Annotated in this window: 56 protein-coding genes (1 of these 56 running past the window's edge); 28 read left to right on the top strand and 28 right to left on the bottom strand. The window is 67.8% G+C overall.

Annotated features, from left to right (window positions below):
* The 3 genes from AB4Y94_RS07385 to AB4Y94_RS07375 all read right to left on the bottom strand — a co-directional run.
* Positions 1-290: the 5' portion of an ArsR/SmtB family transcription factor gene (locus tag AB4Y94_RS07385; protein WP_441726856.1), read on the bottom strand. It extends 88 nt beyond the left edge of the window; 290 of the gene's 378 nt are visible here — the first part of the coding sequence; the start codon lies at positions 288-290; its stop codon lies off the left edge, out of view.
* A complete protein-coding gene (locus tag AB4Y94_RS07380; RefSeq protein WP_441726853.1) occupies positions 287-751 on the bottom strand; it encodes an SRPBCC domain-containing protein in 465 nt (154 codons plus the stop codon). The genes AB4Y94_RS07385 and AB4Y94_RS07380 overlap by 4 nt, the downstream gene beginning before the upstream one ends.
* Before the next feature lie 448 nt (positions 752-1,199).
* On the bottom strand, positions 1,200-2,576 hold the full coding sequence (locus tag AB4Y94_RS07375; protein WP_441726850.1) for a cation:dicarboxylate symporter family transporter: 1,377 nt from the start codon (positions 2,574-2,576) through the stop codon (positions 1,200-1,202).
* A 141-nt stretch (positions 2,577-2,717) separates the two neighbouring features.
* On the opposite strand from AB4Y94_RS07375, the gene AB4Y94_RS07370 reads away from it, so the two are divergent.
* Together AB4Y94_RS07370 and AB4Y94_RS07365 are read left to right on the top strand one after the other, a co-directional pair.
* Positions 2,718-4,367, top strand: coding sequence for a sensor histidine kinase (locus AB4Y94_RS07370; RefSeq protein ID WP_441727195.1), 1,650 nt, complete (start codon positions 2,718-2,720; stop codon positions 4,365-4,367).
* Positions 4,360-5,094 carry a response regulator gene (locus tag AB4Y94_RS07365; protein ID WP_441726847.1) on the top strand — a complete coding sequence of 245 codons (735 nt, stop codon included), beginning with the start codon at positions 4,360-4,362 and terminating at the stop codon, positions 5,092-5,094. The genes AB4Y94_RS07370 and AB4Y94_RS07365 overlap by 8 nt, the downstream gene beginning before the upstream one ends.
* An 82-nt stretch (positions 5,095-5,176) precedes the next feature.
* On the opposite strand, the gene AB4Y94_RS07360 is transcribed toward AB4Y94_RS07365, so the two are convergent.
* Genes AB4Y94_RS07360 through AB4Y94_RS07340 form a run of 5 tightly spaced genes read right to left on the bottom strand, consistent with a single transcriptional unit; the run spans position 5,177 to position 10,290 of the window.
* Positions 5,177-6,172, bottom strand: a complete 996-nt coding sequence (locus AB4Y94_RS07360) for a carbohydrate kinase family protein (protein WP_441726845.1) — start codon at positions 6,170-6,172, stop codon at positions 5,177-5,179.
* The gene (locus tag AB4Y94_RS07355) at positions 6,169-7,062 is read right to left on the bottom strand and encodes a carbohydrate ABC transporter permease (RefSeq protein ID WP_441726842.1); all 894 of its coding nucleotides are present in this window, start codon (positions 7,060-7,062) and stop codon (positions 6,169-6,171) included. The genes AB4Y94_RS07360 and AB4Y94_RS07355 overlap by 4 nt, the downstream gene beginning before the upstream one ends.
* Positions 7,062-8,012: a carbohydrate ABC transporter permease gene (locus AB4Y94_RS07350; protein ID WP_441726839.1), complete on the bottom strand. Its 951-nt coding sequence runs from the start codon at positions 8,010-8,012 to the stop codon at positions 7,062-7,064. Before AB4Y94_RS07350 ends, AB4Y94_RS07355 begins: the two co-directional genes overlap by 1 nt.
* Before the next feature lie 21 nt (positions 8,013-8,033).
* Complete coding sequence (locus AB4Y94_RS07345) at positions 8,034-9,350, bottom strand: ABC transporter substrate-binding protein (RefSeq protein ID WP_441726836.1); 1,317 nt, start codon at positions 9,348-9,350, stop codon at positions 8,034-8,036.
* A gap of 58 nt (positions 9,351-9,408) precedes the next feature.
* Positions 9,409-10,290 (bottom strand): SIS domain-containing protein, encoded by an 882-nt coding sequence (locus AB4Y94_RS07340; RefSeq protein WP_441726833.1) that lies wholly within the window; start codon positions 10,288-10,290, stop codon positions 9,409-9,411.
* A gap of 190 nt (positions 10,291-10,480) precedes the next feature.
* Between AB4Y94_RS07340 and AB4Y94_RS07335 the strand changes: the two genes are divergently transcribed.
* Complete coding sequence (locus tag AB4Y94_RS07335; RefSeq protein WP_441726830.1) at positions 10,481-11,551, top strand: amidohydrolase family protein; 1,071 nt, start codon at positions 10,481-10,483, stop codon at positions 11,549-11,551.
* A 38-nt stretch (positions 11,552-11,589) separates the two neighbouring features.
* On the opposite strand, the gene AB4Y94_RS07330 is transcribed toward AB4Y94_RS07335, so the two are convergent.
* Entirely contained in the window at positions 11,590-12,906 is a 1,317-nt protein-coding gene (locus AB4Y94_RS07330; protein WP_441726828.1) for an alpha-glucosidase/alpha-galactosidase, read from the bottom strand.
* A gap of 115 nt (positions 12,907-13,021) precedes the next feature.
* Between AB4Y94_RS07330 and AB4Y94_RS07325 the strand changes: the two genes are divergently transcribed.
* From AB4Y94_RS07325 to AB4Y94_RS07300, 6 genes are all read left to right on the top strand, one after another.
* Complete coding sequence (locus AB4Y94_RS07325) at positions 13,022-13,840, top strand: DeoR/GlpR family DNA-binding transcription regulator (RefSeq protein WP_441726825.1); 819 nt, start codon at positions 13,022-13,024, stop codon at positions 13,838-13,840.
* A gap of 304 nt (positions 13,841-14,144) precedes the next feature.
* On the top strand, positions 14,145-14,402 hold the full coding sequence (locus AB4Y94_RS07320) for a hypothetical protein (RefSeq protein WP_441726823.1): 258 nt from the start codon (positions 14,145-14,147) through the stop codon (positions 14,400-14,402).
* A gap of 375 nt (positions 14,403-14,777) precedes the next feature.
* Positions 14,778-15,029, top strand: coding sequence for a type II toxin-antitoxin system Phd/YefM family antitoxin (locus tag AB4Y94_RS07315; protein WP_441726820.1), 252 nt, complete (start codon positions 14,778-14,780; stop codon positions 15,027-15,029).
* Between the two features lie 3 nt (positions 15,030-15,032).
* The gene (locus AB4Y94_RS07310; protein WP_441726816.1) at positions 15,033-15,428 is read left to right on the top strand and encodes a type II toxin-antitoxin system VapC family toxin; all 396 of its coding nucleotides are present in this window, start codon (positions 15,033-15,035) and stop codon (positions 15,426-15,428) included.
* Between the two features lie 249 nt (positions 15,429-15,677).
* Positions 15,678-16,304: a TetR/AcrR family transcriptional regulator gene (locus tag AB4Y94_RS07305; protein ID WP_441726813.1), complete on the top strand. Its 627-nt coding sequence runs from the start codon at positions 15,678-15,680 to the stop codon at positions 16,302-16,304.
* Complete coding sequence (locus tag AB4Y94_RS07300; protein WP_441726811.1) at positions 16,301-17,437, top strand: glycosyltransferase; 1,137 nt, start codon at positions 16,301-16,303, stop codon at positions 17,435-17,437. The genes AB4Y94_RS07305 and AB4Y94_RS07300 overlap by 4 nt, the downstream gene beginning before the upstream one ends.
* A gap of 25 nt (positions 17,438-17,462) precedes the next feature.
* On the opposite strand, the gene AB4Y94_RS07295 is transcribed toward AB4Y94_RS07300, so the two are convergent.
* Genes AB4Y94_RS07295 through AB4Y94_RS07280 form a run of 4 tightly spaced genes read right to left on the bottom strand, consistent with a single transcriptional unit; the run spans position 17,463 to position 20,781 of the window.
* Positions 17,463-17,906, bottom strand: a complete 444-nt coding sequence (locus AB4Y94_RS07295; RefSeq protein WP_441726808.1) for a type II toxin-antitoxin system VapC family toxin — start codon at positions 17,904-17,906, stop codon at positions 17,463-17,465.
* Positions 17,884-18,117, bottom strand: a complete 234-nt coding sequence (locus AB4Y94_RS07290) for a FitA-like ribbon-helix-helix domain-containing protein (RefSeq protein ID WP_441726805.1) — start codon at positions 18,115-18,117, stop codon at positions 17,884-17,886. The genes AB4Y94_RS07295 and AB4Y94_RS07290 overlap by 23 nt, the downstream gene beginning before the upstream one ends.
* Before the next feature lie 55 nt (positions 18,118-18,172).
* Positions 18,173-18,820 carry a response regulator gene (locus tag AB4Y94_RS07285; protein WP_441726803.1) on the bottom strand — a complete coding sequence of 216 codons (648 nt, stop codon included), beginning with the start codon at positions 18,818-18,820 and terminating at the stop codon, positions 18,173-18,175.
* Positions 18,817-20,781, bottom strand: a complete 1,965-nt coding sequence (locus AB4Y94_RS07280; RefSeq protein WP_441726800.1) for a sensor histidine kinase — start codon at positions 20,779-20,781, stop codon at positions 18,817-18,819. Before AB4Y94_RS07280 ends, AB4Y94_RS07285 begins: the two co-directional genes overlap by 4 nt.
* 259 nt (positions 20,782-21,040) lie before the next feature.
* Between AB4Y94_RS07280 and AB4Y94_RS07275 the strand changes: the two genes are divergently transcribed.
* The 3 genes from AB4Y94_RS07275 to AB4Y94_RS07265 all read left to right on the top strand — a co-directional run bounded on the left by AB4Y94_RS07275 (position 21,041) and on the right by AB4Y94_RS07265 (position 23,030).
* Complete coding sequence (locus AB4Y94_RS07275) at positions 21,041-21,661, top strand: hypothetical protein (RefSeq protein WP_441726798.1); 621 nt, start codon at positions 21,041-21,043, stop codon at positions 21,659-21,661.
* Positions 21,662-21,785: 124 nt separating this feature from the next.
* Positions 21,786-22,496 carry a hemerythrin domain-containing protein gene (locus AB4Y94_RS07270; protein ID WP_441726795.1) on the top strand — a complete coding sequence of 237 codons (711 nt, stop codon included), beginning with the start codon at positions 21,786-21,788 and terminating at the stop codon, positions 22,494-22,496.
* Between the two features lie 153 nt (positions 22,497-22,649).
* Positions 22,650-23,030, top strand: a complete 381-nt coding sequence (locus tag AB4Y94_RS07265) for a DUF7715 family protein (protein WP_441726793.1) — start codon at positions 22,650-22,652, stop codon at positions 23,028-23,030.
* Between the two features lie 22 nt (positions 23,031-23,052).
* On the opposite strand, the gene AB4Y94_RS07260 is transcribed toward AB4Y94_RS07265, so the two are convergent.
* The 3 genes from AB4Y94_RS07260 to AB4Y94_RS07250 all read right to left on the bottom strand — a co-directional run bounded on the left by AB4Y94_RS07260 (position 23,053) and on the right by AB4Y94_RS07250 (position 26,648).
* Positions 23,053-23,700: a DUF1294 domain-containing protein gene (locus AB4Y94_RS07260; protein ID WP_441726790.1), complete on the bottom strand. Its 648-nt coding sequence runs from the start codon at positions 23,698-23,700 to the stop codon at positions 23,053-23,055.
* Positions 23,701-24,033: 333 nt separating this feature from the next.
* The gene (locus tag AB4Y94_RS07255; protein WP_441726788.1) at positions 24,034-25,266 is read right to left on the bottom strand and encodes a M20 metallopeptidase family protein; all 1,233 of its coding nucleotides are present in this window, start codon (positions 25,264-25,266) and stop codon (positions 24,034-24,036) included.
* Positions 25,267-25,292: 26 nt separating this feature from the next.
* Positions 25,293-26,648, bottom strand: a complete 1,356-nt coding sequence (locus AB4Y94_RS07250) for an aminotransferase class I/II-fold pyridoxal phosphate-dependent enzyme (protein ID WP_441726786.1) — start codon at positions 26,646-26,648, stop codon at positions 25,293-25,295.
* 162 nt (positions 26,649-26,810) lie between these two features.
* Between AB4Y94_RS07250 and AB4Y94_RS07245 the strand changes: the two genes are divergently transcribed.
* The 8 genes from AB4Y94_RS07245 (at position 26,811) to AB4Y94_RS07210 (ending at position 36,207) form a co-directional block, all read left to right on the top strand.
* A complete protein-coding gene (locus tag AB4Y94_RS07245) occupies positions 26,811-27,785 on the top strand; it encodes an ABC transporter substrate-binding protein (RefSeq protein ID WP_441726783.1) in 975 nt (324 codons plus the stop codon).
* A complete protein-coding gene (locus AB4Y94_RS07240; protein ID WP_441726780.1) occupies positions 27,782-28,663 on the top strand; it encodes a nitrilase-related carbon-nitrogen hydrolase in 882 nt (293 codons plus the stop codon). Before AB4Y94_RS07245 ends, AB4Y94_RS07240 begins: the two co-directional genes overlap by 4 nt.
* Before the next feature lie 16 nt (positions 28,664-28,679).
* Positions 28,680-29,597, top strand: a complete 918-nt coding sequence (locus tag AB4Y94_RS07235; protein WP_441726777.1) for an ABC transporter substrate-binding protein — start codon at positions 28,680-28,682, stop codon at positions 29,595-29,597.
* A gap of 44 nt (positions 29,598-29,641) precedes the next feature.
* Positions 29,642-30,598 (top strand): amino acid ABC transporter permease, encoded by a 957-nt coding sequence (locus AB4Y94_RS07230; RefSeq protein ID WP_441726774.1) that lies wholly within the window; start codon positions 29,642-29,644, stop codon positions 30,596-30,598.
* A complete protein-coding gene (locus AB4Y94_RS07225; RefSeq protein ID WP_441726771.1) occupies positions 30,598-31,404 on the top strand; it encodes an amino acid ABC transporter ATP-binding protein in 807 nt (268 codons plus the stop codon). The genes AB4Y94_RS07230 and AB4Y94_RS07225 overlap by 1 nt, the downstream gene beginning before the upstream one ends.
* Before the next feature lie 531 nt (positions 31,405-31,935).
* A complete protein-coding gene (locus AB4Y94_RS07220; protein ID WP_441726769.1) occupies positions 31,936-34,116 on the top strand; it encodes an elongation factor G-like protein EF-G2 in 2,181 nt (726 codons plus the stop codon).
* 148 nt (positions 34,117-34,264) lie between these two features.
* On the top strand, positions 34,265-35,137 hold the full coding sequence (locus tag AB4Y94_RS07215; RefSeq protein ID WP_441726766.1) for a siderophore-interacting protein: 873 nt from the start codon (positions 34,265-34,267) through the stop codon (positions 35,135-35,137).
* Positions 35,138-35,580: 443 nt separating this feature from the next.
* Positions 35,581-36,207 (top strand): PadR family transcriptional regulator, encoded by a 627-nt coding sequence (locus AB4Y94_RS07210; RefSeq protein WP_441726763.1) that lies wholly within the window; start codon positions 35,581-35,583, stop codon positions 36,205-36,207.
* A gap of 12 nt (positions 36,208-36,219) precedes the next feature.
* Here the strand turns inward: AB4Y94_RS07210 and AB4Y94_RS07205 are convergent, their stop codons facing one another.
* Both AB4Y94_RS07205 and AB4Y94_RS07200 read right to left on the bottom strand, forming a co-directional pair.
* Positions 36,220-37,584, bottom strand: a complete 1,365-nt coding sequence (locus AB4Y94_RS07205) for a protein kinase domain-containing protein (RefSeq protein WP_441726760.1) — start codon at positions 37,582-37,584, stop codon at positions 36,220-36,222.
* Between the two features lie 177 nt (positions 37,585-37,761).
* Positions 37,762-38,223, bottom strand: coding sequence for a GyrI-like domain-containing protein (locus tag AB4Y94_RS07200; RefSeq protein ID WP_441726757.1), 462 nt, complete (start codon positions 38,221-38,223; stop codon positions 37,762-37,764).
* Positions 38,224-38,401: 178 nt separating this feature from the next.
* Between AB4Y94_RS07200 and AB4Y94_RS07195 the strand changes: the two genes are divergently transcribed.
* The 4 genes from AB4Y94_RS07195 (at position 38,402) to AB4Y94_RS07180 (ending at position 42,129) form a co-directional block, all read left to right on the top strand.
* A complete protein-coding gene (locus AB4Y94_RS07195) occupies positions 38,402-38,782 on the top strand; it encodes a hypothetical protein (protein WP_441726755.1) in 381 nt (126 codons plus the stop codon).
* A 77-nt stretch (positions 38,783-38,859) separates the two neighbouring features.
* Positions 38,860-39,453 carry a dihydrofolate reductase family protein gene (locus AB4Y94_RS07190; RefSeq protein ID WP_441726753.1) on the top strand — a complete coding sequence of 198 codons (594 nt, stop codon included), beginning with the start codon at positions 38,860-38,862 and terminating at the stop codon, positions 39,451-39,453.
* A gap of 451 nt (positions 39,454-39,904) precedes the next feature.
* The gene (locus tag AB4Y94_RS07185; protein WP_441726751.1) at positions 39,905-41,242 is read left to right on the top strand and encodes an alkaline phosphatase; all 1,338 of its coding nucleotides are present in this window, start codon (positions 39,905-39,907) and stop codon (positions 41,240-41,242) included.
* 362 nt (positions 41,243-41,604) lie between these two features.
* Positions 41,605-42,129: a hypothetical protein gene (locus AB4Y94_RS07180; RefSeq protein ID WP_441726748.1), complete on the top strand. Its 525-nt coding sequence runs from the start codon at positions 41,605-41,607 to the stop codon at positions 42,127-42,129.
* Between the two features lie 215 nt (positions 42,130-42,344).
* On the opposite strand, the gene AB4Y94_RS07175 is transcribed toward AB4Y94_RS07180, so the two are convergent.
* From AB4Y94_RS07175 to AB4Y94_RS07165, 3 genes are all read right to left on the bottom strand, one after another.
* Positions 42,345-42,554: a hypothetical protein gene (locus AB4Y94_RS07175; protein ID WP_441726745.1), complete on the bottom strand. Its 210-nt coding sequence runs from the start codon at positions 42,552-42,554 to the stop codon at positions 42,345-42,347.
* Between the two features lie 95 nt (positions 42,555-42,649).
* Complete coding sequence (locus AB4Y94_RS07170) at positions 42,650-42,937, bottom strand: DUF4287 domain-containing protein (protein ID WP_441726743.1); 288 nt, start codon at positions 42,935-42,937, stop codon at positions 42,650-42,652.
* A gap of 78 nt (positions 42,938-43,015) precedes the next feature.
* Positions 43,016-43,849: a M50 family metallopeptidase gene (locus AB4Y94_RS07165; RefSeq protein ID WP_441726740.1), complete on the bottom strand. Its 834-nt coding sequence runs from the start codon at positions 43,847-43,849 to the stop codon at positions 43,016-43,018.
* Between the two features lie 271 nt (positions 43,850-44,120).
* Between AB4Y94_RS07165 and AB4Y94_RS07160 the strand changes: the two genes are divergently transcribed.
* Positions 44,121-45,830, top strand: a complete 1,710-nt coding sequence (locus tag AB4Y94_RS07160) for a CYTH and CHAD domain-containing protein (RefSeq protein ID WP_441726737.1) — start codon at positions 44,121-44,123, stop codon at positions 45,828-45,830.
* 116 nt (positions 45,831-45,946) lie between these two features.
* Here AB4Y94_RS07160 and AB4Y94_RS07155 read toward each other — a convergent pair whose 3' ends face one another.
* The 6 genes from AB4Y94_RS07155 to AB4Y94_RS07130 all read right to left on the bottom strand — a co-directional run bounded on the left by AB4Y94_RS07155 (position 45,947) and on the right by AB4Y94_RS07130 (position 49,649).
* Positions 45,947-46,738 carry an alpha/beta fold hydrolase gene (locus tag AB4Y94_RS07155; RefSeq protein ID WP_441726734.1) on the bottom strand — a complete coding sequence of 264 codons (792 nt, stop codon included), beginning with the start codon at positions 46,736-46,738 and terminating at the stop codon, positions 45,947-45,949.
* 94 nt (positions 46,739-46,832) lie between these two features.
* Positions 46,833-48,020, bottom strand: a complete 1,188-nt coding sequence (locus AB4Y94_RS07150) for a TerC family protein (protein WP_441726732.1) — start codon at positions 48,018-48,020, stop codon at positions 46,833-46,835.
* Between the two features lie 53 nt (positions 48,021-48,073).
* Positions 48,074-48,301, bottom strand: coding sequence for a hypothetical protein (locus AB4Y94_RS07145; protein ID WP_441726729.1), 228 nt, complete (start codon positions 48,299-48,301; stop codon positions 48,074-48,076).
* Positions 48,301-48,600 (bottom strand): hypothetical protein, encoded by a 300-nt coding sequence (locus AB4Y94_RS07140; protein ID WP_441726726.1) that lies wholly within the window; start codon positions 48,598-48,600, stop codon positions 48,301-48,303. Before AB4Y94_RS07140 ends, AB4Y94_RS07145 begins: the two co-directional genes overlap by 1 nt.
* A 52-nt stretch (positions 48,601-48,652) precedes the next feature.
* Complete coding sequence (locus AB4Y94_RS07135; protein ID WP_441726723.1) at positions 48,653-49,228, bottom strand: hypothetical protein; 576 nt, start codon at positions 49,226-49,228, stop codon at positions 48,653-48,655.
* A gap of 40 nt (positions 49,229-49,268) precedes the next feature.
* Positions 49,269-49,649 carry a DUF1304 domain-containing protein gene (locus tag AB4Y94_RS07130; RefSeq protein ID WP_441726720.1) on the bottom strand — a complete coding sequence of 127 codons (381 nt, stop codon included), beginning with the start codon at positions 49,647-49,649 and terminating at the stop codon, positions 49,269-49,271.
* A 115-nt stretch (positions 49,650-49,764) separates the two neighbouring features.
* Here AB4Y94_RS07130 and AB4Y94_RS07125 point away from each other — a divergent pair, with 115 nt between their 5' ends.
* Together AB4Y94_RS07125 and AB4Y94_RS07120 are read left to right on the top strand one after the other, a co-directional pair.
* Complete coding sequence (locus tag AB4Y94_RS07125; RefSeq protein WP_441726718.1) at positions 49,765-50,334, top strand: histidine phosphatase family protein; 570 nt, start codon at positions 49,765-49,767, stop codon at positions 50,332-50,334.
* A gap of 176 nt (positions 50,335-50,510) precedes the next feature.
* Entirely contained in the window at positions 50,511-54,242 is a 3,732-nt protein-coding gene (locus AB4Y94_RS07120) for a TM0106 family RecB-like putative nuclease (protein ID WP_441726716.1), read from the top strand.
* 14 nt (positions 54,243-54,256) lie between these two features.
* Here AB4Y94_RS07120 and AB4Y94_RS07115 read toward each other — a convergent pair whose 3' ends face one another.
* Positions 54,257-54,421: a response regulator transcription factor gene (locus AB4Y94_RS07115; protein WP_441726713.1), complete on the bottom strand. Its 165-nt coding sequence runs from the start codon at positions 54,419-54,421 to the stop codon at positions 54,257-54,259.
* On the opposite strand from AB4Y94_RS07115, the gene AB4Y94_RS07110 reads away from it, so the two are divergent.
* Positions 54,413-54,835, top strand: a complete 423-nt coding sequence (locus AB4Y94_RS07110; RefSeq protein ID WP_441726711.1) for a hypothetical protein — start codon at positions 54,413-54,415, stop codon at positions 54,833-54,835. The two genes, AB4Y94_RS07115 and AB4Y94_RS07110, sit on opposite strands and share 9 nt — an antisense overlap.
* Positions 54,836-54,971 lie beyond the last annotated feature (136 nt).

The following is a 54,971-nucleotide window of genomic DNA, read 5'->3' as shown; positions in this document are numbered from 1 at the left end:
CCCAGCCGTGCGTCCCAGGCCGTCCCAACCGCAGCCAACTGGGCCACGGCCCGGGCGAACTGGGCATCGTCGATGCGGTAGCGCATCTCGCGACCGGCGGGCGTGACATGCACCAGGCCGGCACGGTCGAGAACGCCAAGATGTTTCGCGATCGCTTGACGCGTCACAGGCAGGTGCTCGCTGAGACTCGTTGCTGTTCCCTCACCCTCGGTTAGTAGCAGATCGAGCATGCGACGGCGGGTGGGGTCGCCGATCGCGGACCAGAGGTCATCGTCGACAACGACAGTCATGGCGACGACACCAACACAGCGATGTACTCACCGAGGCGGGGGATGAAGTAGTCCCACCCTGCGCTGTGCTCCCGGTAGGCGTGCTCCAGAACGGCAGCCTCCCAGCCCCGCTCCCGGAACCCGGTCTCGGTCATCCGCACCTGGGTTCCCTCACCCGACGGCTCGAGGTCGAAGGTCACGAACATCGAATTGTTCTGCCCGGGAATTACTCCCGCCTCGTAGTCCCAGCGGAAGGAGAACCGGCGCGGCGGTTGGGCGTCGACGACCGTGAGCGGCACGACTTTCGGCTGCTCGGGTGCAGCGCGATGGAAGACCACGCGACCGGTGGCGCCGGGAACCGGCTCGATCTCGGCTTCGTCCGGCCACCACTGGCTGAGGTGCTCTGGGGTGCTGATCACCTCGAAGACCACGTCGGGAGAGGCGTCGCCGAAGATCTCGCGCTCAATGGTTCCGTACTCCATGGGATTTCCGCTTTCTGCAACGTTTGGTTGCACATCACGGTAGCCCATGAGAAGCAGTCATGCAACCATCGGTTGCACATCAATAAGACGCTACGCGGCGGGGCCTCCACGCAGGGGAAGGCTACCCAGCACCCGCCGCTCATTGTCGCGGAAGCGCGGCTCATAATGGGCGAAAGAGAGGCGACCGAGGAGGTCTCGAGGGCTGCTCACACCCACTTTGTCGAACTCCGACTTGAGATGCTGGCACGGTAAGCGGTGAGATGAAGAGTGTCTGCGCGATCTGCGCCGTGGAGAAGCATGCTCGACAGCGTCAGCTCCGAGCGGTACCTCCGCCAGGCGCCGATGATTATGAGCCGATAAGCGCGACAGCAGGGGCTGCTCAACAATTGGCAGCCAAAGACCCGCCAGCTGAAGCTGACGGGTCTTTGAAGCCTTGGGTTCTGCCGGGTCACACGTCCCGACGCGCCGGCTCGCCGGTCGTGTTCTTGTCGGTGGCCGCGACAGTGTCGAAGCTGTTGTGGGCCAGCATTGTCGACTCGTCGAAGGGCTCGAGACGGTCGAGTACGCGGTCCACGCGGGGCCGATCGATCTCGCGGGTCCAGGTGCCGACCAGAACTGTCGCCACGGCGTTACCGGTGAAGTTCGTGAGGGCACGGGCCTCCGACATGAAGCGGTCGATCCCCACGATGAACCCGACGCCGTGGACCAGCTGCGGGGCGTGGGCCTGGAGGCCACCCGCCAGGGTGGCCAGGCCGGCGCCGGTCACGCCGGCCGCACCCTTCGACGCGATGATCATGAACGCCAACAGGCCGATCTGCTCACCCAGCTGCAGCGGAGTTCCGAGCGCGGTGGCGATGAAGAGCGACGCCATCGTGAGGTAGATCGCTGTTCCGTCGAGGTTGAAGGAGTATCCGGTGGGTACGGTGACGCCCACGACTGGCTTCGAGACTCCGAGGTGTTCCATCTTCGCGATCAGCCTCGGCAGCGCCGCTTCGGAGGACGAGGTGGAGAAGATCAGCAGGTACTCGCGACCCAGGTAACGCATCAGCTTGAAGATATTCACTCCGGTGACCAGCTTCAGCAGGCCGCCGAGGATGACCACGATGAAGATGGCGCAGGTGAGGTAAAACGAGGCCATGAGCGTGAAGAGGCTGACGACTGCCTGGAAACCGGTCTGCCCGACCACTGCGGCAATGGCACCGAAGGCACCAATGGGAGCGACCCACATGATCATGATGAGAATACGGAAGACGAGCGCCTGGATATGTGCGATGCCGCGGAGAATCGGTAGGCCCGCTGGACCCATCTTCTGCAGGGCGAACCCTGCTACCAGAGCCACCAGGAGCGTCTGGAGGATGTTCCCGGACGTCAATGAGGAGAACAGAGTCGTCGGGATGATGCCCAGCAGGAATGTCTGGGTGTCGGCCGATTCGGTCGCCTTGTATTCGGTTCCCGTCAGGTTCAAGCCGGCGCCGGGATGGATGAGGTTTCCGACGACCAACCCGATTGCAAGTGCGACGGTGGACATGACAAGGAAGTAGACCAGCGCAAGTCCGCCGACCTTGCCGACTGTCGCAGCCTTCGCAATTGAGCCGATGCCCAGCACTATGGTGCAGAAAATGATGGGGGCGATCATCATTTTGATGAGCGCGACGAACGCGTCACCGAGCGGTTTCAGGGATGCCGCGAAACCATCCGGGCCTCCGAAGACGAGGCCGACGACGATGCCAAGGGCAACGGCGAGGATCACCGCGAGGTAAAGGTAGTGCGACTTGTCCAGCCGTTTTGCAGATTTCGCAGTACGCAGAGCTGGTATCGATGCCATGGGAGACTCCTTCGTCCAATGTGTCTAGGCTTTACCGGGCGCCGTAGTCGGGATCCGCGGCGACTGCAAGGTTCGTCGACTTCGCGGCCGGGGTCACGCTTGCGGTCATAATGTTCACGCTCACGAGCAGGAAGGCACGTGATGAAACGCAGGTGGAGCATCGCGCGCCAGCTATTCGTCGCGCATGCCGTCTTCATCGTGATCCTCACCGCGTTCATCGGCACCGCACTGTTCGTCGACGCCCGCGACCGCAGCTACGTTGAGACCGAGGACCGGGTCCTGGCCGTTGCCTCGGCGATAGCGGACAATCCACTCGTGCTGCAAGCGAGCAGCTCTCCCGACCCGAGCATCCTCCTGCAGCCCTACGCACAGCGCGTCACCGCAGACGCCGACCTCGACTTCATCACCATCATGGACACGGACCGAACCCGGTGGACTCATCCGACGCCCTCCGAGATCGGCAAGTCCTACATCGGTACGATTAAGCCCGCGCTGAACGGCGAACGGTTCACCGAGACCAGCACCGGCACGCTCGGCCCGTCGGTGCGTGCCGTTGTTCCCGTGACGGATGCCGACGGCCGGGTACGCGCGCTGGTCGCCGCCGGCGTGACCACGAGCACCATCGCCATTGCGCTTCAAGCCCGGCTGCCGGCCGTGCTGACCCTGGCGCTGGCCATGCTGGTCGCGGGCTCCCTGGTTTCCTGGCTGCTCGGCCGCTACCTGCGGCGGGTCACCCTGGGCTGGGGTCCTGAGCAGCTGGCCCAGCTGTTCGTCTATTACGACTCGATGCTGCACTCCGTGCGCGAAGGCCTCCTCCTCGTGGATCCCCGGGGGAACCTGGTTCTCTACAACGACCATGCCGCGCAGCTGCTCGGCATCCCGGACGAACCCAGCGGGCCGGTGCAGGAACGCCGTCCGCGACGCCTGGCGGAGCTCCACCTTGCTCCTGAACTCGGCGAGCTCCTGCGAACCGGCCGCGCCGCCCAGGACGAAATCTACGTGACCGACACTCGGGTGCTCGTCGTGAGTCAGCAGCCCGCGGTCGCCCCTGCGGCCGAGGGAAGGAAGCGAGCGGCGATGGGATCGGTCGTGACCGTGCGCGACCACACCGATCTCCAGGTGCTGGGCGACGAACTGCGAACCATGCACACCCTTTCCGACGCGCTCCGCGCCCAAACCCACGAGCATTCGAACCGTCTGCACACCATCGTGTCGCTGATGGAGCTCGGGCGCACGAGCGAGGCGCTTGATTTCGCGACCAAGGATCTCGAATTGAGCCAGCGGCTCACCGACGAGATGATCGGAGCCGTCGATGAACCCGTGATCAGCGCGCTGCTCATGGGAAAGGCCGCGCAGGCCAACGAGCTCGGCATCGCGTTCACGGTCGATGCCTCCGGCGGCCTCTCGGAGTCGGCACTGTCGGTGCACGACCTGGTCACGGTGCTCGGCAACCTCGTCGACAACGCGTTGGATGCGGCATCAGCCGGTGCCTCACCGCGGCACGTCGAGGTCTCGGTGAGCAGAACAGGCCCCGCCATCGTGATCGAGGTGGCGGACAGCGGACCCGGTGTGCCGCCGGGCGCTACAAACGACATCCTGCGCCACGGCTACAGCACCAAGCAGCCGGGAACGCACGGCCGCGGGATCGGTCTCGCGCTGGTGCGCCAGTCGGTCACGCGGCTCGGCGGCACTCTCACCATAGGGCACCGCGAGGGAGCGGTCTTCACCGTCACCATTCCCCTCCCGCCCGGCAGAACCCCTGACGGCCCGCAGAAAACAACCGATGCCTGACGCGGGAAAGGCGGGAACTGGCGAAGCGGACATCCGTGTACTCGTCGTTGAAGATGAGCCGATCGTGGCCGACGCCCACGCGCTGTATCTGGGCCGGCTCGACGGGTTCGTGCACGTCGGTACCGTGGGAACCGGACAGGCGGCGCTCCAGCGGATTTCGGAGGTTGCGGCATCCGCTGAACCGATCGACCTCGTGCTGATGGACATGAACCTGCCCGATCTCCATGGGCTGGACGTGAGCCGACGGATGCGGGCCGCCGGCTTCACGACGGACATCATCGCGATCACCGCCGTGCGCGAGTTGAATGTGGTGCGAAGTGCCGTTGCCGCCGGTGTGGTGCAGTACCTGATCAAGCCGTTCACCTTTGCGACGTTCGCGGAGAAACTGCTGAATTACCGGGATTTCCACCGCCGATTGGGCGAGCAGTCAGACATCACCTCCCAGTCGGATCTGGACCTGGCCTTCGCGAGCCTGCGAACGCGCGTCGACGTCCCCTTGCCCAAGGGGCTGGCCGAGCAGACCCTGGCCGGGGTGATCGACTTGCTCAAGTCGAGCGGCCGACCGGTCTCCGCCACCGAAATCACCGAGCACCTCGGCATCGCCCGCGTCACGGCACGGCGCTACCTGGAATACCTGGTCGACAGCGGATCGGCGCTGCGATCACCGCGGTACGGGGCGCCGGGGCGCCCGGAGAACGAGTACAGCTGGAAGCGCCGCAAGGGTTGACCGCGATGGGCCATTCCGCGACGCACTCAAACGGGCCACAGGGCTGGACGTCGAGCGCCCGAACGCCCACCCGCAGTTGGGGTCAGCTGCAACCGATGCGTTCGGAGAGCTCGGATTCGGTCGCCTGCGTCGCCGTGCCGCCGCGTCCTCGCACTGAGAGCGATCCGGCGGCGCCGGCCCAGCGCAGGCGCTCCTTCTCAGACTCAACTCCACTTACCATGGCCGCAACGTAACCCGCGTCGAAGCTGTCGCCGGCTCCCGTGGTGTCGACGACGTCGAGCACGAGACCGGACGCCGCCGCGCTGCGCACCCCCTTTTCGAATGCCACGCCGCCGTCGGCACCGGCCTTGACCACGACCCGGCAGCCCAGCGCCGAGAGCACGGCCCCGGCCTCGTCGAGGTCATCGATCGCGCGGCCCTCGAGAGCACCGGCGATCGCCAGCGCCTCCTCACGGTTCGGGAGGAACACGTCAATACGCGACAGCACATCGCCCAGCCCCTCCCAGCGTTCGGCCGGATCCCAATTGGTGTCGAGGCTGACCGTCGTGCCGCGTTTCGCGAACCAGTTGAGAAGGTCGGGAACCGCATCGGCGAGTGCCGGCTGAAGGAAGTAGGAGGCAAGGTGCACGTGCCGGGGATTCAGCTGGCTGGCAGCGTCACGCACTGCATCCGCAGTGAGCCTCGGAATCGTACCGGGGAGGGTAAGAATTGCCCGGTCGTGCGGTTGGGACAACACCACGGACAGGCCGGTCGGATGATCGGGCGAAACTGCGACGAACGAGGTGTCCACGCCCCGCTCGCCGAGCCGGTCCAGCACGAAACGGCCGAACTGATCGTCACCGACCACCGAGACGAGCGCGGTGCGCATGCCGAGCCTGGCGAGTCCGCTCGCCACGATCGCGGCGCTTCCGCCCAAGACGAGGTCGGCGGAGTCGAGCAACTGCTCCGCCTGGCCGAATCGCGGAACGGTGTCACCGGTGAGCAGCAGGTCGGGGTTCGCGTCGCCGACGACGAGTACGTCCACGCCGGATGCGTCGCCCCCACGGCCGTCCACCCCGGGCCCGTGGACCCCGGTCATCCCTTCAACCCGGAGAACGTCATCGTCGCGATAAAGTGCCGCTGCGCGAACAGGAAGAACACGATCAGCGGCAGCGTGGCCACGACGTTCCCGGCCATGATCAGGCTCCAGTCCGTGAGGTGCGTTCCCTGGAAGTTGGCGATGCCGAGTTGGAGTGTGAATGCCTGCTGGTTGTTGATCGCGATGAGCGGCCACACCAGGTCGTTCCACGCCCCGAGAAGCGTGAAGATCGCGAGCGTTGCCATCGCGGGGCGCGCCAGGGGGAGCACGATCCGGAAGAAAATCTGCCAGCGGTTGCAGCCGTCTATCGCGCCGGCCTCCTCGAGCTCAGCGGGCAAGCTGAGGAAGAACTGCCGCATCAGGAAGATTCCGAACGCGGTCGCGAGCCACGGCACGATGGCAGCCCCCAGCCCGTTCAGAAGACCGAGCCGGGCGAACAGGATGTACGTCGGGATCATCAGGAGCTGCGTCGGGATCATGATCGTCGCAAGGATCATCAGGAACCCGAAGTTGCGCCCGGCGAACTTCAGCCGGGCGAACCCGTATCCCGCCAGGGAACACAGCACGAGGTTCGACACGATGGCCGTGAGCGAGACAACGACGGTGTTTCCGAGCCACACCAGGATGTCGGTGCGGCTGAAGAGCTTGGTGAAGCCGTCGACGGTCAGGTGCGACGGGATGAACGGCGGGGGAAAGGCCACCAGTTCCTTCGCCGGCGAGAACGACGCGAGCACCATCTGCACGAACGGGAGGAGGAAGAGCACGGCGATCGGGAACAGCACGAAGTGCCACCCGCTGAGCCGGCGCTTCTTCTTCTGCCGCTGCGCGCCCGGAGTCCCGGCAGCCACCTGCTCCGACGAGGTCACCACCGCGGTCAGAACGTTGGTCATCAGAAGGCCTCCGAACCGGTGCGACGGGAGTACACGACCACGCCGATCGTGATGATGAGCGTTGCCGCGAACAACACGTAAGCGGCCGCGGACCCGTACCCGAACTGCAGGGCGTGGAATGCCTTGTCGTACAGGAAGTAGACGATCGTCCTGGTCGCGTCGAGCGGGCCGCCGCGGGTGGTCGTGTAAACCAGGTCGAACAGCTGCACCGCTTCGATGGCCTGCCAGATGGTGACAAACACGGTCACCGGCGCCAGCTGTGGCCAGACGATTCGCCAGAATGCCTGCCGCGGGGTGGCCCCGTCGATCCGGGCCGCTTCGATCAGTTCGATCGGCACGTCCTGCAGCGCCGCCAGATAGATCACCGTTGTGAAGGCCGCCGAGCCCCAGAGCGACATGATCGCGATGACCACCATGGCTTGATTCGGGTCGTCCAGCCAGCCCTGCTGCGGCAGGTGCAGCACCCGCAGCACATTGTTGACGAGACCGAATTGCGGGCTGAACAGGTACGTCGACAGGATTCCCGTCGAGGCAGCGGATGCCACGAACGGCACGAAAATCGCGGTGCGGTAGAACCCGATCAGCCGAATCCGGCGGTTGAGCGCGACAGCCAGGAACAGACCGAGCAGAACGGATGCCGGCACAAACAGCACCGTGAACCCGATGGTGTTCCGTACGGCGGTCCAGAAGTCATCGTCCGTGACGAGCTGCGCGTAATTGTCCCCGCCGACGAAGGTCGCCTCGCTGAAACCGTCCCAGTCCTGGAACGACAACACGAACGCCCAGATCGCGGGAAAGATCGACAGGCCGAGAATGATGAGCGTTGCCGGTGCCACGAACCCCCACCCGGTCAGACTCGACCGCACGGCACGCGCGCGCTGCGCGCGACGCTTGCTCGTCGCATCCGCTGAACTCGGCTGCGCCGCGGGACGGGTGACGATGTCTGCCATGGGGAGCGCCGGGATTCCGTTCTACTTCTTCAGTTGCGCGTCGGCGGCCTTCGCCGCGTCTTCGAGCGCGCCCTGAGGCTCGCCCTTCCCCTGCAGCACCGAGGAGATGGCCTTGCCGATCTCGGTGGAGAGCGACGCGTATCCCTTCGACGTCGGCCGGGCCTGCTCCACGTTCTTCGAGTTCTCCACGAAGACGTCGTAGCCGGGGTATTCCTTGGCCTGCGCGGCCACCGCCTCCGAGGAGCCCTCCGAGGTGCGCAAGGGCAGGTTGCCGAGCCCCACGTTGAACCGTTCATCCTGGGCGGGTGCCGTCAGCCACTTCGCGAATTCGTACGACCAGTGCGCACGGTTCTTGTCCTGGTGATCGAACAGGGCCCAGATGTCGGGGCCGGAGACGGTCTGGTGGTCTTCGGCGGTGCCGGGCAGGCGCACGACGCCGTAGTCGGTTCCGCCGATCTTGAGGTCGGAGAGCTGCCACGGGCCCGAGGTGATCATCGCGATCCGGTCACTCACGAACAACTGGCCGAACTTCTCATCGGTCTGGTCGAGGTAGACGCTCTTGTCGTCGACGGCCATCCCACGCAGGAAGGTCAGCGCGTCGACCCCGGGCGCCTGGGCGAACTCTGCGGTCTTCTGGTCGTCGGAGAGGATCGAGCCGCCGTTCTGCCACAGGTGCGGCCAGAACTGCCAGGTGGTCTCCTCGCTGCCGGAGACCGAGTAGCCGTAGCCGTAGATGTGGTTTGCCGAGTCGGTCAGCTTGAGCGCGGCGGCGCGGAAGTCGTCCCAGGTCCAGTCATTGGTCGGATACTGAACGCCCGCCTTGTCGAAGAGCGTCTTGTTGTAGAGGAGGCCGATGTTGTCGACGACCGCGGGGAAACCGATCACCTTTTTACCGGTCGGCTGCGCCGTCTGGCGGGCCGCGGCGGTGAACTCGTCCCAGTTCACGTCCGGCTGCTTCACCTGGCTCGAGATGTCGAGGGTGCGGTTGGACGCCTCCAGCTGGCCGGCCCAGGAGCCGAACGCGTAGGAGATGTCGGGGTATTGGTTGCCGGCGAACCCGGCCGACAGCTTCTGCAGCAGTTGTTCGGTCGAGGAGGCGCCGGGGGAGAGCTTGATGCTGACGTTGGGGTGGTCCTTCTCGAATTCCTGGACCAGCTGTTCGAGGATCTTCTCGGCCGTGTCGTCCTGGCCAGACCACATCTCGAGCTGCACCTTCGCCTTGGGGTCGAGCGTTGTCGCGCCCTGGGACCCGCTGCAGCCTGCGAGCGTGATCGTCAGCGCCGCTGCGGTGAGCAGAGCGGATGCGCGGAGCGCCTTTTTCAGGAGTGGGGTAGTCATCATTGGTTCCTCACGTGGTTTTCGGGGCTCAGCGGTGCGGGGCTCAGGATTGCGGGGTTCAGCCGAGAACGATCGACCGGGTCAGGTGGCGTGGTTGGTCGGGGTTGAGCCCGCGGTGCTCGGCGATCGCCACGGCGAGCTGCTGCGCGCGGGCGAGTTCGATCAACGGGTCGTGGGCGCTGACCACGACGTGCGCGCCGGTGACCTCGATGTCGTCGACCAGGCTCTGTTCGGCTCGGCCGAACATCCAGACGAGCGTGTGATCGGATGCCACGGCAAGCGGGCCGTGCCGGTAATCGAGGAGCGGGTACGACTCCGACCAGGCCTGCGCCGCCTCCCGGATCTTGAGAGCGGCCTCCTGCGCGAGGCCGTACGTCCAGCCGCTGCCGAGGTACACGAAGTGGGAGTACGCGGCGACATCGATGCCGAGGGGCAGCGCCAGTGCGGCCTCGGCCTGGTCGGGAAGCTCGTCGACGTTCTCCCCGAATGCGGCGCGGGCGAGAAGGAGGAAGGTCGTGGGGAAGCGCGTCTGGACGACGGACTCTTCGTCGGCGAAGTCGAGCAGGAGCACGTCGTCGGCACGGTCGGCCACGGGGGAGTCGGCGACACCGGTGACGGCGATGGTGCGGACTCCGGCCGGCAGGGCGTCGAGGGCGTCAACGACCTCGGTCGTCGTGCCGGAACGGCTGAGCACGATGACGACGTCGTAGTCGCGCCACGGCCACGGCTCCGACGCGTATGCGGCGTCGGTGATCCCGAAGCCGGCCGATTCCCGGAGCGCCGCGAACGATTCGGCCACGAACGCCGATGTGCCGCATCCGAGAACCAGTACGCGGGCGCCGGGGAGGGTCAACAGCGCACTGGCCTGCGGGATCATGCTGGCGATGGCGTGGCGCCAGATTGCGGGCTGGCTCTCGATCTCGCTGGTCGTGAGTGACACGGGACAACTCCTGAAGCATCGTTGGGTCAGTAGGTGGTGGTGCGGTGGTGCTGGGCGCATGGTGCGCCCTGAAATGATCATCGGCGCAAAATGACCATTTGACAAGGAAAATGGGCATATCGCTCACTTTCGTTGTTCATTGGTTACATTCGAAAGTGCGGCCCACGCGTTGATTCACAGGGAGGTACTCATGACTGCACGACCGGACTGGAAAGCTCTCGCCGGCCTGCGCCTGGCCGACTGGGCTCCGCGGAGCGCCCTGCGCGCCGCCCGCACGGAGGTGGAGCGACCCGCGGCATCCGTTGTGGACGTGCACAACCATCTCGGCCGCTGGCTCGGCGACGGGGAGTGGGTGATCGACGACCCACGGGCGCTCGTGTCGATGATGGACGACTGCGGGGTCGAGACGATCGTCAATCTCGACGGACTCTGGGGTGACGAGGTGACCGCCAACGCCCTGCGGTACGACCGCGCGTTTCCCGGCCGATTTGTCACCTTCTGCCAACTTGGCTGGGAAGTGCTCGCGGAACCGGACGGGGTGCAGCGCCTGACAGCGTCCCTCGACGACAGTGTGGCGCGCGGCGCGCGCGGACTCAAGATCTGGAAGAACCTCGGACTGACGGTGCGGAACGCCGAGGGCACCCTGATCGCTCCCGACGACCCGCGGGTGATCGCGGTGGCCGAGCACGCCGGCGACCTCGCCCTGCCCGTGTTGATCCACACCGCCGACCCGATCGCGTTCTTCGAGCCCGCCGACCGGTTCAACGAGCGACTGGACGAACTGGTCGGTGTTCCGGACTGGTGGTTCGGGGACGACTCCCGGCATCCGTCATTCGACGCGCTGCTCGACGCCCATGCCGCCCTGGTGCTGGCCTGCCCGGGAACGACGTTCATCGGTGCGCATGTCGGGTGCGCGGCGGAGGACCTCGACCGGGTGGAGCGGCTGCTGGCCGCCGCGCCGAACTACGTCATCGACACGGCAGGACGGATGGCCGAGCTCGGCCGCCAGCCGCGCCGGTTTGCCCGGCTGGTCGCGGCGTACCCCGACCGGGTGTTGTTCGGCACCGACATATACCCGGCCAGCGCGCTGCAGTACCGGCTGCACTACCGGTTCTTCGAGACCGCGGACGAAGGCTTCTCCTACGATCCGGAGAGTGAGGTTCCAGGCCAGGGGCGCTGGCTCGTCTCGGCGCTGGACCTGCCGGCCGCCGTGCTGGAACGGGTCTACGGCGGGAACGCGAGGCGCATCCTCGGGCTGTGACTGCGAGCTCTGGCCCCTGGACTGCTCGTCTCGGTGCGCTACCGCACGGGTGATTCGAGGTGCCCGCCGAGGGCCACCAGCAGCAGGTCGGCGTGCGCGGCGGTCAACTCGTCGCACAGTGCCCAGATCTGCTCGGGGGTGAGCGACGAACTCGCATTGGGGTCCACCAGCACCGCCTGGCGCACGAGGTCGGGGTTGCCGGTGCGGGCCGCTTCGACCGCGAGGGCCGCCACCGAAAGGTAGGTGCGGTTGAGTGCCGCCCCCTGCGGGGGGATTGCGCCGAAGGGCAGCGGATGCAGGCCGGTCGCGTCAACGACGGTCGGCACCTCGACGACGGCGCCCTCCGGGAGGTTGTCGACCAGTCCGTGGTTGACCACGTTGGCGTGGATGATGCGCCGGGTGCCGGTGAGGATCGAGTGGATGACCTGTGGCGCGTATTCTGCGGCCCCTTCCTCCAGTTCCAGGGGTTCGCCGGCGGCGAGGGCCGACTTCGCGTGCTCGAATTCGGCGACATTCTCTTCCGAGATTCCGATGTATTCGAGCGGGCGGAGCCGGAACTTCTCAACCTGCTCGTCGGAGCGCAGGAACCAGGAGAGGTACTCGGACGAATGCTCGCTGGTCTCGGTGGGGTAGAACCCGATGCGGGTGAAGATCTCCACCCGAACCCGGCGCGCGAGCTCCGGGTCGGCGGCGATCTTCTCCCGAAGCCGCGGATAGAGGTCCTCGCCGTTCCGCGACCACTCGACCAGCCAGGCCTGGTGGTTGACACCGGCCGCCCGGTAGTGGGTGTCTTCCATCGGAACGCCGATCAATTCGCACAGGTCATTGACGGTCCAGTAAACGCTGTGGCAAAGCCCGACGGTCTTCAGGGTCGGGGCGACGACGGACATCCACCAGACATTCATCGCCATCGGATTCGTGTAGTTGAGGAACCACGCGTCTGGACACAGTTCGAGCATGTCCGCGGCGATCCCCGACAGCACCGGGAACGTGCGCAAGAAGCGGAAGACCCCGCCGACGCCCGTGGTGTCGCCGATCGTCTGCCGCAGGCCTGCGGCGGCGGGGATCTCGAGGTCTGTGCGGGTGGCGTCGATCCCGCCAACCTGGATCATGTTGATCACGAAGTCCGCGCCGCGCAGGGCCTCCCGGCGGTCAAGGGTCGCGATGATCTCGGCGGTGCGCCCGAATCGCTCCACAAGCTGATCGGCAGTGGCACGCGCTACGTCCAGCCGCTCGGCATCGATGTCGTGCAGGACGATGCGGAGCGACGGAAGGTCATCGAATCGAAACAGGTCGGCGAGAAGCTGACGGGTGAACACGACGCTGCCCGCGCCAAGGAAGACAATCTGGGACATGAACACATCATCCGGCGCAAGCTGCTTTTCGCGCAATAGAATGAGCGAATTCGCGTTCAAGTGAACATTTCGACTGATCAGGTTGTATGTTTGCGCTTGACGAAAGGACCCACGGATGGTGACTCCCGCCACGGAGACCCTGCTCGCGCGTGTTACCTCCGGGCGGAGAGCAAAGCGAATGGTGGCGATCCTCGACCTGATCTCCCTGAATGGCTCGGTGAGTCTCGCCGACCTCTCGGCCGAGTTGTCGATCTCACCCGCGACCGCTCGTCGTGATCTGTCTGATCTTGCGAGCCAGGGCCTGATCGTGCGCACCCACGGCGGGGCATCCGCTCTCGACCGTGAACGGGAGCTCCCGGTCGCGCTTCGCGACACCCGGTTCACGGAGACCAAACGCTCGATCGCCCGCGCGATGGTCGAACGCCTTCCCGCCGAGCGGCACGTCGTTGCGCTGAGCGGGGGAACCACCACCGCGAGTGTCGCCAGGGAGCTCGCCAACCATCGTGACGTCACCGTCGTCACCAACTCCTTGACCATCGCGGGTCTCCTCTCCGCCTACCCCGGGGTGCGGATCGTGATGACCGGCGGATTCCTCCGCCCGCAGTCGCTCGAGCTTGTCGGCGCCCTGGCAGAGAGCACGTTCAACTCGGTGAACGTCGGCACGGCGATTCTCGGCGCCGACGGGATCACCGCGGAGACCGGCGCGACGACCCACGACGAGACGGAGGCGCGCACGAACCACGCGATGGTGGTCAAGGCCCAGCGCGCCGTTGTGGTGGCCGACGGCTCGAAGGTCGGGCGCGTGGCCCTCGCCCAATGTGCCGCCACCAGCGAGATCCAGATGCTGATCACCGACACGACCGCCGATCCGGACGAACTGCAGCGGCTCCGTGCCGCCGGCGTCGAGGTGGTCGTCGTCGCATTCGCGGACTGAGGTCGCCGCGGACTGGGTCCTGAGGCCGCTGGAATCATTTGTCGGTGGTCCCCGTCATCCTGAATTCATCGCGTCGGTCGAAACGACGAAAGGTGAATTCGATGGTCGAAGATGGTTCCGCCCAATTCCCGGTTGCGCCTGCGCGGTCAACCATGCCCGAGTGGTATCCGGAACTACTCGCATCCGTAACCCAGCCGGTCGCTGATGGCAGAACGCGGGCGATCGCTGGCATCACCTCGCCGCGCGTCTTCCGCTCGAGCGGAGCGACTACGGACGCGACAGCGCGTTGCTCCTCCTGATGCTCGTGGCCGCCGGTGAAGCCGGTTCCTGGGGTCGCATCCGCGAGTCACTCGATCTGCTCACCGCCCTGGTGGGCTGGAGTTTCGGCGGCCGCGGCGGCTACGGGAACGACTCCGCGCTGAGCGACGCGTCGGAGACCCGCGCAGTGCTCGGCTGGGTGGGAATGCGCACCCTGCTGCCGCCGCACGGGTCGGCGGCACGCGGGCTGGAAACGGATGCCGCCCGGCGGCTCGCGCGTGCCGCGCTGACGACTTGGCCGTAAGCGTCGCCGCAGCCGTCAAGCCGGAGTGAGATCGGCGTCGTGCGCCTTCCACGTGCGGAGCCAGCGCGCGGCGGTGGCTGCCCGCGGCGTGCCTCGGGTGCACATAACCCCTGGTGCGCATAACGCCGAGTGCGCATAACTCCTGGCGCGCATAACGCCGAGTGCGCATAACTCCTGGCGCGCATAACGCCGAGTGCGCATAACTCCTGGTGCGCATAACTCCTGCAAACGGTAGCCATGCGGTTGGCGATCCCCGTTATTCCGCGGCTGGCGTCAAGCGTGGGATGCGTTCTGCAGGAGTTGCGCACGCTTGTCGTCACGCGGAGAGCTCGGCAGCACTTCTCGAAGGTGTGCTACGCGTGCTACGCTCGTACCATGAAGACGATAGCCCATCGCGAGCTTCGAAACCGGAGCGCCGACGTGTTGCGCTCCGTGCAAGCGGGCGAGTCTTTCGAAGTGACCAACAATGGCGAGGTTGTGGCGATGCTGACGCCGCCGAACTCCGTAGCCATGCAGGGGGTGCGGTTCCGTCCGCCGCTGACCCACGGTGGATTCTCCGCACTGCCGAGAGTCGCGTCGGCCGTGACGGTCCAGGGCACGCTGGACGACCTCCGTGCCGATCGCTGATCGGTGATCGTCTACGTCGACACGTCTGCCGTGGGAAAGCTCATTGTCGAAGAACCCGAGTCGACCGCTCTTGCCGACTACCTTGACGAAATATCGGCAAACGACGGGGTCATCATCGTGTCGTCGTCATTGCTTGAGACGGAACTACGCCGTTTGGCGGATCGCGTCGGCATATCACAGCTCGCCGTCACCGATGTGCTCAAACGTTTCGCTCTCGTCGACATCGAGCGTGGATCCTTCCGCGAAGCCGGCCTGATTCTGCCCGGTTCTGCGCTTCGGAGCCTCGACGCGCTGCACATTGCGGTCGCCGTGCGGATTGCAGCCGACGAATTCATCACCTATGACCTTCGCCAGGCTGAAGCGGCCCAGTCCGTCGGGCTGACCGTCGTTCGCCCGTAGTGTGCGCTCCGTATGTCCTTGACCGGGACGCCGGTGCGCGCTCATGAGTGCCTAACGAGCTGGAAATTCTGCCGCCGAGTCGCACGGGAGGAAGCAATCGTGAAAGTGCTGCTTTCGCTATTTCCACGCGCGAGTGAGGTTGAGAGGCGGGCGGGTCTCGACAAGCTCGACCACCGGCCAATATCGCGGCGCCAAAACGGAAAGAAAGACCTTGACGCGCGAGCCTAATTGATGTCCACTTGTGGGGACATGAAAACAACACGTCCCTACGCAATGACGACGAGGGCTGCGGCGGCGGAGGAGACCCGGCACCGCATCTTGAGGTCGACCCTTGCCCTCAGCGCTGAGAAGTTCACCCTGGAGATTGCGCTCGCTGATGTCGCCGAGCGCGCGGGCGTCACCACGAAGACGATCCTGCGGCATTTCGGCAGCCGAGAGGGATTGTTCGATGCGGCATCCGACTTCAACCGCGGTGAAATCGAGCAGGAGCGGGCCGCCCCCGTCGGCGACCTCCCGGCGGCGATCACCGTGGTGGTCGACCACTACGAGGAGCGCGGCGACTGGGTGATGCGGATGCTCAGCCAGGAACGATCCGACGCCCGGGCGGCCAGCGTGGTCGGCATTGGAAGGGTGGTGCATCGCGAGTGGGTGGCGACGACTTTTCGCCCCCAGCTCGAGCGCGTGCCGAGCGTCGAGCGCGAGGCCGCGGTGGACCTGTTGGTCGTGGCGACAGACGTGTACACGTGGAAGCTTCTGCGCCGTGACCGAAACCTCGGCCGCGCAGACACCGAGCAACGCATGTGCGCGCTGGCCCAGTCAGTGGTGAACCAGTGGGCCGCGAGAGGCCACACGAGAGAAGGAGATGAAGTGACATGAACAACGTGCTGTTCGTCACCTGGGACGGTGGCGGAAACGTTCCACCGGCTCTGGGGATCGCCGCCGAGCTGAAACGGAGGGGAAACGCGGTGCGTTTCCTCGGCCACCCGAGCCAACGGCAAGCGATCGAGGCCGCCGGATTCACCGTGGAGGAGTTCCAGGGCGCCAGGCCGTGGTCGGTGCTCGAAGCCAGGTCAGGCATGACGGCACCGCTGGCCTACGCGGCCGTCTTCACCGATCGAGGCATCGGCGACGACCTCGTCGCATCCGTTGAACGTCAACTCACAGACCGCGTGATCATTGACGGGCTGCTGGTCGGCGCGATGAAAGGCGCGGGGCGGGCGGGCATCCCGTACACGATTCTTGTGCACACCCTTTACGGAGTGATGCACACGGCGCTCACTCAAGGACCTCTGTCGCTGATCGCCAAGGGAAAGGGTTTCAATGCGGCGCGGCTCTACCGCGACGCGGAGCGCATCCTGGCGGTGACGCTGGAGGAGCTCGACTTCGGTGCGCACGACGGCGTCGACTATACCGGGCCGGTGCTGCCGGAGATTGTGCCGGCCGAGACCGTGACCGAGACCGCGAGCGCCGACGCTGACGCGGCATCCGTTCCGATGGTGCTCGTCAGCCTGAGTACGACCTATATTGACGGCCAGTGCGAGGCGCTGCAGCGAATCCTTGACGCCCTCAGCGGGCTATCCTTGCGCGCGATCGTCACCACCGGGCCCTCCATCGACCCGACCGCCTTGCGGGCGCCCGCCAATGCCGAGGTGCATCAGTACGTGCCGCATGACCAGCTGATGCCGAACGCATCGATCGTGATCACCCACGGCGTCCACGCCACCACCATGCTCGCGCTGGCCCATGACCTGCCGCTGCTGGTCATGCCGATGAACCCGGTCTTCGACCAGCCCGCCATCGGCCGGATCATCGCCGAGCAGAACGCCGGCCTGACGATCGAGAAGACCGCAACGGTGGCCGAGATCCGCGGCGCGGTCGAGCGGATCTTGCAGGATCCGAGCCCGTATCGGCAAGCCGCGGCCCGATTGGGGGCGCGCATCCGCTCGCAAGACGGGGCGACTGTCGCCGCCGACCTGATTGAAACGGATGTCCCGGTGCGGCAGGCGTAACCCGCGTCGGTCTGATCTCAGTCCGTCAGAACAGCTCGATCACACATTTCACGCCAGGCGCACCCGCGATTCGCTTGTCGCGGGTCATCAGCATGGCGTCGGTCAATTCGGCCAGTGCAACGTAGCCGGCGGCGTAGCTGCTGAGATTGTCGCCGAGCTGCCAGGCGCGGGTTGCGAGCGTCTCCCAGGGCCACAGCTCGATCGGCAGCGTCAGGAGATCGTCGTGGGCCAGGGCCGCCTCACCGGGCGAGAGCAAGCCGGCATTCCGTCGTCGACGCAGTACGTTGGCCACCTCGAAGGGCAGGAGCGCCGGCGCAATGAGGGTGGCCGAGCCGAGCCGCGACGCGATGGAGGCGCCCGCAGGTCCCGGATCGATGAGCAGGGATACGATCACGGATGCGTCGACGACCACGACTTCGCGTACGTCTCCGGGCGCGGCTGGGCGGCTAAGGTCGGTCGGCCGCGACATCGGTCACGATCTCAGACGCGTCAATGGGCGGGTAGTGCGCCGCGCGGCTGCGGATGCGCGCGAGCGCTTCGGCGGGACTCGGACGAGAGGCCAGAGCGGCCAATTCCGCGCTCAGGTACTCCTGCAGTGAACGACCCGTTCGGGCTGCCCGAGCGGCAAGCTCGTCGCGGACCTCGTCCGGAACGGCCCGGATAGTGATTGTCACGGCCATGCATGCAGTTTAGCGTCAACGCATGCATTCTACATGCGTTGCTTCCCCCACCAACTCAGCCGGCGAGCCCGCACTCATACGCGAGCACCACCGCCTGCACCCGGTCGCGCAGCGCCAGTTTGGCCAGGATGCGCGTCACATGGGTCTTCACGGTGGCCTCGCCCATGAACAGTTCGGCGCCGATCTCGGCATTCGACCACCCACGGGCCACGGCCCCAAACACCTCGAGTTCGCGCGCGGTCAGGCCCGCGAGTTCGGCCGGGACTCCCGCGGACACCGGGCGCCGGCGCACGTATGCCTCCACCAGCCGCCGGGTCACGCTCGGCGCGAACAGCAGTTCCCCGCTGTGGCTCGCCCGGATCGCCGCCGCCAATTCGGCCGGCGGCGTGGTCTTGAGCAGAAACCCGCTCGCGCCGGCACGGAGCGCCGCGAAGATGTACTCGTCCAGATCGAACGTGGTGAGCATGAGCGCGCGCGCCTGCGGGCGCACCGAGGCGAGCATCCGCACGCCCTCGATGCCGTCGCTGCCGGGCATCTGCACATCCATCAGCACGATGTCAGCCGCAACGGATGCCGCCACCCGCGCCGCCTGGGCCCCCTCGGACGCTTCGCCCACGATCGCAAGGTCGGGTTCGACGGCCAGGATCGCGGCAAGGCCGCCGCGGACCAGATCCTGATCGTCGGCGATCACCACGCGAATCACGACGCCCCTCCCGCTCGTTGCGGCAGGGGTTCGGCTGCCGCGGGCGCGGACTGACGCGATCCCGGCCAGGGAACCCGGGCCCGAACCTCATACCCGCCGCCGAACGCCGGGCCCGCCGTGAACTGGCCGCCCGCGCCGCGCACCCGCTCGGCCAGCCCGGCCAGTCCGAAACCGGCACCCGTGCGGCCCGGATGCTCGCTCGCCCCATCGTCGGCCCCGTCGCCACCCCCGTCGTCGGTGATCACGACCTCGCAGGTTCCGTTCGATAGCGCGATTCGGATCTGCACGGCCGCGCGCGGAGCATGGCGCGCCACGTTGGTCAGCGATTCCTGTGCCACCCGGTAGATGGCTTCGGCGGCCTCAGCTGTCTCCAGGGCCGCATCCCCGGCCTGCGGGTGCTCCCGGCCGCTAGCAACGCCAATACCGTCCACCACCCGCTCGAACTCGATGCGCATTCTCGCCGCGCGCATCCGCTCCACCAGCTCGTCGACTGATTCCGCCGGACCACCGGACAGGCCGGGGGCGCCGATCGCACCGGCCTCCAGCAGGTCGAACATCACGGCGAGCTCCTGCAGTGCCGTGGCGCCGGCCTTCTCGACCGTGCGCAGCGCCCCGCGTGCTGCCGCGGCATCCGTCGCCCGAAGCGCCAGCGCCGCAGACGCCTGGAGCACCATGACGCCGACCGCATGACTTGTCACGTCGTGCAGGTCGCGGGCGATACGTAACCGTTCCGCGCGCACGGCGAACTCGACGCGGGCGTCGATCTCGAACTGCAGGGTGGCGGCGTGCGCCTGTGCGATGTGGCCGTCACGGTCTCGGGCGCTCCATTCGTGTCCCGCGAACGCCGGAAGTGCGAACAGCACGAACAGAATGGGGATGTTTTCCGGGGCCGTTTCGAGTACGGGCCACGCGGTGACGGCAGCCAGTGCGGCCAGGCCGGCCCAGGTGGCCGGGCGTCCGGCGACGGCGGACGACCAGGCCAGTAGGCACAGCGTCACGAGCGCGCCCGCCCCCGTGCCCGCGAAAAGTGGAGCGCCGGCCAGGGCGGTGAGCGCCACGATCACGGCCGCGGCGAGGCACGCCTCGAGCGGGCGGATGCGCCGGACGAGGAGTGTCAGCGGCAGTGCCAGCAGCATGGCCCAGCCAAGCGGTGTGAGCTCCGGCTGCTCCGGTATCTGGCCGTCGAGGACCGTGGTCGTCAGCAGTACCAGCACGAGGGCGGCATCGGCGATCCAGAACCGCCGGGGTCGGTGGGGCTGCGGTTCTGTGGCGTTCGGCTGGGTGCGGAGTAGCCCGAGCAGCCAGCGCAACTCGGTGATGGCGGCCCGGCCACGCTCGGCGACATTCTGGATGAGCTGGGGGTCGAGCTCCGCCATCGCCGAGGATGCGTCCCGCCGCATGGCGTCGACCGAGCGCCGGATGACCTCGAGCGCCCGGCCGCCGAGCCGGGCGCGTTCGTCGGCGACGACCCGCGCGGTCAGGCCGGGGACGTTGATGGCTGCGAGGTGTGACGCTTCCGCGCGGGCGACCCGCGCCGTCTCCGAGCGGCGCCGCACCACCCGGCCGAACGCGTACGAGCCCCCGAAGAGCATGCCGGCGAATATCACGTCCGCCACCGAGTACCCTATGGCGGTGAGTGCCGCCAGCAGGTAGACCAGGGCGGCGATGGCGCCTCGCGCCCAGGCGGGGCTGAACCGTCCGAGCGCATACACGGCGACGATCCCGGGGGCGAGCGCGGCCGGGTTCTCCGGCGGTACCTGCAACTTCAGATAGCAGAGCTGCACGGCGGCCAGGAGGTATGCCGCGGTTACCGGGAGCTGTCGCACACCGAGCAGCGCGGCCGCGGAAAGGAGGGCGATCGGCGCGGCCCACGGGGTCACCGGCCAGAGGAACACGGCGGCTCCTGCGCCCGCCGCGAACGCGACGATCCACTCGCTGAGCCGCGGCGTCGTGAGCCTCATGCCCCGAGGCTAGCGGCGAAGGGGTGGCCGCGCATCCCACCCAGGTGGGACACGGCATCCGCCTTGCCGATACCGCATGCGACACGACAGACGGATGCGATCGCTGCGCCGCTGCTGATGTGCGGGCGTGTATGCGTTCCACAGGCTGGGGGAGTCCGGCGGAACTGGCGCCGCGATGCACGACCCGAGGTCCACTCGAGCTTCACCACATCCCCACCACACCCGCACCACATCCGCACCGCACCGAAAGGCAACAATCATGAAACTCCTTCCCCTCGCCGGGCTGGCCGGCGCCGCAGTGCTCTCCACGATCGCCCTCACCGACGCCCTCTGGCAGGGGTTCGAAGGGACGCCTCCGCCGTGGGGCGTGCAGGGCGGTCACGACTGGATGCTCGCCGGTGTGAACCTTGGTCACGCCGTCCCTTACCTGCTCCTCACTGCCGTGCTGATGCAGGTGGGGCCGCAGCTGGACTCCGGCGGATTCACCCGCTGGGTGCGCCGGCTGTTGATCGTCACGTTCCTGCTGTTCGCGGTGATGATGCTCTGGGGCGCCATCACCGGGGCGAATTCCGAGTCCCTCGGAGTATTCGAGGCCGGCACGACGATCCTGTTCTTCGCCCTGCTGCTGCTGCCGATCATCCTGGGCTTCGCGATGCTTCGCCGCCGGGACGTGCGACTGCCGGCCATCCTGCTGGCCGGTTCGCTGGTGCCGGTCGTGCTGATGTTCGTGCTCAGCGAGCTCACCTCGTTCGCGCACCCCGCCTACGCCGAGGCATTGGCCCTCTTCGGCGTCGCCCTGCTCCCGTTTGCGCTGGAGCCTCGCCGTGCGGAATCGGCTGTCGGAGCCGTGAGCGGCGCCAGCGAGGCTGTGAGTCGCTGAGGTGACCCGACGCCATCACGACGCATGCGTGATCCATTCGCACCCCTTGCCCGTGCGACGCCGCACGGAATATAGTTCCATCGCCTGCCCAGTGGCGATTCGCTCAATGACGATCGGAGCCCTCATGCCTGCAACCGCGTTGCCCTCGAGTGGCGACAACCCCGACGGCGGCGTCGGTGTCGGCGGGGTGAAGACCTGCGATGCCAGTGGAATGGCCGAGATCCATCGGATGTTCCGGGCCGGGTTCGATGAGGGCCCCGCGCTTGTCGGCTGTGTCGCCGACACTGATGCGGCCCACGCCGACATCGTCGCTGACCACCTGTCGATGCTCTCGACCGGGTTGCACGCCCATCATGAGGGGGAAGACTCGCTGCTCTGGGGCCGCCTCGAGGCTCGTGCGCCCTCCTGCGCAGTCCACGTCGCGCGGATGAAGCAGCAGCACGCCGAGATGCTCTCGCACCTCGAGGCGCTCGACGCGAGCTTGCCGGCCTGGCGAGTGAGCGGTCGGGCGACGGATGCCGCATCCGTTGTCGCTGCGCTCGCCGGGATCAACGCGGCGCTTGCCCTGCACTTGCCCGACGAGGAGGTGCACATCGTGCCGGTGATGGAGACCGTGCTCACGCCGGCGGAGGTCGACGCGTTGTCTGAGCATGGTCGCAAGGCAACGCCGAGAGGCAAGATGTTCATCCAGTTGGGGGCTATCCTCGCTGCCCAGCCGGATGGTGGTGACGACTGGCTGCGGGGACACTTGCCCGCGCCGGTGCGAATGATCTGGCGGCTCATCGGCAAGACCAGGTACGAGCGAAATCGGGCTGAGCTCACCGGAGCGCAGTGAGGGCGCTTCCTGCACAGGGGACTCGTCTCCAAAGTTATCCACCATTTGGTCTGTTCGCGGTCGAGGTGAAGCCCGTTCGAGGTGAAATAGCCCGTGACAGGCGCGCACACTATCGAGGCTCGCGTCGGGCTGGGGTGAACAATGAAAGTTCTCGTGGCAACCGATCACACCCAGGGCACTCGGCCGAGTGACGTCATGGAAGGAATCGACGGCGAGCTCGTCTTCATGGTCGACGCGTGCCCCCTCAGCAGGCGGTATCCGTACGGGCCGTGCGACTGCGGCATCACATTTCGCGGCATGGTGAGCGACGGCGTCACCTCGACGGCCCTCGTGCGTGACCTGGAGCAGCTGACCCTTGACGAATATGTCGCCTGTCTGGATGCGACCCACGAAAGCAACCGGCTCGCTGGATGCACCTGCGACTTCGATGCGCAGGACCAGGCGCGCACATTGCTGAAGATCGCGGCGCCGTTGCGCGTGGGCGCGGTCGTCGAGCGCCGCGTGGACCGGGTGCGCGTGCGCGGGTTTGTGTAGCCCGAAACGGGGATGCAATCGATCACAACAACGGGCGCTTGTTCGCTTCGACGAACAGTGAAAACGCGGGCGTTGCGAACACCACGAAGACAATCAGATTCACGAGCACGCTTCTCCAGAAGACCGCCCGGAAGGCGGCCTTCTGGGTCTTGTGGCGAAGCATCTGCTGGGCGAGGATCGCCCCCGGCCAGCCGCCGACGACGCCCACCAGGATCAGGGTGTTCTCCGGCACCCGCCAGCGGCGCGCAGTGGCCGCTGACTTGTCCGCCGCGTACACGATGAAGCACGCGATACTGGCGACGAGATAGAGGCCGGCAACCCATATCGGGATCGGCCACATCGCATTTGCAGCGAGGTAGCCGATCACGAAGGCGAGGATCGTGAGGTAACTGGCGGCGCCGGACCTGCCGCGGGAGGTGCGCCGACGCGACTTCGTCGGTATTCGCCGCCCAGCCACCTGTACTCGCGCCGCCCGTTGCTTGCCATCTGCCGAGTGCTCGATGGTGAAGGTGAGCGCCTCTCCGACTTGCGGCCTCGTGGCCCTGGATGGGAACGCCTTGATGTGCACGAAGGCCCTGTTGGTTCCTTGGGTCGGGGTGATGAAGCCGAAGCCGCGGTCGTCGTTCCAGGAAGTGAGGGTCCCGTGGACGCGTTCAGTTCGGGGACCCATGCTCAGATCGTAGCTTTCCAGCACTGTTGTCACCGTTGCAGGGGTGTGAAGCCGGCGATTTCGTGATGGTCTCGATCCCGCCGCCGCCTTTGCTCACGCGGTCGCGCGCATAACTCCTGCATTCCGCGGGGCAAGGGACTGAGAAGCCTCGGAATCACGCGGTTCCCGCCGACTTCTTCTCGGAAATGCAGGAGTTATGGAGTGGGCGGGGTCTCGACAGGCTCGCCGACGAGGGTCTCGACAGGCTCGACCACCGGGGCTCGACAGGCTCGACCGGGGGCGGTGAGGCCACCGGGGTCTCGACAGGCTCGACCACCGGCGGTCGACCAGGGGTCAGGCGGCTGTCGCGGCGGCGAGCCGCCGCACCGCCAGCGTCGCCAGGAACGACGCCTGGTCGCCGAGCACCCGATCGTCGAACTGCGCACGCGGGGAGTGCAGCGGCGCCCACTCGCTGGGGTCGACGTCGGGGGATCCGGCACCGATGTGACCGAATGAGCCTGGCACTTCGAGCAGGATCTTGGAGAAGTCCTCCGACCCGGCCTTCGGAAACTGCAGCGTCTCGAAGCGGTCGGCGCCGAACAGGTCGGCGGCGGTCGCGGCCCAGAACTCCGCCTCCGAAGCGGTGTTCGCCGTGACCGGCAGCTTGAGCTCGAACACCGCGTCTGCGGTCAGCTGGTGCGCGCGCGCGATCGACTCGATCAGGTTCGCCAGCTCGGCGCCCAGCCGCACCTCCACCTCCGGGCTGAAGCACCGGATGCCGGCCTTGAACGTCGCCTCATCGGGGATGATGTTGGCCGCCGATCCGCCATGGAACTCGCCCACGGTGAGGATCACCGGGTCGAACACGTTGAACCGGCGGGTGATGTAGGTCTGCAGTGCCCCCACCATCTCGGCGGCGACCTGGATTGGGTCGAGCGCCTGGAACGGACGGGACCCGTGCCCGCCACGCCCCTTCACCGTCACATCCAGCTGCCCGAACGCCGCCATGTACGAGCCGGGCCGCGTGGTGAACAAACCGGCCGGGGCATCCGACGCCATGTGCACGCCGTACGCCGCGAGCGGTCGGCTGCCGGAAAGCTGCAGCAGGCCCTCGTCGAGCATGGCCTGGGCGCCGGCGAAGATCTCCTCCCCGGGCTGGAACATGAACACCACGTCGCCCGGCAGCCTGTCGCGCACCGCGTGCAGCAGCTTCGCCGCACCGATCAGCCCGGCGGTGTGCAGGTCGTGCCCGCAGGCGTGCATCGCGCCGTTCGTCGACGCGAATGATACGCCCGACTTCTCCGTGATCGGCAACGCGTCCATGTCGCCACGCAGCAGCACGGTCGGGCGGTCGGCGCCGACCACGTCGGACGGCACACCGCCTCCCCGGAGAATCGCGACAACGGATGTCGTGGCCGCCCCGAGCACGCTCTCCAGGTCGAGGTCCTTCAGCGCTTCGAGCACCCGCGCCTGGGTGCGGGGGAGCTGCAGCCCGGTCTCGGGGTCGGCGTGCATCTCGCGGCGGAACGCGATCAGCTCGTCGGTGAGGGCGGCATCCGCCGTCACATTGAGGGTCGAGAGGGTCATCTGTTTCCTTCCAATCGGTCGTGCAGTTACAACGCGCGGGCGGCCATCGCGTAGGCGTCGGCGACGCGCTCCGGGTCGGCCAGCTCCTGGCCGATGCCCAGTCGCGCGACCGGCGAATGAGTCAGGATGCTGCCCTCCCTGCCGGTTTCGGTGGCGATTCCGTAGGAGGCGAGAACGAGGAGGCCCTGCTGTTCGCTGAGGAGCGGCACCACCAGGCTGAGACCGTCGCGCGGTTTGACGTTGAGGCCGCGCTCGCCGAGGAGGGTGGCCATCTGCACGCGGCGGCCCTTGTAGACCTGCCGCGCGTGGTCGACCCTGGCCCGGGTGTCGGCATCTGTGAGCATCCAGGCGAGCGCGCCCTGCAGCATCCGGCTGGTCCACCCGGCGCCGAACTGCTGGTACAGCCGGGCCCGTTCGATCGGCAGCTCGGCGCCCCCCATCACCGCAGTGCGGAGGTCCGGGCCGTGCGACTTCGAGTACGAGCGCACCACGACGCTGCGGTCGGGGAACACCGTGCCGAGGCTGACGCCGGGGTGCAGGTTGAGGTCGCCGAGGCCGTCGTCTTCGATGATTAGGCAGTCGGTGCCATCGAGCACCGCGGCCAGTTCCGCGTGCCGCTCGGCCGACAATGTCGAACCGGAGCGGGAACCGGAGCGCGGCTCATAGATGAACGCGACCGGGCGGCTCTTCAGGGCGTGGCGGAGGGACTCGGCCTGCGGCCCGTCGGCATCCGTTTTCACGGGCAGCACGCGGGCGCCGAAGAGCTCGAGGATGTCCAGCGTGCGCGGTGTCGACGGGTCGGCAACGGCCACGTATTCGCCGGGGACCACGCCCGACGCGACGAGCAAGCGGATGCCGTCGTAGCCGCCGTTCGCCACGAACCAGGCCTCGGGTTGCCAGGGCCAGGTCGGTGCCACGGCGTCGCGCAGCGCCGGGATGATGCTCGGCCGCTGGTACCAGTTCAAGCGTTCGTCGATGGGTGCCCGCGCGATGGCGTTCTGCAGGCTGGGAAGGAGGGCCGGGTCCGGTGTGGCCAGCGACAGGTCGAGCACGCTGCCGCCCCACAGCCGCACCACGTTCTCGAAACGCTTCGGCGCAAGCATCCGCGGTGCGTCCAGTACCCGCGTGCCCTGGCGGCCTGTGCCCTCGATCACTCCGTGCTTGCGCAGTGTGGCCCAGGCGGCGGAGACGGTGGCGGGGCTGACGTGGAGCACGACGGCCAGGTCGCGAACGGTGGGCAGCCGGCATCCGCTCGCGATCTCGCCCTGTCGCACCAGGCGGATGATGGCCGCCGCGATGCCGAGCGCGGAGGGTTCCTCGATGCGCGCGGCAAGCCAGTCTGACGACGTTTCGGTCGCGGGCGGTGCGTCATTGCGTTCCACGGAATCTCCCAGCCTGGAGCCAGATCAAGCGCTTTTGTTCAGTAACAATAGCTTGGATTGTGCTAGTTCGTCCATTGAGCATAAGCTCTCGTTTCAATACCCGGTGACGTGTGTTCGATAAGCACCCGGGGCACCAACCAACTCGAGGAAGCAAATCACTCTATGAGCGCCATCCGTCTCGCCACTCGCCACTGGGACCACGTGATGCCCATCGCGACCAAGGAAGTTCCCGGGTTCGAGAGCTTCGACCTGGAGACGCGCGCGATCACGCCGGATGTCTGGACCGAGCGTGACCTCGACGGCGGCGAGACCTCCTTCAGCCGTTATGTGCGGGCTCGAGCGACCGGCGACGACAGCGTGACCGCCCTGCCGGTTTTCATCATGCGCGGCTTCCGTCACCGGTGCATCATCACCGCGAAGAACAGCCCGCTCGAAACCGCCGCCGACCTCCGCGGCAAGCGCATCGGCCTCACCGGCTGGGCAGACAGCGGCAACACCTGGACCCGCGCCATCCTCCGCCAGGCCGGCGTCGGCATCATCGATGCCGAGTGGCGCGTCGGCGGCCTCACCAAGGACCACCCGATCATGGACCGCATCGGCCCGATCGAGGTGCCCGCAAACATCGCCCCGACCGAAAATGACGAGCCGATGGTCGACATGCTCGAGCGCGGCGCCCTCGACGCGGTGATGACCCCGTTCATGCCCGCCGGGTTCTACGAAGCGGATGCCCCGTTCCGCACGCTCTACCGCGACCCGCAGCAGGCCGAGGCCGACTACTACGCGACCACCGGGTTCATCCCCGGCATCCACGTGCTCGCGGTGCAGACCTCGCTGCTGGCAAAGGCGCCCGAGCGCGCCGCCCAGCTGATGGAACTCTTCGAATCGGCCAAGGACATCAGCTCCGCCCGCCGTGGCAAGCTGCTCGACATCACGCCGTGGCAGAACGAGGCGATGGCCGAGGCCACTCGCGTCTTCGGGTCGGACTGGATGCCCTACGGGCTGGAGTCCAACCGCACCATGATCGCCGCATTCCAGGCCGAGCTGATCGCACAGGGACTGATGGACGAAGACGTGGATGTCGACCGGTTGTTCCCGCAGTTCGACACCGCTCCGAGCGCGATCGGGGTCTCGGCGTGAGCCCGACCGCCGCAGGCGCGAACCACGTGCCCGACCAGCTCCGCGTGGCCGCAGCGCAGTTCGCGGTGAACAACGACTGGCAGGCCAATGTCGACCAGATCCTGCCCCTGATCGGGCAGGCCGAGGCCGACGGAACCGACCTGCTGGTGCTCCCCGAGGGCGTCCTCGCCCGGTTCATGGGGGAGAAGGAGCGCATCCGCATGGCGGCCCAACCGCTCGACGGACCGTTCGTCACGGCGCTCCGGGCGGCCACCGTCGGGCTGAAACTCACCGTCGTCTTCGGGATCCACGAGACGTCGGGCACACCGCGGCCGTACAACACCCTCGTCACCGTGCGGGGCGGCGAGATCGTGCACCTCTACCGTAAGACGCACCTCTACGACGCGTTCGCCGCCCGCGAGTCCGACAACATCCTGGCCGCCGACGAGGTGCCCCCGCTGCTCGACGTCAACGGCTTCAAAATCGGCTTCATGACCTGCTACGACGTGCGGTTTCCCGAGCTTGCCCGGCTGGTGGCCGTGCAGGGAGCCGACGCTATCGTGCTTCCGGCCGCCTGGGCAAAGGGGCCGTCGAAGGAGTTCCACTGGAGCACCCTGGTGAGCGCCCGAGCCCTCGACAACACCGTGTACCTGGTCGCGTCGGGCGAGGCGGGGGAGAGCTGCATCGGCCGCAGCATGATCGTCGACCCGCACGGGATCCCGATCGCACAGGCGCTCGCCGGTGCCGAGATGATCACGGCCACGATTTCTCATTCCCGTCTGACGGAGGCGCGCAACAGCCTCCCGGTGCTGGCGAACCGTCGCTTCGACGTGAACCCGGCACCACGCACACCCGCCGGATCCCCGGTTCCGTCAGTCACAGCATCCGTTTCGTTCTAATCAGAGGAGATACACCATGAGAACAGCACGCACTATCGCCGTCGGCACCGCAGTCCTGTTGGCGCTCGGACTCACCGGATGCGCCGTCGACGAGGGCGGCACCGGTTCACCGGCCGCCGCCGAGTCCGCCGCACCCCAGAAGATGAACCAGAAGCTGCACGACGCGCTCCCCGACGCGATCAAGAAGGCCGGCTCGATCACCGCCGTCAACAACGGCTCGTTCCCCCCGTACACGATCGTCGACGGCGCCGGCAGCCTCGAAGGCGCGACGGCCGACATCTCGGTGGCCATCGGTGAAATCCTGGGCGTGAAGATCGAGCACGCCACGGTCGACGGGCTGGCCAGCGTTCTCGGCGGCATGGATGCCGGACGCTACGACCTCGACATGGGACCGGTCGGTGACTTCAAGGAGCGCCAGGCCCAGGCGACCTTCATCGACTGGGTACAGGAATTCGTGGTCTTCGCGGTCGCCAAGGGCAACCCGCAGAAGATCACCGACCTCGACTCGGCCTGCGGCAAGAAGGTCGCCGTGATGGCCAGCGGTTCGGCGGAGAAGGTCATCAAGACCCAGGCCGACAAGTGCGTCACCGACGGCAAGCCCGCCGTGGAGGTGCAGTCATACAAGGACCAGCCGAGCTCGATCCTCGCGGTGCAGTCCGGCCGTGCCGACGCGTTCTTCTCCTCGCAGGCCCCGCTGACCTACTTCGTCGAGCAGTCCGACGGCGCGCTCGAACTCGCCGGGACCGGCCAGAAGAACGGCTTCGACGACCTGCACCAGGGTGCGCTGGTACCGATGGACTCCCCACTGGTCGACGTCATGCTCGGCGCCTTCCAGGAACTGTTCGACAATGGAACCTACGCCGACATCATGAAGGCGCACGGCCTTGAGGGCAACATGGTCGACGCCCCCGGCATCAACCTCGGCGTCTCCTGATGTCCGCCAACACCACGACCAACCCAGAACGACGGGAGAAGCGGATGACGTCACCATCTGTAGGCCTGGACGTCGCGAATTCCGTGCGGCGTAAGCATCCGTGGCGCCTGGTCGCCGTACTCGTGATCGCGGTACTGCTCGCCCAACTGGTGCAGCTGTTCGTGACCAACGAACGGTTCGGCTGGGGCACGGTGGCCAAGTACCTCTTCTCCATCGACGTGATGCGCGGCCTGGGGATGACGATCGTGCTGACGATCATCGGCATGATCCTCGGAATCGTGTTGGGCGTGGTGTTGGCGATCTGCCGGATCTCAAAGAACCCGGTGCTGCAGGGCACAGCGTCGGCGTACATCTGGTTCTTCCGGGGCACGCCGCTGCTGGTGCAGCTGATCTTCTTCTACAACCTGTCGGCGCTCGTGCCGCAGCTGTCGCTGGGCATTCCGTTCGGACCGGCGTTCATCTCGGTCGGCACCAACACGGTGATCACCCCGATGCTGGTGGCGATCCTCGGCCTGGGGCTTCACGAGGCGGCCTACATGGCGGAAATCATCCGGGGCGGCCTGCTCTCGGTCGACCCGGGGCAGCGTGAGGCCGGGGCATCCGTTGGCATGTCGAACGCGCGGATCATGCGGCGGATCGTGCTGCCGCAGGCGATGCGGTTCATCATCCCGCCCACCGGCAACCAGGTGATCAGCATGGCGAAGGCGACCTCCCTGGTCTCCGTGATCGCGATGTCCGACCTCTTCTACACCGTGCAGGCGATCTACAACCGCAACTTCCAGACCATTCCGCTGCTGCTGGTCGCGGTGATCTGGTACCTGATCATCACCACGCTGCTGAACATCGGGCAGTCCTTCATCGAGAAGCGATTCTCGCGGAGCGCCAAGCAGGAGACGAACGGAATGTGGGACTTCCTGGTCCGCAGGGGCGGCCGGCGGACGGCATCCGCGCCGGTGACCGGGTCCGTCGCAGCACCCGTCATAGAGAGGAGCGACGCCTGATGAGTCAGTTGACGCCAACCCAGCACGAAACCATTGCCCTGCACGGCAGCCCGGTTTTGGTCGCTGAGAACGTGCGGAAGAGCTTCGGCGATGTCGAAGTGCTCTCCGGGATCAACCTGGAGGTGCAGCCGGGGGAGACCGTGGTGATCCTCGGGCCGTCCGGTTCGGGGAAGTCCACGTTCCTCCGCTGCATCAACCTGCTCGAGGAGTTGAACGGCGGGAGGATTCTCGTCGACGGCCAGGACGTGGGGTTCGAGGTGCGAAACGGACGCCTGCACGAACTGTCGGGCAACCAGATCGCGTTGCGGCGGCGGGACATCGGCATGGTGTTCCAGCAGTTCAACCTGTTCGCTCACATGACCGTGCTGCAGAACGTCATCGAGGCGCCGACCGGGGTCAAGGGTGAGGCGCGTGAGGAAGCCGTCGCGTATGCGAAGAAGCTGCTCGCGAAGGTGAACCTGAGCGGGCGGGAGAACGCGTACCCGCGGCAGCTCTCGGGCGGGCAGCAGCAGCGAGTTGCGATCGCACGGGCATTGGCCATGCGGCCCAAGCTGATGCTGTTCGACGAGCCGACGAGCGCGCTCGACCCGGAATTGGTCGGGGAGGTGCTCGCCACGATGAAGGAGCTCTCAGCGGAGGGGCTCACCATGGTGGTCGTCACGCACGAGATCAGCTTCGCCCGGGAGGCGGCCGACCGGGTCGTCTTCATGGACGGCGGCGTGATCGTCGAGCAGGGCACGCCGGAAGAAGTCATCGACAACCCCCAGCACGAGCGCACGCGAGCCTTCCTCTCGCGCTTCCTCTAGCAGGCGGGCTCGCCCCGTCGGGGTGGCCTGATCGTGTGAGGGGCCAACAAGTCCTGGTCGCCGAGGTCCGCGACCAGGACTTCCTGGCCCCTCACGCGCGCGTGCCGACCTTGTTGCCGCTTCATTGTTGCCACTTACGAGGGCGGCACGGGGGCACCCACTGCATAACTCCTGCATTCTGCACGGCAGCGGCCGGGCCGCCCCGGAATGATGCGGTCTCTGCGCGCCCCTTCTCCCGGAATGCAGGAGTTGTGAACTGGCCGACCGGCCGACGAACCGGCCGACCGGCCGACGGACCGGCCGACCGGCCGACGGACCGACCGGCCGACAGATGGACCGGCCGACCGGCCGACGAACCGGCCGACAGACCGGCCGACCGGCTCTGCCTGGCCCTGGCGGCTCGACGCGCCGGCGTGGACCACCGACACGTCCTGGCGGGCGCACCTGCAGCCCTTGCCGTCCGGCCGCTCCAGGGTGTCAAATCGGTACAACGGTGCGGGAAAGTCAAGACGACGACGTCGGGAGCTGCTCATGTCCGGAAAAGGCACACAAGACCCGTCCAAGCCGACGGGTCGGGGCGGCGCAGATCAACGCCGGGCGTCAGCCCTCAGTGGGGCGCCGGCGGATCGTCCGGAGAAGATCCGCAACATCGCACTGGTCGGCCGGTCGGGCGCCGGCAAGACGATGCTCGCCGAGGCGCTGCTCGCGGCCACCGGAGCCATCACGCGGATGGGTACCGTCGTCGACGGCACCACGGTGAGCGACTCTGACCCGTCCGAGATCCACCAGCAACGATCGGTGGCGTTGTCGGTGCTTCCCCTGGCGGTCGACGACGTGAAGGTGAACCTGCTCGACACCCCGGGCTACGCCGATTTCGTCGGTGACCTGCGGGCCGGCTTACGGGCAGCGGATGCGGCGCTGTTCGTGGTCTCGGCGGTTGACGGCGTCGACGCCGCCACCACCGCACTGTGGGCGGAATGCGAACGCATCGGGATGCCGCGAGCCGTCGTGATCAGCCGGATCGACCATCCCCGGGCCGGCTACGAGGCAGTCCTGGCGGCGTGCCAGGACGCTTTCGGCCCATCGGTGCTGCCGCTGTACCTGCCGATCCGCGCTGCCGGGACGATCATCGGCTTGCTGGGACTGCTGTCCCAGACCGTGTCGGACTACAACGCGGACTCTCCTCACCCGGCCCAACGGCCGGCGAACGAGAGCGAACTGGCCGACGCCGAGTCGCCGCGGGCCACCCTGATCGAGGGGATCATTGCGGAGAGCGAGGACGAGACGCTGATGGACCGCTACCTCGGCGGTGAGGAAATCGCCCAGGGCACCCTCATCGCCGACCTCGAGATCGCCGTCGCCCGCGGGTCCTTCTATCCGGTGCTGGCGGCATCCGCTGAGACCGGTGTGGGTATGACGGAACTGCTGGAGGTGTTGACCGGGGCCTTCCCGTCGCCGGTTGAGCGCACGCTGCCCTCGGTGACCGACCTCGACGGCAGGCCGGCGGGGCCGCTGGCTTGTGACCCTGCGGGGCCGCTGGTCGGCGAGGTGGTGCGCACCACCATCGACTCCTTCCTCGGCCGGGTCTGCCTGGTGCGCGTCTTCTCCGGCACGCTGCGCGAGGACTCGATCGTGCACATCGGCGGGCACGGGCTGGCCGATCGCGGCCACCAGGACCACGACACCGACGAACGGGTCACCCACCTGCAGTCCCCGCTGGGGTCCACCCTCCGGCCGGTACCGTTCTGCGTTGCGGGTGACATCTGCGCGCTCACCCGGGTGGGCAGCGCTGAGACCGGCGACACGGTGTCCACCCGTGAGACGCCGTTGCTGGTCGAGGCCTGGGAGATGCCGGAACCGCTGATGCCGGTAGCCGTGCAGGGGGCGGCGCACGGCGACGAAGACGCGCTCGCCAAGAACCTGGGCAAGGTCGCGGCCGTCGACCCGACATTGCGGGTGGAACGCAATTCCGAAACCCACCAGCTGATCCTGTGGTGCATGGGGGAGGCGCACGCCGAGGTGGTGCTCGACCGGCTTCGCGGCCAGGGCGTGAAACTGCAGACCGTCGATGTGGTCACGCCGCTCCGGGAGACGTTCGCCACGCCGGCCGCGGTGCGGGGACGGTACGTCAAGCAGTCCGGCGGCCACGGCCAATTCGCCATTTGCGACATCGAGGTCCAGCCGCTGCAACGCGGAGCGGGGTTCGAGTTCGTCGACAAGGTGGTCGGCGGGGTGGTGCCGCGGCAGTACATCGAGTCGGTCGAAAAGGGTGTCATGGCGCAGATGCAGAAGGGCGTCTCCGCGGGATTCCCGGTCGTCGACATCCGGGTTACCCTCGTCGGCGGAAAGGCGCACAGCGTCGACTCCTCGGATGCCGCGTTCCAGGCCGCCGGGGCGCTCGCGTTGCGAGAGGCGGCGTCTGCGGCGCAGATCCAGCTGCTGGAACCGGTCTCGGCGGTGACGATCAGCGTTCCGGACGGCTACGTGGGCGCGGTGATGAACGACTTGTCCACCCGGCGGGGCCACATGACCGGGACCATCTCGGTCGGCGACGAGCGGAGCGAGGTCAGCGCAGAGATCCCGGATGCAGAGCTACTGCGGTACGCGATCGAGCTCCGTGCGCTGACCGCGGGGAGCGGCTGGTTCCGCCGCAGCTACCTGCGCCACGAACCGGTACCATCCAATCTGGCCCACGCGTCCGTGACGGCGTGAATTCCAGACAAGCGGATGCGCTTGCCCGCGCGGCGGACTCGGTTGAGTCGGCGGGGCAACGCTCGGGTGACGGGCCTGAACCCGGGACGCCCATCCTCATCTGAGACACTGTGGGTTGCTCGTTTGAGCGCATCTGGAAGGAATGACGATGCCGACCACCCGCTTCTCAGTGTCCGCGACCTCCTGGGTCACCCCGATACTTCGCCGGCTGCACCTGCAGACCGAGGACCTCTCCGCCTTCGACGAGAGCTCGTTCACTGACCGGTACATCAAACTCGTCTTCCCCAAGCCCGGCGTCGTCTACCCCGACCAGATCGACGTGCGTGCGCTCCGGGGCACAATGCCGCCCGAGGACCTGCCGGACGTGCGCACCTACACGGCGCTGAATCCCGACGTTGAGGCGGGAACCATGGACATCGACTTCGTTGTGCACGGCGATGAGGGAATCGCCGGCCCCTGGGCGGCGGCGGCACAGGTCGGCGACATCCTGATCGCCAACGGCCCGGGTGGCGCCTACCGGCCGGACCCCGCGGCGGACTGGCACCTGCTGGTCGGCGACGAGTCGGCGATTCCGGCCGTCACCGCGGCACTCGAGGCGCTCACCGATGGCGCCGTCGCGCGGGTGGTCGTGCTGGTCGAATCTGCGGCTCATGAGCCGCAGCTGGCGCTGCCGACCGGGGCAACCGTCACGTTCGTGCACCGCGACAGTTCGCCGGAGGATGGACTCGAGACAGCCGTTCGCGCGGTGGAGTGGCTGGACGGGCGGGTTCACGCCTTCGTCCACGGCGAGGCCGAGGAGATTATGGAGGCCGAGGAGATTATGAAGGGCGTGCGGCCATACCTCCGCACCGAGCGGGGTTTGCGGCGCGACCAGCTGTCGATTTCGGGCTACTGGCGCCGGGGCCGTACCGAAGAGGCCTTCCGGGAGTGGAAGTCGGAGTTCGCCCGCACGGACGCCGATTCACCGCAGAACGCAGACGGCGACTCGGGCCGGAGGCCGCTCGCCGCGTCGCTGCGCTGAGGCGCGCCGTGGGGCGCCCGGGCCGCGGGCATCGTCGTGGCGCTGCGGTGACGCGGCGAGCCGGTGACCTGGTGACCCGGTGACGCGGCGAGCCGGCGCACGGCGACGCGGCGACCCGGCAACCCGGCAACCCGGCAACCGGCAACCTGAGCCCCCGGCGACCCGGGCCCGGCGACCCGGGGCCCGGCAACCCGGCGCCCGGCGACCCGGTGCGCGCTGTGCGGCAGCTGCGCCGTTATGCGCCGGGCGTGCCACCCGCATATCGGCGTAAGTACCGCACATCGACGTCGCGTCGCGGGCGTGCAGCTTTCGCGACGGATGGAGGCTCCGCCCGCGCACAAAAATCTCTTGACAATCATCACCAACGATATATCGTTGATACATCGCAAAAGTCTTTGCGAACACGAAGATAGTTCCTGATGACATGGAAAGCAGTTACGAACATGAACCACACATTTCACACCCACGGCGTGGGCTTCGGCCCGGAATTCGGGCGCTCCCACCACGAGTCGCCCGAGCACAACCCGCAGGCACACGGCCGCGGACGCGGCAGGGGAGGAGGATTCGGCCCGGGTGGTCCCGGTTTCGGCGGTTTCGGGCCCGGATTCGGGCTTGGTCCTCGCGCTTCCCGGCGGGCGAGCAAGGGCGACGTCCGCTCGGTGATCCTGTCGCTGCTGGCGGACGGGCCCGCAAACGGCTACGGACTGATCCGGGCGATCGAGGAGAAGACCGGAGGGGCCTGGCGACCGAGCCCGGGCTCGGTCTATCCGACGCTCCAGCAGCTCGTGGACGAGGAGCTCATCTCGTCCACCGGTGACGGCCGACGCACCGATTACGAGTTGACCGAAGCGGGCCGCGCATACCTGGCCGAGCACGCGGATGAACTCAAGGAGGCGTGGGAGGCCACCCCTGGGCAGTCCGATTCCGCTGCGCTCTTCCACGAGAGCGTCGGGAAACTGTTCGGCGTCGTGCAGCAGTTCCGGTTCTCGGCGACCGACGCCCAGCGCACGGCCGCAATCGAGAAACTCGACGAAGCCCGCCGGGCCCTATATCTGATCCTCGCCGACTGAGGTTGATCGCCGCTACGAGGCGGTGTTCCTGATGCCCTCGTGTCGCATCTCCAACTGTGCCACCACGAGTGCGGCGATGTCCTCGAGGTTGGCGATGTCCGCGCCCGATGCCGTGCCAGGAACGATCCCGAGCACGCTCAACGTGCCGATGGTGCGCTCGTCCGAGGTGCGGAGCGGCACACCGACATAGAAGCGGATGCCGAGCGGCCCCGTCACGAGGGGACTGTGCTTCGCCCGGGGATCCACGCGACCGTCTTCGATCACGATCGCCTCGTCGAGCGGTGTGATGGATGCTGTGACGTCCACTTGGCGCGCGATCTCCTCGATCTCGTCGCCGTAGTAGGACTTCAGCCAGAGCCGGTCGTGGTCCACGACGCTGACGACCGCGATCGGCGCGGAGAACAGCCGCGCGGCCAATGCGGTCGCCCGCTGCAGCGCCTGGTTCGGGATGTCGTCGAGGATGTCGGGCTTGGGTAACGGCGGCCGGACGTCACCGGTGCTGATGAAAAGCGGCTCCGTCGGCTCCTTGTGCCGGGCGCTGGAGGCGATCACGACCTGCCGGAGCGTGGCGACAAGTTCACCCTTCACGGGCCGGTCGGCGGGGTTCCGGGCCGTCATCGCCGTGAGCAGCCGCCTCCAGTGTTCGGGCAGCCAGCCGGGGATGACAGGGTCGCGCGACAGCCGGGCAAGCGCGGATTCGACCAGGCTGCCCGGGAACTCGATGTCGCGGGTGAAGCATTCCAGCAGCACCAGCCCGAGCGCGTAGACGTCGCTGGCGGGGCCCACGTCCTGGCCGGACGCCTGCTCGGGACTCAGGTACGCGGCGGTGCCGGTGGTCATGCCTTGTGCCGTCATCCGCTCGACGTCGTCCGCGAGCGCGATGCCGAAGTCGGTCAGTTTGGCGCGTGCCCGCTGCACGTCGTTGCCGTAGTCCACGAGCATGATGTTGGACGGCTTGATGTCGCGGTGAACAACATTGTGCGAATGGATGTACTCGAGGGCTTCGGCCATGTCATAGCCGATTTCCCCGATGTGCCGCGCGGCAAGCGGGCCGTGCCGCAGGCGTTGCCGCAACGTGGGCCCGTTGACGAACGCCATGACCAGATACCGGGTTCGGCGACCCCGGCCATCCATGTCGACTCCGGCGTCGAAGAGTTGCACGAGGCTGTGGTGGTCCAGTGCCGCGAGCACGGCGAGCTCGCTCTCCTGGCGTGCGACGTCGGTCGCACCCGGGTGGAAGAACTTCACGGCGACCGGCCGGCCCAGCAATTCGTCGCGCGCTCGGTAGACGGTCGACATTCCGCCATACCCGACCGGTGTCTCGAGCGCGTAGCGCCCGCCCAGGAGTCTTCCGGCGGCTTCGTCGTGCTCTGGCACTCGCAGTTCCCCCAACGCTCAGTGCCATCGATCGGGCAGTTCCGCTCCAACATAGCCCGATCACTCCTGCCTGCCCATGGCCGTCGGCACCTTTTTTCATCGCCGCCTGAAGGCGGTGATAGAAGGGGACATGCCAGCCCCATCGCCCGCGAAGCGGGTCACCGAGGGGCCGGTGGATTACGGCGACTCAATCGGGAACACGATCCGCGTCTGCCAGTCCGCCGGGTCGGCGCCGCTGTCCGGCCCGACCAGGTACTCCTCCCAGACCTGGCTGGTGGGGGTGAGCTTCTGCTCCGTGAGCCATTCGATGACCTGGGCGTAGGTGTCGGCGAGGGTGTCGTAGTTTCCGGTGTGGACGATCTGGACCGCTGGCCCGCCGGAGAGGTCCACCACCACGGTCGACGGCCCGGTTTCGACCGGGTCGACGACCGGGAAACCGGCCGTGACGTCGACGGTGTCTGTCGGGTTGCCGGTGTACAGGGCGATCGGCGCACCCGCCGGGCGGACTCCCTGTCGCGCCAGCTCCGCAGCTGTGGCGTCGAACGCCGTGCCGAAGAAGATCGACAGCCCGGTCAGCGGGACGACGTCGCGCACCCCCAGCATGGTTTGCGGCTGAAGCTCGACGCGTTGAATGTCCACGATGTGCCCCTGTCCTCGATGGTGTCGATCACCACGACAGGGGGCGCTCCGACCGTGGGGAAGGGCGAGCGACCGAGTCAACGTGCCGGCACACCTGCTGGATGAGGGCCACCCCACTTCGGGTGGGCAGGGCGCCTCACCCGCAGTCCCGGCGCCTGCCGTCCCTAAGATGAGCCCCATGACGAGTATCGCGGCGGTGTTGATCTGTGTCGTCCTGGGTTTGCTGACGGTCTTCCAGGTGCTGCTGATCGCGGGAGTCCCGCTCGGGCGGTTCGCCTGGGGCGGGCAGTCCGAGGTGCTCCCGCGCAAGCTGCGCATCGGCAGCGCGGTGTCGATCCTGCTCTACGTGCTGTTCGCGCTGATCGTGCTCGACGCGGCGACGCTGACGGATGTCTTCCCCAGCGACGCCTTCACATCCATCGCCATGTGGGTGCTCACGGCTTACTTCGCCCTGGGCATTCTGATGAACGCGATCTCTCGCAGCAAACCCGAGCGCTTCACCATGACGCCCGTGTCGCTGGTGCTGGCGGCGCTCTGCCTGGTCGTCGCGCTCGGATAGACCCCTTCGGGCTGCGACGGCGGCTGAGTACCCTAGGGCACACGACAGATGATCAACGACCAGGGGAGCAATCGACAATGACGACAGTGACGTGCGACATCGGTGTGTCCAGCGACGGCTACGCGGCCGGCCCGAACCAGAGCCTGGAGCATCCGCTCGGCGAAGGCGGCGACCGGGTGCATCGCTGGCGGTTCGAGCAGCCTGCCGAGAACGCCGCGGAGATCGAGGCCATCACGTCGGCCGGCGCGTACATCATGGGCCGCAACATGTTCGGTCCCGGACGAGGCGACTGGGACGACGAGTGGAAGGGCTGGTGGGGCGAGGAGCCGCCGTACCACGCGCCGGTCTTCGTGCTCACGCACCACCCGCGGGAGCCGTTGACCATGGAGGGCGGCACCACCTTCACGTTCGTCACCGATGGCATCGAATCTGCCCTGGAGCAGGCGCGCGCTGCCGCGGGGGAGAAGACCGTGGCGGTCGCCGGCGGCGCCGCGACCGTGCGGCAGTACCTCTCTGCCGGGCTGATCGACGAGTTGCGGCTGCACATCGCGCCCGTGGTGCTGGGCACGGGTGAGCCTCTCCTCGAGGGGCTCGACGGCCTCAAGCTGGAGCAGGTCAGCGCAATCGAGAACGAGCTGGTGACCCACATCACCTACCGGGTGTTGCACTGAGCGAGCGCGGCCGCCGTCTGCCGCCCATTCCACGGGTTTCGGACGAGTGCCGCCCGCGTCTCCGCGCCGCCCCGTGGTCTCCGCGCCGCTGCCCCGTTTCCGCGCCGCCGCGTGGCCTCCGCACCGCCGCCCCGTCTCCGCGCCGCCCCGTGGCCTCCGCGCCGTCCCGTGCGTAACTCCTGCAATTCTTAGACCGGTCGGAGCCGCTCCCGCGTGATCACGCGGCGGCGCCCCCGGTGTGTGCGTGAATTGCAGGAGTTATGCACGGGGGCACGGCGGCACCGGCCACGGCGTCGGCGTCGCGGGTGGGCGTCGCACCCCGAACGGGGGCCATTGTTCACCCGCAGGTCGCCGCCGCGTCACCGGCGTGCCGCATCGCCGACCGCTGGTCTCCCTACGCTGCCGAGTGGCATCCGCTGATGCCACTCGCATGCTGTGAACAGGAGAGACCATGCTGCGCACCAAGAAAGTTCTCGCTTCCGCGGCGCTCGCCGCGGTGCTCGGGGGCGCCGGACTGGCGTCCGTCGGCACGACCGCGGCCAGCGCCGCTCCGGTCGTCGCCCCAAGCCCGGGCAACAACGACCGATCCAACAACGACCGATCCAACAATGACAAGGGCAACAACGGCCAGATCAAGAACGTGATCTACCTGCTCGGCGACGGCATGGGCCGCACCCACGTGACCGCCGGCCGGGAGCGCTTCTACGGCGCCAACGGCGAGCTCAACATGGAGAAGCTGCCGGCGCAGGGATACGTCAGCACCTACGCGGTGCAGAAGAACTCCGGCCAGCCCGGCGCCCCCGACTTCGTGCCCAACCTGGTCACCGACTCCGCCTCGGCCGCCACCGCGTGGGCGTCCGGGGTGAAGACCTACAACGCCGCACTCGGCGTCGACGCGAAGGGCACTGTGGTGCCCACGGTCATGGAAATGGCCAAGCAGTCCGGGTTCCGCACCGGCAACGTCTCCACCTCCGAGATCACGGATGCCACGCCCGCCGGCCAGATGAGCCACGCGCTGGCCCGCGGGTGCCAGGGCCCGGTGTACTCGGAGAAGTCCTGCCAGGACCTCGCCATCACCGGTTCCGCGCTGCCGCACGACGACGTCCGGGTGACCCCGATCGCCGACCAGATCGCCCGCAACGGCACCGCCGACGTGATCCTCGGCGGCGGTCTCAGCAGGTTCGACGCCGACGACGAAGCCGCACTTGAGAAGCAGGGCTACGCGGTCCTCGGCTCGGTCGCCAACCAGACCGTCGCGACCAAGGCCGACCTCGCCGCGGCGAAGGGCGACAAGGTGTTCGGACTCTTCAACGGCGGCAACCTGACCGTCGAGAAGACCAAGCAGGCGGACCCCAGCGCCGCGCAGGCACAGGAGCCGACCCTGACCGAGATGACCACGAAGGCCATCGACCTGCTCAGCACCAAGAACAAGGGCAAGGGCTTCTACCTGCAGGTGGAGGGGGCGCTCATCGACAAGCGCTCGCACGCCAACGACGCCGCCCAGACCCTCGAGGAGATCAAGGCGTTCGACGACGCCGTGGGCGCCGCGATGGACTTCGCCAAGCGCGACGGCCACACCCTGGTGATCGTCACCGCCGACCACGAGTGTGCCGGCTTCAACATCATCGAGAAGGGCAGCTTCACCAACGCCGAAGCGGCGACGGCCCCGGCCAACGTCGACGGCGGCAACACCGCGAACAACTCCACCCCGAGCCGCCCGGGCAACAGCACGCTCGACCCGAACCGGTCATCGGGCATCGGGCATCATCAACGGTGGCGGGGCGGGTAGCGCGACCAACTTCGCGCCGGCCACGTTCCGTACACCGGATGACGCGGCATCCGTTGTCGACGGGTCGCCCGATGCCGGCCTGTGGCTGACCTATCTGTCGGGTAACCACACCGGGGCGGATGTGCCGATCTATGGGTACGGTGCCGGCTCGGAGAAGCTGCAGGGCAGCGTCGACAACACCGACCTGTTCGGTGTCGTCACCGACGCGCTGCGCCTGAAGCGCTAGCCGCTGACCGGCGGCGCTCGCCGCCCGGCCATTCGCCGGCCCGGCGCTCGCCGCCCAGCCATCCACCGACCCAACCATTCACCGACCCGGCCGGGGCATCGCGCCCCGGCCGGGCCCTGGCACGAAGGATCCTGTCATGAAGCTCTCCCTCCGCTCTGGGCTCTTGGGCGGTGCCCTGTGCGCCGGCGTCGTCGCCGCTGCCGTGGGGATCGGTGTGGCCGCCGCCGGGCAGGCGGTGTCCGCCCAGCCCGCGGTCAGCGTGATGACCTCGTTCCCCGGCCTCGCGCCCGCGACCGGAGAGCCGACCTTGCCTGCCTTGGCCGGGCTGCACCCGGAGCCGGGTGCCATCGTGCAGGCCGGCGGACCGTTCGACGACCGCTTTCGCCTCGACGCGCTCGCCTTCGACGGCGCGACGCTCAGCGGCACGGTCACCATCACGAGTGACGTGAGCGACCTGCTCGAACTGGAGGTCGTCGCCGGGTTCTATGGTGCCGATGGCAGCCTGCTCGGCACCGGCCGGTATGTGCACCACGCTGACGGGGACCACGCCCACAGCGGACCACCCTCTGAGAGTGAGGCGTTCGAGGTCGCGGTGCCCGCTGGTCTGGCGCAGCAGGCCGTGGCCGTGGGCGTCGGCGTTCCCGTGCTCGTGAACGAATAGCGGGCGGCTCCACGCAGCGGTGCGCTCGTATTTTCGCCCTGTCAGTGGGCCGCCTCGTGCGTAACTCCTGCAATTCCTGAGCCGCGCATTCAACTTCCGCGTCATGACGCGGTTGCGCCTGGGGTGCGAACGCGAATAGCAGGAGTTACGCCCACGGGGCCGGGCACACCGTTTGCGCGGCAGGCGCGTGACCCGCTCACCTCGTCAGGGGCGGGTCAGGGGTGGGTCAGCGGCGCCTTGGTGTCGGGGAAGGGCGGCTCGTCCGTGTGGCCATAGGGCTCGATCCGCTCGTGGCTGGCAGCGGCGGCCCGCCGGCGTTCCTCGTCGAAGCTGCCTTCAAGACCGTCGAACCCTGGATTCAAGGCGTCGGCCGACCCGCGCGCCGAGTCGCCGGACCCGCGGTGCTTTCCGTGACGCCCCCACATACAGCTGAACTTACGCCGCGGTGGCGAGAAATCAATCCGGTTGAAATTCTGGACGATGTATGCAGCAGTGCGTATGCACAGGCTGGACAGACGGCTTAGGGGCGCGTCTGCTTACCGTCGAGCCACAGCGTGTCGGAGTCGTCGCTGTGAGCGGTGCCGGTGCCGACATGCTTGGCGTCGATCTTCTCGCCCTTCTTGATCACGTGCACCAGCGCCATGGCGTGGCCGCGACCGAGGTCGAAGTCGGCCTTCAGCCAGTCGACGATTGCGCCGGCCTTCGTCGCCGGGTCGTCGAACCCCTTCTCCTGGGCGAGGGCGACGAATTGGCGCGGCGTCAGCCCGGTCTTGTCTTCGATGTTGTCGAGGTAGGCCTGGAATGACATCGCTGCTCCCTTGCGATCGGTGTATTCGAGAGCGTAGCGAGTTCGGCCCGGCCGCGACAGGCGCGGCACCGGCCGGCCCTAGCGGGTGAGGAATGCGGTGGCCGCGAGCAGCATGCATCCGCCGATCACGATCGCGAACAACGCCAGCCAGACAGGGGACGGCACGCCGGTACGGCGGTACAGCAGGTACGCGTCGGAGGTGGGCAACTGGTCGCGGCGGCCCACGTGCACGCCGACGACGGTGCCGAGCCCGCGCACCGCGCCGACCAACAGGGCGCTGCCGAGCACCAGCAGCGCATAGCTCTGCACCGCGGGCGTGGCGTAGAACCAGAGCAGGGTGCTCACAGCAGCGGATGCGAGCACAACGAGGATTCCGAACAGGTTGCGGATCACCAGAATGGTCACCACGAGCACGACGCCGCCGGCAAAGAGGGCGAGGGCGGTGTACCCGTTGAAGACGCTCCAGAGCTGGGCGGCGCCCACGATCGCCGGTGCCGGGTAGCCGAGCATTCCGCTGATGACGACGCCGAGAATGCCGCGACCGCTGCTGAGGGCATCACCGGAGTGGTTGCGGCGGATTCGGATGCCGTGCACCACCCGCCCGGTCAGGATCGCGGCGACGGCGTGCCCGAGTTCGTGCACCAGCGTGGTGAACAGGCCGAACCAGCGCCAGGTGACCGGGGGGATGCTGAGCGCGGCGGCGGCCACGAGGATTCCGAGCAGGATCCCGGGGGAGACGTCGACCGGGGCGGTCGGGCTGAGCAGGGTGGGCCAGTCGAGGGCGGTGAATGGAGTGTCGATGCCTCCAGTCTGCCGGATTCGCGTGCCAGCGTGCTCTGCCGGGCCGCCCCTGCCGGGCCGGCGAGCCCCATCTGCCGTGCCGAGGGCCGCTCGTGGCGCCCGCCGGGCCACTTTTGCCCCCGCCGGGCCAGTTTTGCCGCCCGCCGGGCCGCGCCTGCCATGCCGCGGGGCCGACTCTTGCACGCCCCTGGTGCGTAACTCCTGCTATTCGTAGACCGGTCGGTGCCGCTTCCGCGTGATCACGGGGCCGCGCCGAGCCGGGGATCGCAAATTGCAGGAGTTACGCACGGGGACGGACCGATACCGCCCGGAGAATCGGCCCGGCGGCTGTCTGGCTTCGCCGCCGAGGGGGTTAACTGGGAATCCACAGAGACGGGGAGCCATGTCCGGATCGAAGCAGACCGAAATCGAGCGTAAGTACGATGTGGACCTCGCCGCCGTTGTACCAGACCTGTCCCGACTCGACGGCGTCGCCGCGGTCGATGGCAGGGAAGCGGTCACCCTGACAGCCGTGTACTACGACACGGATGCCGCGGATCTCGCGCGTCACCGCATCACGTTGCGCCGACGTGAGGGCGGCGGCGACGCCGGCTGGCACATCAAGAAGCCCGCCGACGAGGGCCGCACCGAATTCCATTGGCCGCCCGGGGTGGGGGATACCCACGAGACCGTTGCGGCTGCCCGTCCCGGTGCAGACGCGGAAGATCCAGCCCCTGCCGTCCCCGACGTGGTGCTCGAGCCGGTGCGCGCGATCGTGCGGGACCGGCCGCTCAGTCCGCTGGCCCGCATCACCACCACCCGCACCGTCGTGCGGTTGCTCAATGCCGACGGGGAAGCCATCGCCGAGGTCGCCGACGACCAGGTCTCGGCATCGGACGTCCGCAATGGCGGGTACCTCCAGTGGCGGGAATGGGAGGTCGAGTTCCTCGAGGCGCCGCCGGCGACGCGCAAAGGGCGCGCCGCGTTCTTCGACGCGGTCGAGGCGCAGCTCACGGCCGCCGAAGCACACCCGTCGGCGAGCCAGTCCAAGTTGGCCCGGGCTTTGGGCGTCGAGTCGCTGACCGAACTCGAGGGTGCCCAGACAGCCAAGGCGCCCCAGACAGCCAAGGCGGCCGAGTCGGCCGAGTCGGCCAAGGCGGCCAAGTCGGCCAAGTCGGCCGAGGCGGCCGACACGACCCAGGCAGCCCAGGCGGCCACGCACAGACCCCTCGAGCTTGCGCCGGGAACCGCGGCATCCGTTGTCCTTCCCGCGCTCAGCGCCCTGGTCGATGCACTGGTCGCGAGCGATCCGGCGGTGCGCGCGGACGAGGCCGGTGCCGTGCACCAGATGCGCCGCGTCGTGAGCCGGCTGCGGAGCGTGCTGCGCACCTACCGCCGCTTGTTCGACCGCGCGCCCGTTGACGCCCTTCTCGACGACCTCGACCGGCTGGGCCATGCGCTCGGCGAGGCGCGCGATGCGGAAGTTCGCCGCGCCCGAGCGGCGACGGCCCTGGAAGCCCTGCCGGTGCGGGACACGGATGCCGAGGCCCGCCTGGTCGGCGGCGACCGGACCGTATACGCCCAGGCGCTCGGCCGCGTGCGGCAACTGCTCGGGAGCGAGTCCTATTTTCGATTGCTCGACGACCTCGATGCGTTCGTCGCCTCCCCTCCGCTCGCCGAGAAGGCGTCGAAATCGGCCAAAGCCCAGGTGCGCACGGCGTTGCGCTGGCAGGTGAAGCGGCTGCGCAGGCGAGCGGATGCCGCACAAGCGTCGGACGTCGACCGTGACGCGGCGCTGCATGAGGCACGGAAGGCGGCACGGCGTTTGCAGCGTGCATCAGCCGCGGTGGCACCGATGGTGGGCCGCCGGCAGGCGACCGCGATCCACCGCATTACGGCTGCCGCCAAGCCGATCGTGGGAACCCTCGGTGACCACCGCGACGGCCGGCTGTTCGCCGAGCACCTGAAGATCGAGGCGCAGCGCGCGCGGGCGGCGGGCGAGGACACCTTCGTCTACGGCTTGCTCATCGGCGGCGACGAATCGGACGACGACGTGCTGGTTTCGCTGCGCGCGGCGGTGCGCAGAATTGAGGAGGCGGCACACCGGCTGTGAAGCGCGCCGACTGCACGCCGACTGCGCGCCGACTCCGTCGCCGAGAACGCAGTAGTTGGGTCTAAACGGCGCGGATAAACCCAACGACTGCGTGTTCGCGGGGGTGGGGGACCCGCTCAGGGGAAGAAGTCGGTCAGCACGGGGGCGATGATGGCGGCGTCGACGTCGTGCCCCTGGCCCTGGATGATGACCGTTTTCGCCCCGGGTATCGCCTCGCCGAGTTGCGTCGTGATGTCGGTCGCCCAGGCGCTGTCGCTGCCAGAGACGACCAGCGCCGGCACTGCCACGGCCGCATACCGTTCCACGGGCACGGTTCCGTCGCCCACTGCGGCGACGTCCACGGGCAGGGTGTGGGCCACGCCCAGCATGCCCGGCCACCAGGGCTGCTGGGTCATGTAATCCATCGCCGCCACCGGCAGCCCGGTGCCCTGGAGAAAAAGCCTGGCCGCCCGGTCGCGGTCGTCCGTCCCGAGGGCATCACGGATGCTCGTGCGCCATTCGTCCGGGGAGCCCACGCTCGTGTCGGGCGTCACCAAGGGCGGCTCGTAGGTGGCGACGTGTGTGACGGGCAGCCCGCGCACAGCCGCCTCAAGCCCGATCACCGCGCCGGACGAGTGACCGTAGACACGGGCGGATCCGCCCGCTGCGCCGATGAGCGCGGCCAGGTCGTCGATCTCCCGATCGATCAGTTCGGCGTCGGAAGCCGGGTTGGCGCCGGCGTCGGTGCTGTCGCCCCGGCCGCGGCGATCGTAGGTGTAGACCGTGAAATGGGCCGCCAGCAGTCCCGCGAGGTCATGGGCCGAGCCGCGGGTGTTGAACGCGCCGCCGATGATGATCACGGCCGGCCCGGTCCCGGTTCGCTCGAATGCGAGGGTGGTTCCATCGGATGACGTGACGGACTGGGTCATGGCAACTCCTCGGTGAACGTTCGGTCCCGGCAGCGCCTGCCGGGCGTTGCGTCTACAGGGCACAGAGACTACCCGACGTTGAACGGGATCAGCACTAGGAGGTCAGGTATTGCTCGTGCTGCCGATGGGCTTCGGCCACCTGCTCACGGATGCGGTCCACGTCCTTGGCCTTGTTCCGGTACTTCGGCTCCATGGTCATGATCTCGGCCTCTTCCGCCACGAGCTGCCGGTAGATGCGCTCGTGCTCGGCGGCATCCGCTGTGTAGCCCAGGTCCAAGTAGTTGACCGCGTGCCGGCGTGCGTTGTTGATGGCGGTCTGGGCTTTGCCCGCCTTGCTCAACAGCGAGAGAACCACCGTGACGACCAGCACCCCGACGATGACGGTGAGGGACAGGCCGGTCGAGATCTCGAAGACGGGAACGTGTTCCCCATCGTTGATGAACGGCAGGTTGTTTTCGTGCAGCGCGTGCAGCACCAGCTTCACGCCGATGAACGCCAGGATCGCCGCCAGCCCGTAGGAGAGGTAGATGAGCCGGTCGAGGAGCCCGTCGATCAGGAAGTACAACTGGCGCAGCCCCATCAGGGAGAAGGCCGTGGCGGTGAAGACGATGAAGGTGTTCTGGGTCAGGCCGAAGATGGCCGGAATCGAATCCAGGGCGAACAAGACGTCGGTGCCACCGATCGCCACCATGACCAGCAGCATCGGCGTGAGCGCCCTCTTGCCGCCCTGCATCGTGAACAGCTTGTCGCCGTCGAAGTAGTCGGTGGTGTGGAACAGCCGCCGGGCCAGCCGGATCATGAAGTTGTCGGCCTGGTCCTCGCCGGTGTGCGCCGGCTTCAGCAGGTTTCCTGCCGTGACCAGGAGGATCAGTCCGAAGATGTAGAACACCCAGGCGAAGGAATTGATCAAGGCGGCGCCGAGGAAGATGAATCCGGTGCGGGCGATCAACGAGAAGACGATCCCGAACAGCAGCACCTTCTGCTGATCCTCCCGGGGAACTTTGAAGCTGGCGATGATGATCAGGAAGACGAACAGGTTGTCCACCGACAGCGCCTTCTCGGTGATGTACCCGGCGAAATACTCCGACCCCATCGCGCTGCCGCCCAGGACGAAGACCAGGATGCCGAAGACGACCGCGATCCCCACGTAGACGGAAGACCAGATCGCTGCCTCCTTCAAGCTCGGCACATGGGCCTTGCGGATGTGGAAGAAGTAGTCAAAAGCCAACAGTCCGAGGATGACGACGATGGTCACTCCCCAAATCACGGGGGAAACGGTCATGGTCTCTACTTTCGTCAGGAGTGACGCCGCAGCGAGTCGACTGGCCGGTCGGGTTAGGGGGCGCGCCGCTCCTCAGCCCGCACCAAGCGATTGCCTTCCGCATCGACGCGCAGCTGTGAGCACAGGATATCAAGGGGCAGCCGCTCGTACTCCGGGTCGAGTTCGATCCGCGCGAGCAGGTAGCCGTTGTCGGGGACCGGAACCGGGACGGGGTGCTTTCCATCGTCGATCACCGCGCCGACGATGGTCCCGGCATCGTCGTGCACGGCCAGCAGCAACATCAGGCCTGCACCTTGATCGCGGTGAATTGCAGCAGCCCGCCATTGCCGGATGGCCGGAACTCGCGGCCGATCGGGTCTGACACGGTCAGTATGAAGTGTTCCGCCTGGTTGAGCTCGTTGTCCGAGGTCGTCCACTGCCGCTCGATCTCGACCTGCATGTTGGGCTGCAGCGGCCGGATGGCATAGCCCCAGTAGTCCGAGTCGTTGCCGAGCGGCCAGTACCATTCCAGCGTTCCGAGGGCCTGGTAGAGGCCGTTCTGGTTGGCGTGCGGAGCCCAGAACTCTGTGACGGTGGCCATGCCTGACACGGTACTCCAGCGGGTCCTCCGCTGAAAGGCAGGCCTCCTGCGGCTACGGAAGGTCTGGGCTGGCCAGCTGGATCGTCAGGACGGATTCCCCGGGGACGGATGCGTCGGCACCGATGATCACGAACCAGGACGTCGCCGGGTCCTCGCCGCTGGCGAGTGCGCTCAGCTCCGTGCTGCCGTTGCTCGAGGAATCACGACTGATCCACCCGGCCGCCATGAGCTTCCCGACCATCTCGGTGGCGACGGTGGCGGCATCCGTTTTCGGGTCGAGCGTGATGGTGCGGATGATGCCGTAGTAGCGGCCCGCGCTCGCCGTCTTCTCCACGACCTGGGCGTGGTCGTCGACGTTGACGATGACGGCGGAGTCGATCAGCGCCCGGATGGCTTCGGCCAGGCGGGTCGACTCGTTTGTGATCGACTCCTCCGTGAGCGGATCGGGCACCACCGGGGTCACCGCTGCCGGGGCGACGGATGCGGTGGGCGCGGTCGTCGACGTCGGTGCCGGCGCCGAGGTGGCCGGGGTGGCCGGGTTCGCGCCTCCGGCCGTGCACCCGGTGAGGAGGAGGGCGGACGCGAGCACGGCGGCGACAAGCCAAGCTGGAGCCACCGATCCTGTCATTCAGCCAAGTGTAGGCGGGCACACCCCTGGGTTGTCGCGCCTACGCGAGCAGGATCAGCACCAGCCCGATCAGCGGAAGCGTGCCCTGCGTCACCGCCGCGCGGGCGTAACCGCGACCCGTGCTGACCAGCACAATGGAGGCGGCGAGCATGCTGGCCATCGTGAAGACCACGAGCGCGAGCCCGGCGTCGTGCCAGCCGATCCCGAAGAAGACGATCCCGACGAGGGCGCCGATGGCCAGAAACAGGTTGTAGAAGCCCTGGTTGTAGGCCAGCGGGCGGGTGGTGTTCGCGTCGGCCTGGTTGGGGACGCCGAATCGTTTCCAGATCGCCGGGCGAGTCCAGCCCACGCTCTCCATGATGAAGATCACCACGTGCAGCGCTGCGGCGAGGGTGACAACCAGGGTGGCGACGATGATCATGCGGTCAGCCTATTGCTCACGGTGCCGCGCTGCCCACGCCGGCCGTGTTGCGCATCCGTTCAGATTGATAGGGGAGACTCGAGGTTCGCCGCCCTTGATCCAGAAAGCAGCAGTCATGACTCTCGCCCTCATTCGCCACGGAGAAACCGAGTGGAACCGCGAGCTCAAGTTGCAGGGTTCGACGGACATCCCGCTGAACGACACCGGCCGCGGCCAGGCGCGGGAGGCCGTCGAGTTGCTCGCGCCTGAGCGGTGGGATGCCATCGTGAGTTCACCGCTATCCCGGGCGCGGGAGACCGCCGAGATCATCGCGTCCGGCTTGGGCATCACGCTCGGCCCGACCTATGACCTGCTCACCGAGCGGAACTACGGTGCCGCTGAGGGCGCCACCGCCGAGATCGTCGCCGCGCGCTGGCCGGACCGGCAGTACCCGGGCCTCGAGCCCCTGGACTCCGTCGTCGATCGCGGCACCCGCGCGCTGGAGCAGGTGGCCGCAGACTTCGACGGCGCCCGCACCATCATCGTCTGCCACGGAACCCTCATCCGGTACACGCTGCAGCACCTCTCCGGACAGACCTTCGACCAGATCCTCAACGGCGCCATCAGCACCGTAGAGCGGCACGACGAAGCCTGGCGGGTGCTCAGCGTGAACGGCGAGCCACTCGAGGTCGTCGCGACACGGTAGCGCCGATGTCGTCGGCGCGCCGTGCGTAACCGCTGGGATATCTCGCGCAGCCCACCGGATTGGGCCGAAAACGGCCGTTTCCGCCAGAATCCCCGCTGTAGCGCACGCGAGTCCAACGGCGGTGGCTGTGTCAGTGGCTGCGGCTACGCTCAATGCAGCCGACAGAAAGGGCACGGATGTTCCTGCTTGACGGAGACGTGGTCACCAGTGCGAGCGACCTGACCGCCGCGTCGAAATGCGAGTTCGCGTTCCTGCGCAAGCTGGACGCGAAGCTCGGCCGTATTGACGCCGTGCCCGACACGGCCGACGCGATGCTGGAACGCACGTCCCGCCTCGGCGACGAGCACGAGGCGCGGGTGCTGGAGGGCTACCGCCGCCGTTTCGGGTCCGGTGTGGCGGAGATCGCCCGGCCGGAGCAGATGGACCGGGCAGCGCTTGACGAGGTCACCGCCGAGACCGTGCGGGCGTTCAGCGGGACGGCGGACGTCGTGTTCCAGGCCACGTTCTTCGACGACGGCTTCGGGACCGTGTCCGTGGACGCCAGCGTTCTGGTGGCGGAGTCCGTCGATGCCGCCGGTTCCGGCCGGACCATCGTCGAAGTGAGCACCTCCGCCGGCTGCTCCGTCGCGTTCATCGGGTTCGCGGACTTCATCGTGCGCCAGCCCGACGGCAGCTGGCTGGTGCAAGACACGAAGCTCGCCCGGCACGCCCGGGTCACCGCCCTGCTGCAGCTCGCCGCATACGCGGAGCAGCTCGAACGGATCGGCGTGCGGCCCACCGAAACGGTCGAACTGCTGCTCGGCGACGGGTCGGTGAGCGAACATCGGCTCAGCGACATCCGCCCGGTGTACCGCAAGCGGCGTGAACGGTTGCTGCAGATCATCGGCGAGCGGCTGGCGGATGCCTCCCCGGTCGCCTGGGGCGATCCGCGCTACACGGTCTGCGGGCGCTGCGACACCTGCGAGGCCGAGGTGCAGGCGCACCGCGACCTGCTGCTGGTGGCCGGCATGCGCGTGACCCAGCGGGCGCGGCTGGCGACCGCGGGCATCCGCACCATCGACGAACTCGCGGCATCCGCTGACACTATCGTCGGGGTCGATGGAATCGCCGACTCCACCCTGCAGGGCCTGCGCACGCAGGCGCGGTTGCAGGTGAGCGCCACGGACGGCAGGCCGCCGCCTGTCGATGTCTACAACCCGGGGGCACTGGCCGTTCTGCCCGAGCCGGACCCCGGCGACATCTTCTTCGACTTCGAGGGCGACCCGCTGTACACCGAGGGCGCCTCCGCCGGCACGGTGCAACAGTGGGGGCTCGACTACCTGTTCGGTCTGATCGAGCCCGACGGAACGTTCCGTGCGTTCTGGGCGCACAGCTGGGCGGAGGAGAAGCAGGCGCTGCTGGACTTCCTCGACTACCTTCGCGCCCGGCGCGCGGCGTACCCGAACATGCACATCTACCACTACGCGTCCTATGAGCGCACCCACCTGTTGAGCATCGCCGCGCGGCACGGCGTCGGCGAAGACGAGGTCGACCAGTTGCTCCGCGCGAACGCACTCGTCGACCTCTACCCGCTGGTGCGCAAGACCATCCGCGTCGGCTCCCGGTCGTACTCGATCAAGAAGCTCGAGCCGCTCTACATGGGCGACGACCTGCGGGTGGGGGAGGTCACCAACGCGGCCGACTCGATCACCGAGTACGCCACCGCGATGGAGCTCCGGTCACTCGGCCGCAGTGTGGAGGCACAGCGGATGCTCGACTCCATCGCCGACTACAACACCTACGACTGCGTATCGACGCTGCGCCTGCGGGACTGGCTGCTCGCCCGGGCTGCCGAGCGCGGCATCGGAACCGGTGGACCGCTGCCGGAGTCGGAACTCGACGAACTCGAACCATCCCCGCTGCGGGACGCGCTGCTGGCACTGGCCGGGGGCGTGCACGCGGGCGGCCAGCCGACGGTGGGAATCCCGATCTCCTCCGGTGCGCAGGTGGTGCCGGAGCGCACCGCCGACCAGACCGCCGCGGCGTTCGCCGCCGCAGCGATCGACTACCACCGGCGGGAGCAGAAGAGCTTTTGGTGGGGCCACTTCTTCCGGCTGGAATACCCGATCGACGAATGGCAGGACACCCGCGACGTGCTCCGCATCGACCAGGTGCGTGTCGAACGGGACTGGTACCGCGAGGGCAAACAACGCACCGACCGCCGTGAGCTGAGGCTGCGCGGGCGGCTCGCGCCGGGCAGCAGCATCAAGCCCGGCGACCAGGCCGGCCCGTTCCTGCTCTACGAACACCCCGGACCGTTCCAGAACCCCGGCACCCGCGACGACGCCAGGGCATACCGCCCGGTGCGGGTGCTCGAGGTCGCCGACGACGGCAGCATCCTGGTCGAGGAGACCCTGCTCGCCGGGGTCGCCCCGTACCGGACGGAACCGATCGCCCTGGCACCGGCCGCTCCGCCGTCAGCAGGCCAGCAGAAGCCGGCCATCGACGAATGGGCGCAGGCGATCGTCGACTCACAGTCCGCGGGCGCGCCGGCGGTGGAATCGCATCCGTCTGGATCGCATCCGGCTGGATCACATTCGACTGGATCGCATTCGCCGGAGTCACGTCCGTGGCCGCGCGAGCCGATGGGCGACATCCTGCGTCGGGTGCCGCCGCGGACCCGCGCCGGCCGACTCGCGCCGGCAGTGGCGAGCGACGGGGGCGCCGACCGGGTCAGCGCTGTCGCCGCCAGCCTCCTCGACCTGGACCGGTCATACCTGGCGGTGCAGGGCCCGCCGGGCACCGGCAAGACCTACCTGGGCGCGCATGTGATCACAGCCCTGGTTCGGGACCACAACTGGAAGATCGGCGTGGTCGCCCAGTCCCACGCGGTCGTTGAGAACCTACTCTCAGCCGTGGTGAAGGCGGGACTCGACCCGTCGCTGGTCGGCAAGGTGCCCAAGGCCAACTCCGACGCCACCAATGTCCTGTACACCCCGCTGCCCAAGGAGGGTCAGCTGATGTTCGGCGCCGAGCACGCCCAGTCCGGGTTCGTACTCGGTGGAACAGCATGGGACTTCAGCAACCCCGCCCGGGTGCCCCGGCACTCGCTGGACCTGCTCGTGGTGGATGAGGCCGGTCAGTTCTCGCTGGCGTCGACGATCGCCGCCAGCGTCGGCGCCCGCAACCTGTTGCTCCTGGGGGACCCGCAGCAATTGCCGCAGGTCAGCCAGGGCACCCACCCCGAGCCGATCGACCAGTCGGCGCTCGGCTGGGTGAGCGCCGGCCACGATGTGCTTCCGCCCGATCTGGGTTACTTCCTCGCCGAGAGCCGCCGCATGCACCCCGCCGTGACGGCCCCGGTGTCGGAGCTGTCGTACGAGGGGCAGCTGCACGCGCACCCGGTGGCCTCCAGCCGCTCACTGGCCGGGGTCGAGCCCGGGTTGCACGCCGTACCGGTCGAGCACGTCGGCAACTCGATCGAGTCGCCGGAGGAGGCATCCGTTGTGGTGTCACTGGTGCGGTCGGTGCTCGGAACCCGCTGGACGGATCCCACCGAGGACCGCTACGACGAGCCGATCACCGAGGCCGACCTGATCGTGGTGACGCCGTACAACGCGCAACTGGCCGTGGTGCGCCAGGCGCTGGTCGCAGCCGGGTTCGACGCCGTGCGGGTGGGCACGGTGGACAAGTTCCAGGGCCAGGAGGCGGCCATCTCGATCGTGTCACTGGCCGCGTCGTCCGCCGATGATGTGCCCCGCGGAATGTCGTTCCTGATCATGAAGAACCGGCTGAACGTGGCGATCTCCCGCGCCAAGTGGGCAGCATACCTGGTGTATTCGCCGGCGCTGACCGGGTACCTGCCCGTGACCCCGGCCGGGGTGACGGAACTCAGCGCGTTCATCACGCTGGTGGAGGCGGGGGAGTGAGCCGCGGCATCCGCTCAGACCTCGCGGGGGATTCGCGAGGCAAGGCGCGACAGCTCGATGCGGTTCGAGGTGCCGGTCTTCCGCAACAGATGGGAGATGTGTGAACTGACCGTCTTCCCGCTGATCGAGAGTGTTCGGGCGATCTTCCCGTAGGTTCGCCCGGCGACGACGTGCGCCAAGATCTCGTCTCCCCGGTCGTCAGGCCCGCGAGGGCGGCGATCGGCTCGTCGGTGGCGTCGACCGCGGTGACCGCGGCAACCTGGCCGACCGGGATCCGGGCGCTCGACGCGAGCGCCAGAAGCTCGGCCTGGATCGGCCGGGCTTCCAGCTCGTTGGCCAGGCCCATCATGATTCGCTCGACTTCCGCTCGCAACTGGACCGTCGCCGCGCTCACCGCAGTACTCCTGGCCGGCACCGGAGTGGTTCCCGCATCGGCAGCGCAGTATCCCGGAACCGCATCCTCCAGCACTCCCGTGGTGTCGATGCAGGACTTCCGGAATTGCCCGCTCACTCGCATCGGGACCCAGTTCGTGTGCTGCGATGACCTGATCGGCGCCGGTTTCGCCGCGCCGTCCTTCGTCCAGGAGAGCTGATCAACCGCTCGGTATCCATTACGGAGCCCACGTCTATGCGTCGGGGGGGGGGGGGGGGGGGGGGGGGGGGGGGGGGGGGGGGGGGGGGGGGGGGGGGGGGGGGGGGGGGGGGGGGGGGGGGGGGGGGGGGGGGGGG

Source organism: Glaciibacter sp. 2TAF33 (assembly GCF_052114945.1).
GTDB lineage: Bacteria > Actinomycetota > Actinomycetes > Actinomycetales > Microbacteriaceae > Cryobacterium.
This window is presented reverse-complemented; position numbering and strand designations above follow the sequence as displayed.

Bases quoted from the DNA above. Each gene is read 5' to 3' on its own strand.
- AB4Y94_RS07130 (WP_441726720.1), bottom strand. From the start codon at position 49,649: ATGATCATCGTCGCCACCCTGGTTGTCACCCTCGCCGCAGCGCTGCAC.
- AB4Y94_RS07220 (WP_441726769.1), top strand. From the start codon at position 31,936: ATGTCCGGAAAAGGCACACAAGACCCGTCCAAGCCGACGGGTCGGGGC.
- AB4Y94_RS07315 (WP_441726820.1), top strand. From the start codon at position 14,778: ATGAAGACGATAGCCCATCGCGAGCTTCGAAACCGGAGCGCCGACGTG.
- AB4Y94_RS07195 (WP_441726755.1), top strand. From the start codon at position 38,402: ATGACGAGTATCGCGGCGGTGTTGATCTGTGTCGTCCTGGGTTTGCTG.
- AB4Y94_RS07330 (WP_441726828.1), bottom strand. From the start codon at position 12,906: ATGTCCCAGATTGTCTTCCTTGGCGCGGGCAGCGTCGTGTTCACCCGT.
- AB4Y94_RS07295 (WP_441726808.1), bottom strand. From the start codon at position 17,906: ATGTCGCGGCCGACCGACCTTAGCCGCCCAGCCGCGCCCGGAGACGTA.
- AB4Y94_RS07235 (WP_441726777.1), top strand. From the start codon at position 28,680: ATGAGAACAGCACGCACTATCGCCGTCGGCACCGCAGTCCTGTTGGCG.
- AB4Y94_RS07365 (WP_441726847.1), top strand. From the start codon at position 4,360: ATGCCTGACGCGGGAAAGGCGGGAACTGGCGAAGCGGACATCCGTGTA.
- AB4Y94_RS07360 (WP_441726845.1), bottom strand. From the start codon at position 6,172: ATGACCGGGGTCCACGGGCCCGGGGTGGACGGCCGTGGGGGCGACGCA.
- AB4Y94_RS07245 (WP_441726783.1), top strand. From the start codon at position 26,811: ATGAGCGCCATCCGTCTCGCCACTCGCCACTGGGACCACGTGATGCCC.
- AB4Y94_RS07175 (WP_441726745.1), bottom strand. From the start codon at position 42,554: ATGTGGGGGCGTCACGGAAAGCACCGCGGGTCCGGCGACTCGGCGCGC.
- AB4Y94_RS07355 (WP_441726842.1), bottom strand. From the start codon at position 7,062: ATGACCAACGTTCTGACCGCGGTGGTGACCTCGTCGGAGCAGGTGGCT.
- AB4Y94_RS07160 (WP_441726737.1), top strand. From the start codon at position 44,121: ATGTCCGGATCGAAGCAGACCGAAATCGAGCGTAAGTACGATGTGGAC.
- AB4Y94_RS07380 (WP_441726853.1), bottom strand. From the start codon at position 751: ATGGAGTACGGAACCATTGAGCGCGAGATCTTCGGCGACGCCTCTCCC.
- AB4Y94_RS07190 (WP_441726753.1), top strand. From the start codon at position 38,860: ATGACGACAGTGACGTGCGACATCGGTGTGTCCAGCGACGGCTACGCG.
- AB4Y94_RS07185 (WP_441726751.1), top strand. From the start codon at position 39,905: ATGCTGCGCACCAAGAAAGTTCTCGCTTCCGCGGCGCTCGCCGCGGTG.
- AB4Y94_RS07260 (WP_441726790.1), bottom strand. From the start codon at position 23,700: ATGGGTCCCCGAACTGAACGCGTCCACGGGACCCTCACTTCCTGGAAC.
- AB4Y94_RS07215 (WP_441726766.1), top strand. From the start codon at position 34,265: ATGCCGACCACCCGCTTCTCAGTGTCCGCGACCTCCTGGGTCACCCCG.
- AB4Y94_RS07370 (WP_441727195.1), top strand. From the start codon at position 2,718: ATGAAACGCAGGTGGAGCATCGCGCGCCAGCTATTCGTCGCGCATGCC.
- AB4Y94_RS07140 (WP_441726726.1), bottom strand. From the start codon at position 48,600: ATGGCCACCGTCACAGAGTTCTGGGCTCCGCACGCCAACCAGAACGGC.
- AB4Y94_RS07350 (WP_441726839.1), bottom strand. From the start codon at position 8,012: ATGGCAGACATCGTCACCCGTCCCGCGGCGCAGCCGAGTTCAGCGGAT.
- AB4Y94_RS07375 (WP_441726850.1), bottom strand. From the start codon at position 2,576: ATGGCATCGATACCAGCTCTGCGTACTGCGAAATCTGCAAAACGGCTG.
- AB4Y94_RS07180 (WP_441726748.1), top strand. From the start codon at position 41,605: ATGAAGCTCTCCCTCCGCTCTGGGCTCTTGGGCGGTGCCCTGTGCGCC.
- AB4Y94_RS07125 (WP_441726718.1), top strand. From the start codon at position 49,765: ATGACTCTCGCCCTCATTCGCCACGGAGAAACCGAGTGGAACCGCGAG.
- AB4Y94_RS07335 (WP_441726830.1), top strand. From the start codon at position 10,481: ATGACTGCACGACCGGACTGGAAAGCTCTCGCCGGCCTGCGCCTGGCC.
- AB4Y94_RS07345 (WP_441726836.1), bottom strand. From the start codon at position 9,350: ATGACTACCCCACTCCTGAAAAAGGCGCTCCGCGCATCCGCTCTGCTC.
- AB4Y94_RS07280 (WP_441726800.1), bottom strand. From the start codon at position 20,781: ATGAGGCTCACGACGCCGCGGCTCAGCGAGTGGATCGTCGCGTTCGCG.
- AB4Y94_RS07225 (WP_441726771.1), top strand. From the start codon at position 30,598: ATGAGTCAGTTGACGCCAACCCAGCACGAAACCATTGCCCTGCACGGC.
- AB4Y94_RS07305 (WP_441726813.1), top strand. From the start codon at position 15,678: ATGAAAACAACACGTCCCTACGCAATGACGACGAGGGCTGCGGCGGCG.
- AB4Y94_RS07275 (WP_441726798.1), top strand. From the start codon at position 21,041: ATGAAACTCCTTCCCCTCGCCGGGCTGGCCGGCGCCGCAGTGCTCTCC.
- AB4Y94_RS07230 (WP_441726774.1), top strand. From the start codon at position 29,642: ATGACGTCACCATCTGTAGGCCTGGACGTCGCGAATTCCGTGCGGCGT.
- AB4Y94_RS07170 (WP_441726743.1), bottom strand. From the start codon at position 42,937: ATGTCATTCCAGGCCTACCTCGACAACATCGAAGACAAGACCGGGCTG.
- AB4Y94_RS07270 (WP_441726795.1), top strand. From the start codon at position 21,786: ATGCCTGCAACCGCGTTGCCCTCGAGTGGCGACAACCCCGACGGCGGC.
- AB4Y94_RS07210 (WP_441726763.1), top strand. From the start codon at position 35,581: ATGAACCACACATTTCACACCCACGGCGTGGGCTTCGGCCCGGAATTC.
- AB4Y94_RS07145 (WP_441726729.1), bottom strand. From the start codon at position 48,301: ATGTTGCTGCTGGCCGTGCACGACGATGCCGGGACCATCGTCGGCGCG.
- AB4Y94_RS07300 (WP_441726811.1), top strand. From the start codon at position 16,301: ATGAACAACGTGCTGTTCGTCACCTGGGACGGTGGCGGAAACGTTCCA.
- AB4Y94_RS07135 (WP_441726723.1), bottom strand. From the start codon at position 49,228: ATGACAGGATCGGTGGCTCCAGCTTGGCTTGTCGCCGCCGTGCTCGCG.
- AB4Y94_RS07150 (WP_441726732.1), bottom strand. From the start codon at position 48,020: ATGACCGTTTCCCCCGTGATTTGGGGAGTGACCATCGTCGTCATCCTC.
- AB4Y94_RS07255 (WP_441726788.1), bottom strand. From the start codon at position 25,266: ATGACCCTCTCGACCCTCAATGTGACGGCGGATGCCGCCCTCACCGAC.
- AB4Y94_RS07290 (WP_441726805.1), bottom strand. From the start codon at position 18,117: ATGGCCGTGACAATCACTATCCGGGCCGTTCCGGACGAGGTCCGCGAC.
- AB4Y94_RS07120 (WP_441726716.1), top strand. From the start codon at position 50,511: ATGTTCCTGCTTGACGGAGACGTGGTCACCAGTGCGAGCGACCTGACC.
- AB4Y94_RS07155 (WP_441726734.1), bottom strand. From the start codon at position 46,738: ATGACCCAGTCCGTCACGTCATCCGATGGAACCACCCTCGCATTCGAG.
- AB4Y94_RS07325 (WP_441726825.1), top strand. From the start codon at position 13,022: ATGGTGACTCCCGCCACGGAGACCCTGCTCGCGCGTGTTACCTCCGGG.